51 protein-coding genes and 3 pseudogenes (2 of these 54 running past the window's edge) are annotated in these 56,314 nt (G+C 59.1%); 16 read left to right on the forward strand and 38 right to left on the reverse strand.

Going from position 1 to position 56,314, the window contains the following annotated elements; genetic code table 11:
* On the reverse strand, positions 1 to 161 hold the 5' portion of the coding sequence (locus ACYZTR_RS02020; RefSeq protein ID WP_461976035.1) for an AAA family ATPase. 1,000 nt of this gene lie to the left of the window's left edge; 161 of the gene's 1,161 nt are visible here — the first part of the coding sequence; it begins with the start codon at positions 159 to 161; its stop codon lies off the left edge, out of view.
* Between the two features lie 183 nt (positions 162 to 344).
* On the opposite strand from ACYZTR_RS02020, the gene ACYZTR_RS02025 reads away from it, so the two are divergent.
* From ACYZTR_RS02025 to ACYZTR_RS02035, 3 genes are read left to right on the forward strand one after another with little or no spacing between them, the layout of a single operon-like run.
* Complete coding sequence (locus tag ACYZTR_RS02025) at positions 345 to 1,448, forward strand: efflux RND transporter periplasmic adaptor subunit (RefSeq protein ID WP_461976037.1); 1,104 nt, start codon at positions 345 to 347, stop codon at positions 1,446 to 1,448.
* Positions 1,445 to 2,512 carry an efflux RND transporter periplasmic adaptor subunit gene (locus ACYZTR_RS02030; RefSeq protein WP_461976039.1) on the forward strand — a complete coding sequence of 356 codons (1,068 nt, stop codon included), beginning with the start codon at positions 1,445 to 1,447 and terminating at the stop codon, positions 2,510 to 2,512. The genes ACYZTR_RS02025 and ACYZTR_RS02030 overlap by 4 nt, the downstream gene beginning before the upstream one ends.
* On the forward strand, positions 2,509 to 5,562 hold the full coding sequence (locus ACYZTR_RS02035) for an efflux RND transporter permease subunit (protein WP_461976041.1): 3,054 nt from the start codon (positions 2,509 to 2,511) through the stop codon (positions 5,560 to 5,562). Before ACYZTR_RS02030 ends, ACYZTR_RS02035 begins: the two co-directional genes overlap by 4 nt.
* A gap of 41 nt (positions 5,563 to 5,603) precedes the next feature.
* Here the strand turns inward: ACYZTR_RS02035 and ACYZTR_RS02040 are convergent, their stop codons facing one another.
* The 12 genes and pseudogenes from ACYZTR_RS02040 to ACYZTR_RS02095 all read right to left on the reverse strand — a co-directional run bounded on the left by ACYZTR_RS02040 (position 5,604) and on the right by ACYZTR_RS02095 (position 17,954).
* On the reverse strand, positions 5,604 to 6,230 hold the full coding sequence (locus ACYZTR_RS02040) for a class I SAM-dependent methyltransferase (RefSeq protein ID WP_461976043.1): 627 nt from the start codon (positions 6,228 to 6,230) through the stop codon (positions 5,604 to 5,606).
* A 127-nt stretch (positions 6,231 to 6,357) separates the two neighbouring features.
* Positions 6,358 to 7,002, reverse strand: coding sequence for a methionine ABC transporter permease (locus ACYZTR_RS02045; protein ID WP_461976045.1), 645 nt, complete (start codon positions 7,000 to 7,002; stop codon positions 6,358 to 6,360).
* Positions 6,992 to 8,113: a methionine ABC transporter ATP-binding protein gene (locus tag ACYZTR_RS02050; protein ID WP_461976047.1), complete on the reverse strand. Its 1,122-nt coding sequence runs from the start codon at positions 8,111 to 8,113 to the stop codon at positions 6,992 to 6,994. The genes ACYZTR_RS02045 and ACYZTR_RS02050 overlap by 11 nt, the downstream gene beginning before the upstream one ends.
* 2 nt (positions 8,114 to 8,115) lie before the next feature.
* A complete protein-coding gene (locus tag ACYZTR_RS02055) occupies positions 8,116 to 8,925 on the reverse strand; it encodes a MetQ/NlpA family ABC transporter substrate-binding protein (RefSeq protein WP_461976049.1) in 810 nt (269 codons plus the stop codon).
* Positions 8,926 to 9,030: 105 nt separating this feature from the next.
* Positions 9,031 to 10,398 carry an LLM class flavin-dependent oxidoreductase gene (locus ACYZTR_RS02060; protein ID WP_461976051.1) on the reverse strand — a complete coding sequence of 456 codons (1,368 nt, stop codon included), beginning with the start codon at positions 10,396 to 10,398 and terminating at the stop codon, positions 9,031 to 9,033.
* The gene (locus ACYZTR_RS02065) at positions 10,398 to 11,591 is read right to left on the reverse strand and encodes an SfnB family sulfur acquisition oxidoreductase (RefSeq protein WP_461976053.1); all 1,194 of its coding nucleotides are present in this window, start codon (positions 11,589 to 11,591) and stop codon (positions 10,398 to 10,400) included. The genes ACYZTR_RS02060 and ACYZTR_RS02065 overlap by 1 nt, the downstream gene beginning before the upstream one ends.
* A 23-nt stretch (positions 11,592 to 11,614) precedes the next feature.
* Positions 11,615 to 12,856: an SfnB family sulfur acquisition oxidoreductase gene (locus ACYZTR_RS02070; RefSeq protein ID WP_461976055.1), complete on the reverse strand. Its 1,242-nt coding sequence runs from the start codon at positions 12,854 to 12,856 to the stop codon at positions 11,615 to 11,617.
* Positions 12,857 to 13,189: 333 nt separating this feature from the next.
* Positions 13,190 to 13,954: a hypothetical protein gene (locus tag ACYZTR_RS02075; protein ID WP_461976057.1), complete on the reverse strand. Its 765-nt coding sequence runs from the start codon at positions 13,952 to 13,954 to the stop codon at positions 13,190 to 13,192.
* Positions 13,955 to 14,431: 477 nt separating this feature from the next.
* Positions 14,432 to 15,187 (reverse strand): L-cystine ABC transporter ATP-binding protein TcyN, encoded by a 756-nt coding sequence (tcyN, locus tag ACYZTR_RS02080; protein ID WP_461976059.1) that lies wholly within the window; start codon positions 15,185 to 15,187, stop codon positions 14,432 to 14,434.
* 4 nt (positions 15,188 to 15,191) lie between these two features.
* A complete protein-coding gene (gene tcyL, locus ACYZTR_RS02085) occupies positions 15,192 to 15,857 on the reverse strand; it encodes a cystine ABC transporter permease (RefSeq protein ID WP_461976061.1) in 666 nt (221 codons plus the stop codon).
* A complete protein-coding gene (tcyJ, locus tag ACYZTR_RS02090) occupies positions 15,857 to 16,651 on the reverse strand; it encodes a cystine ABC transporter substrate-binding protein (RefSeq protein ID WP_461976063.1) in 795 nt (264 codons plus the stop codon). The genes tcyL and tcyJ overlap by 1 nt, the downstream gene beginning before the upstream one ends.
* Positions 16,652 to 16,961: 310 nt before the next feature.
* Positions 16,962 to 17,954, reverse strand: a pseudogene (locus tag ACYZTR_RS02095) (D-cysteine desulfhydrase).
* A 193-nt stretch (positions 17,955 to 18,147) separates the two neighbouring features.
* Between ACYZTR_RS02095 and epsC the strand changes: the two are divergent.
* A complete protein-coding gene (epsC, locus tag ACYZTR_RS02100; protein WP_461976065.1) occupies positions 18,148 to 19,074 on the forward strand; it encodes a serine O-acetyltransferase EpsC in 927 nt (308 codons plus the stop codon).
* Between the two features lie 398 nt (positions 19,075 to 19,472).
* A complete protein-coding gene (gene betT, locus ACYZTR_RS02105; protein WP_461979553.1) occupies positions 19,473 to 21,428 on the forward strand; it encodes a choline transporter BetT in 1,956 nt (651 codons plus the stop codon).
* Positions 21,429 to 21,455: 27 nt separating this feature from the next.
* On the opposite strand, the gene ACYZTR_RS02110 is transcribed toward betT, so the two are convergent.
* Positions 21,456 to 21,716: a hypothetical protein gene (locus ACYZTR_RS02110; RefSeq protein WP_461976067.1), complete on the reverse strand. Its 261-nt coding sequence runs from the start codon at positions 21,714 to 21,716 to the stop codon at positions 21,456 to 21,458.
* Between the two features lie 161 nt (positions 21,717 to 21,877).
* A pseudogene (locus tag ACYZTR_RS02115) lies at positions 21,878 to 21,978 on the reverse strand (3-ketoacyl-ACP reductase); the annotation flags it as partial.
* A gap of 7 nt (positions 21,979 to 21,985) precedes the next feature.
* On the opposite strand from ACYZTR_RS02115, the pseudogene ACYZTR_RS02120 reads away from it, so the two are divergent.
* Both ACYZTR_RS02120 and mgrA read left to right on the forward strand, forming a co-directional pair.
* Positions 21,986 to 22,249 (forward strand): annotated as a pseudogene (locus tag ACYZTR_RS02120) (type II toxin-antitoxin system HicB family antitoxin); the annotation flags it as partial.
* 136 nt (positions 22,250 to 22,385) lie between these two features.
* Positions 22,386 to 23,423 carry an L-glyceraldehyde 3-phosphate reductase gene (mgrA, locus tag ACYZTR_RS02125; protein WP_461976069.1) on the forward strand — a complete coding sequence of 346 codons (1,038 nt, stop codon included), beginning with the start codon at positions 22,386 to 22,388 and terminating at the stop codon, positions 23,421 to 23,423.
* A gap of 43 nt (positions 23,424 to 23,466) precedes the next feature.
* Here the strand turns inward: mgrA and tauD are convergent, their stop codons facing one another.
* The 7 genes from tauD to ACYZTR_RS02160 all read right to left on the reverse strand — a co-directional run bounded on the left by tauD (position 23,467) and on the right by ACYZTR_RS02160 (position 31,725).
* Positions 23,467 to 24,309 carry a taurine dioxygenase gene (gene tauD / locus ACYZTR_RS02130; protein WP_461976071.1) on the reverse strand — a complete coding sequence of 281 codons (843 nt, stop codon included), beginning with the start codon at positions 24,307 to 24,309 and terminating at the stop codon, positions 23,467 to 23,469.
* 55 nt (positions 24,310 to 24,364) lie between these two features.
* A complete protein-coding gene (gene tauC, locus ACYZTR_RS02135; protein ID WP_461976073.1) occupies positions 24,365 to 25,204 on the reverse strand; it encodes a taurine ABC transporter permease TauC in 840 nt (279 codons plus the stop codon).
* A complete protein-coding gene (tauB, locus tag ACYZTR_RS02140; RefSeq protein WP_461976075.1) occupies positions 25,201 to 25,995 on the reverse strand; it encodes a taurine ABC transporter ATP-binding subunit in 795 nt (264 codons plus the stop codon). The genes tauC and tauB overlap by 4 nt, the downstream gene beginning before the upstream one ends.
* A 16-nt stretch (positions 25,996 to 26,011) precedes the next feature.
* Positions 26,012 to 26,989: a taurine ABC transporter substrate-binding protein gene (gene tauA / locus ACYZTR_RS02145; RefSeq protein WP_461976077.1), complete on the reverse strand. Its 978-nt coding sequence runs from the start codon at positions 26,987 to 26,989 to the stop codon at positions 26,012 to 26,014.
* 238 nt (positions 26,990 to 27,227) lie between these two features.
* Positions 27,228 to 28,811: a glutamate--cysteine ligase gene (gene gshA / locus ACYZTR_RS02150; RefSeq protein WP_461976079.1), complete on the reverse strand. Its 1,584-nt coding sequence runs from the start codon at positions 28,809 to 28,811 to the stop codon at positions 27,228 to 27,230.
* A 206-nt stretch (positions 28,812 to 29,017) separates the two neighbouring features.
* Positions 29,018 to 29,401 (reverse strand): PaaI family thioesterase, encoded by a 384-nt coding sequence (locus ACYZTR_RS02155; protein ID WP_461976081.1) that lies wholly within the window; start codon positions 29,399 to 29,401, stop codon positions 29,018 to 29,020.
* Positions 29,401 to 31,725: a Tex family protein gene (locus tag ACYZTR_RS02160; RefSeq protein WP_461976083.1), complete on the reverse strand. Its 2,325-nt coding sequence runs from the start codon at positions 31,723 to 31,725 to the stop codon at positions 29,401 to 29,403. Before ACYZTR_RS02160 ends, ACYZTR_RS02155 begins: the two co-directional genes overlap by 1 nt.
* 361 nt (positions 31,726 to 32,086) lie before the next feature.
* Here ACYZTR_RS02160 and ompR point away from each other — a divergent pair, with 361 nt between their 5' ends.
* Positions 32,087 to 32,827, forward strand: a complete 741-nt coding sequence (ompR, locus tag ACYZTR_RS02165; protein WP_008149284.1) for an osmolarity response regulator transcription factor OmpR — start codon at positions 32,087 to 32,089, stop codon at positions 32,825 to 32,827.
* A 103-nt stretch (positions 32,828 to 32,930) separates the two neighbouring features.
* Positions 32,931 to 34,244: an ATP-binding protein gene (locus ACYZTR_RS02170; RefSeq protein WP_461976085.1), complete on the forward strand. Its 1,314-nt coding sequence runs from the start codon at positions 32,931 to 32,933 to the stop codon at positions 34,242 to 34,244.
* 132 nt (positions 34,245 to 34,376) lie between these two features.
* Here the strand turns inward: ACYZTR_RS02170 and rimK are convergent, their stop codons facing one another.
* Genes rimK through rimA form a run of 3 tightly spaced genes read right to left on the reverse strand, consistent with a single transcriptional unit; the run spans position 34,377 to position 36,554 of the window.
* Entirely contained in the window at positions 34,377 to 35,282 is a 906-nt protein-coding gene (gene rimK, locus ACYZTR_RS02175; RefSeq protein ID WP_134419496.1) for a 30S ribosomal protein S6--L-glutamate ligase, read from the reverse strand.
* Positions 35,279 to 35,758 (reverse strand): retropepsin-like aspartic endopeptidase RimB, encoded by a 480-nt coding sequence (rimB, locus tag ACYZTR_RS02180; RefSeq protein ID WP_461976087.1) that lies wholly within the window; start codon positions 35,756 to 35,758, stop codon positions 35,279 to 35,281. The genes rimK and rimB overlap by 4 nt, the downstream gene beginning before the upstream one ends.
* 16 nt (positions 35,759 to 35,774) lie before the next feature.
* Positions 35,775 to 36,554 carry a S6 modification regulatory phosphodiesterase RimA gene (rimA, locus tag ACYZTR_RS02185; protein ID WP_461979555.1) on the reverse strand — a complete coding sequence of 260 codons (780 nt, stop codon included), beginning with the start codon at positions 36,552 to 36,554 and terminating at the stop codon, positions 35,775 to 35,777.
* A gap of 116 nt (positions 36,555 to 36,670) precedes the next feature.
* Between rimA and ACYZTR_RS02190 the strand changes: the two genes are divergently transcribed.
* From ACYZTR_RS02190 to ACYZTR_RS02200, 3 genes are all read left to right on the forward strand, one after another.
* Positions 36,671 to 37,078: an RNA-binding S4 domain-containing protein gene (locus ACYZTR_RS02190; protein WP_461976089.1), complete on the forward strand. Its 408-nt coding sequence runs from the start codon at positions 36,671 to 36,673 to the stop codon at positions 37,076 to 37,078.
* Positions 37,079 to 37,250: 172 nt separating this feature from the next.
* Positions 37,251 to 38,153: an Hsp33 family molecular chaperone HslO gene (gene hslO, locus ACYZTR_RS02195; RefSeq protein ID WP_461976091.1), complete on the forward strand. Its 903-nt coding sequence runs from the start codon at positions 37,251 to 37,253 to the stop codon at positions 38,151 to 38,153.
* 182 nt (positions 38,154 to 38,335) lie between these two features.
* Positions 38,336 to 39,877: a phosphoenolpyruvate carboxykinase gene (locus ACYZTR_RS02200; protein WP_461976093.1), complete on the forward strand. Its 1,542-nt coding sequence runs from the start codon at positions 38,336 to 38,338 to the stop codon at positions 39,875 to 39,877.
* A 75-nt stretch (positions 39,878 to 39,952) separates the two neighbouring features.
* On the opposite strand, the gene ACYZTR_RS02205 is transcribed toward ACYZTR_RS02200, so the two are convergent.
* The 7 genes from ACYZTR_RS02205 to ACYZTR_RS02235 form a co-directional block, all read right to left on the reverse strand.
* Positions 39,953 to 41,224 carry a type II toxin-antitoxin system HipA family toxin gene (locus tag ACYZTR_RS02205; RefSeq protein WP_461976095.1) on the reverse strand — a complete coding sequence of 424 codons (1,272 nt, stop codon included), beginning with the start codon at positions 41,222 to 41,224 and terminating at the stop codon, positions 39,953 to 39,955.
* A 2-nt stretch (positions 41,225 to 41,226) separates the two neighbouring features.
* A complete protein-coding gene (locus tag ACYZTR_RS02210) occupies positions 41,227 to 41,715 on the reverse strand; it encodes a helix-turn-helix domain-containing protein (RefSeq protein ID WP_461976097.1) in 489 nt (162 codons plus the stop codon).
* A 217-nt stretch (positions 41,716 to 41,932) separates the two neighbouring features.
* Entirely contained in the window at positions 41,933 to 42,238 is a 306-nt protein-coding gene (locus tag ACYZTR_RS02215; protein ID WP_461976099.1) for a DUF1493 family protein, read from the reverse strand.
* A 162-nt stretch (positions 42,239 to 42,400) separates the two neighbouring features.
* Entirely contained in the window at positions 42,401 to 42,673 is a 273-nt protein-coding gene (locus tag ACYZTR_RS02220; RefSeq protein WP_461976101.1) for a type II toxin-antitoxin system RelE/ParE family toxin, read from the reverse strand.
* Positions 42,673 to 43,116 carry an antitoxin PaaA2 family protein gene (locus ACYZTR_RS02225; protein WP_461976103.1) on the reverse strand — a complete coding sequence of 148 codons (444 nt, stop codon included), beginning with the start codon at positions 43,114 to 43,116 and terminating at the stop codon, positions 42,673 to 42,675. The genes ACYZTR_RS02220 and ACYZTR_RS02225 overlap by 1 nt, the downstream gene beginning before the upstream one ends.
* Before the next feature lie 153 nt (positions 43,117 to 43,269).
* Positions 43,270 to 43,566, reverse strand: a complete 297-nt coding sequence (locus tag ACYZTR_RS02230; RefSeq protein WP_461976105.1) for a hypothetical protein — start codon at positions 43,564 to 43,566, stop codon at positions 43,270 to 43,272.
* A 288-nt stretch (positions 43,567 to 43,854) separates the two neighbouring features.
* On the reverse strand, positions 43,855 to 44,148 hold the full coding sequence (locus tag ACYZTR_RS02235) for a hypothetical protein (protein ID WP_461976107.1): 294 nt from the start codon (positions 44,146 to 44,148) through the stop codon (positions 43,855 to 43,857).
* Between the two features lie 545 nt (positions 44,149 to 44,693).
* On the opposite strand from ACYZTR_RS02235, the gene ACYZTR_RS02240 reads away from it, so the two are divergent.
* On the forward strand, positions 44,694 to 46,622 hold the full coding sequence (locus tag ACYZTR_RS02240; protein ID WP_461976109.1) for a RecQ family ATP-dependent DNA helicase: 1,929 nt from the start codon (positions 44,694 to 44,696) through the stop codon (positions 46,620 to 46,622).
* Between the two features lie 47 nt (positions 46,623 to 46,669).
* On the opposite strand, the gene ACYZTR_RS02245 is transcribed toward ACYZTR_RS02240, so the two are convergent.
* Entirely contained in the window at positions 46,670 to 48,172 is a 1,503-nt protein-coding gene (locus ACYZTR_RS02245) for a Fic family protein (RefSeq protein WP_461976111.1), read from the reverse strand.
* A gap of 304 nt (positions 48,173 to 48,476) precedes the next feature.
* Here ACYZTR_RS02245 and ACYZTR_RS02250 point away from each other — a divergent pair, with 304 nt between their 5' ends.
* Both ACYZTR_RS02250 and ACYZTR_RS02255 read left to right on the forward strand, forming a co-directional pair.
* On the forward strand, positions 48,477 to 49,703 hold the full coding sequence (locus ACYZTR_RS02250; RefSeq protein ID WP_461976113.1) for a 3-hydroxyacyl-CoA dehydrogenase: 1,227 nt from the start codon (positions 48,477 to 48,479) through the stop codon (positions 49,701 to 49,703).
* A gap of 156 nt (positions 49,704 to 49,859) precedes the next feature.
* Positions 49,860 to 50,279 carry an acyl-CoA thioesterase gene (locus ACYZTR_RS02255; RefSeq protein ID WP_348128508.1) on the forward strand — a complete coding sequence of 140 codons (420 nt, stop codon included), beginning with the start codon at positions 49,860 to 49,862 and terminating at the stop codon, positions 50,277 to 50,279.
* Between the two features lie 70 nt (positions 50,280 to 50,349).
* Here the strand turns inward: ACYZTR_RS02255 and ACYZTR_RS02260 are convergent, their stop codons facing one another.
* The 4 genes from ACYZTR_RS02260 to ACYZTR_RS02275 form a co-directional block, all read right to left on the reverse strand.
* A complete protein-coding gene (locus ACYZTR_RS02260; RefSeq protein WP_131063285.1) occupies positions 50,350 to 50,835 on the reverse strand; it encodes a glycine zipper domain-containing protein in 486 nt (161 codons plus the stop codon).
* 248 nt (positions 50,836 to 51,083) lie between these two features.
* Positions 51,084 to 53,432 carry an FdhF/YdeP family oxidoreductase gene (locus tag ACYZTR_RS02265; protein WP_461976115.1) on the reverse strand — a complete coding sequence of 783 codons (2,349 nt, stop codon included), beginning with the start codon at positions 53,430 to 53,432 and terminating at the stop codon, positions 51,084 to 51,086.
* On the reverse strand, positions 53,429 to 54,283 hold the full coding sequence (fdhD, locus tag ACYZTR_RS02270; RefSeq protein ID WP_461976117.1) for a formate dehydrogenase accessory sulfurtransferase FdhD: 855 nt from the start codon (positions 54,281 to 54,283) through the stop codon (positions 53,429 to 53,431). Before fdhD ends, ACYZTR_RS02265 begins: the two co-directional genes overlap by 4 nt.
* A 92-nt stretch (positions 54,284 to 54,375) precedes the next feature.
* Positions 54,376 to 55,263, reverse strand: coding sequence for a LysR family transcriptional regulator (locus ACYZTR_RS02275; RefSeq protein ID WP_461976119.1), 888 nt, complete (start codon positions 55,261 to 55,263; stop codon positions 54,376 to 54,378).
* 137 nt (positions 55,264 to 55,400) lie between these two features.
* On the opposite strand from ACYZTR_RS02275, the gene lysM reads away from it, so the two are divergent.
* On the forward strand, positions 55,401 to 55,850 hold the full coding sequence (lysM, locus tag ACYZTR_RS02280) for a peptidoglycan-binding protein LysM (protein ID WP_461976121.1): 450 nt from the start codon (positions 55,401 to 55,403) through the stop codon (positions 55,848 to 55,850).
* A 126-nt stretch (positions 55,851 to 55,976) separates the two neighbouring features.
* On the opposite strand, the gene yrfG is transcribed toward lysM, so the two are convergent.
* Positions 55,977 to 56,314 carry the 3' portion of a GMP/IMP nucleotidase gene (gene yrfG / locus ACYZTR_RS02285; protein ID WP_461976123.1) on the reverse strand. The gene runs 325 nt beyond the window's last position, so only the last 338 of its 663 coding nucleotides appear in the window; its start codon lies off the right edge, out of view; it ends in the stop codon at positions 55,977 to 55,979.

Consider the following 56,314-nt stretch of genomic DNA (forward strand, 5'->3'; position numbering starts at 1 on the left):
TTGACCACGCCGCCCTGAGCGGTTTCCGCCAGCAGGCGCAACGCGCGGTAGAGGTTGGATTTTCCGCTGCCGTTGGGGCCGGTGATCAGGTTCAACCGGCCCAGAGGAATCACCAGTTTATTGATCGAGCGGTAATTGGCCACCGCGAGGGTTTTGAGCATAAAGGACTTTCTCTGTGGCCCCGAAACGACATCAGGATAACCGCGTTGGCGAATTTTACTTGTAGGAACTATTAGCAACTGCTGTAGGAGGGAATGCTTATTAGCTTGGGTCAAGGTGGAACCCTGTTCTAAGCTCACAGTCGTATCGCCATTGGCACGTCCGTACAACGCAAAGGAGTCTGCATGGCTGGTCCCGGATTGAAAATAGTGATTGGTTTGGGCGTCCTTGCCTTGCTGACCGCGTGCGGCGATAAAAAACCGGTCGAGAAAGACCGCCCGCGGGTGTTCGTGCAGGAGGTCAAATCGGCTGATTACGCAGCGTCTGTGACACTCACCGGCGATGTTCAGGCGCGAGTTCAGACTGAATTGTCGTTCCGCGTTAGCGGCAAAATCATCCAGCGCATGGTCGATGTCAGTGACCGGGTATCGGCCAAACAAGTGCTGGCCAAGCTCGATCCCAAGGACCTGCAAACCAGCGTTGACTCGGCTCAGGCACAGGTCGCCGCCGAGCAGGCCCGCGTCAAACAGACCGCCGCCGCTTTCGTTCGCCAGCAAAAACTCCTGCCCAAGGGCTACACCAGCCAGAGCGAATACGATTCCGCCCAAGCCGCCTTGCGCAGCAGCCAAAGCGCCCTGACGGCTGCCCAGGCGCAACTGGCCAATGCCCGTGAACAACTGAGCTACACCGCGTTGGTCGCCGACGCGCCGGGGGTGATTACCGCGCGACAGGCCGAAGTCGGCCAGGTGGTGCAGGCCACGGTGCCGATTTTCAGCCTGGCCCGGGACGGTGAGCGCGATGCGGTATTCAACGTCTACGAATCGCTGCTGGCCGAGGCGCCGGAAGATAAAACGATCGTGGTCAGCCTGCTCGACAACCCGGCTATCAAAACCACCGGCACCGTTCGGGAAATCACCCCGGCCGTCTCCGCGCAGACCGGCACGGTGCAGGTCAAAGTCACTCTCAACAGTCTGCCGGAAGGTATGCAGCTCGGCTCGGTGGTGAGTGCCACGGCCAAGGCGCCGGGCAAATCGGCGGTCGAACTGCCCTGGTCGGCGCTGACCAAAAACCTCAGCGACCCGGCCGTGTGGCTGGTGGACGACGAGGGCAAGGCACAGCTGCACACCGTCACTGTCGGTCGCTACCTGACTGGCAAAGTGATCATCAGCGCCGGCCTGAAAGGCGGCGAAAAAGTCGTCATCGCCGGCGGCCAGTTACTGCACCCCGGTGTGAAGGTGGAAATCGCCGAAAACACCTATAAGGATTTAGCCGCGGGAGCCCAGCCATGAAGCGTCTGTTGCTGGTTTTCGCCGGTGTGATCCTAGTGGCCTGCTCAAAAAAAGAACCGCCTCCGGAGCCTGTACGCCCGGTGTTGTCCATCAAGGTCCAGGCCCTGGACGAGGAAAATCTTGGCCGCTTCGCCGGCAGCATTCAGGCCCGTTATGAAAGCAATGTCGGCTTCCGGGTGCCGGGCCGCATCGCCAGCCGTAACGTCGATGTCGGTGCCGAAGTCGAGAAGGGTGCCTTGCTCGCAACGCTTGACCCCACTGACCAGCAAAACCAGTTGCGCTCGGCCCAGGGCGATCTGGCCCGTGTGCAGGCGCAGTTGATCAATGCCCAGGCCAACGCCCGGCGCCAGCAGGAACTGTTCGATCGCGGGGTCGGTGCGCAGGCACAACTGGACATCGCCCAGACCGATCTCAAAACGACGCAGGCCTCCCTTGACCAGGCCAAGGCGGCGGTCGACCAGGCCAAGGACCAGCTCGACTACGTCGAACTGCGCACCGACCACAAAGCCATCGTCACCGCATGGAACGCCGAAGCCGGGCAAGTGGTGACCGCCGGCCAGCAAGTGGTGACCCTGGCGCAGCCGGACATCAAGGAAGCGGTGATCGACCTGCCCGACACGCTGGTCGACCAGTTGCCGGCGGACGTGGTGTTTCAAGTCGCCGTGCAACTGGACCCGAGCATTACCACCACCGCCATCGTTCGCGAAATCGAACCCCAGGCCCAAAGTGCGACCCGCACCCGGCGTGCCCGTCTGAGCCTGACTGATACGCCGTCGGGGTTTCGCCTCGGTACGGCGATCAGCGTGACCCTCAGCTCCGCGATCAAATCGCGCATCGAATTGCCGGTGAGCGTGCTGCAAGAGGTTGATGGCAAATCGCGAATCTGGGTCGTCGATCCGCAGACGCAAACCGTTGCCCCGCGAGACGTCAGTCTGATCAGCCGTACTGACAGCACCGTGGTGCTGGCCGACGGTGTGAAGTCTGGCGAGCGCGTGGTCAGTGCCGGTGTGAACAGCCTGAAACCGGGGCAAAAAGTGAAAATCGATGAGGACAGCCCGCAATGAAAGGGAGTTTCAACTTATCCGAATGGGCCCTCAAGCATCAGTCGTTTGTCTGGTATTTGATGTTCGTCGCGCTGTTGATGGGCGTGTTCTCGTACATGAACCTCGGCCGCGAGGAAGACCCGTCATTCACCATCAAAACCATGGTGATCCAGACCCGCTGGCCGGGCGCGACCCAGGAAGAAACCCTCAAGCAGGTCACTGACCGCATCGAGAAAAAACTCGAAGAACTCGACTCCCTCGACTACGTGAAAAGCTACACCCGCCCCGGCGAGTCGACGGTCTTTGTTAACTTGCGTGACACCACCAGTGCCAAGGACATTCCGCAAATCTGGTACCAGGTGCGCAAGAAGATCAACGACATTCGTGGCGACTTCCCCCAAGGCCTGCAAGGGCCGGGGTTCAACGACGAATTCGGTGATGTGTTTGGCTCGGTCTACGCCTTTACGGCAGATGGTTTGTCGATGCGTCAGTTGCGCGATTACGTCGAGCAGGTCCGCGCCGAGATCCGCGAAGTACCGGGGCTGGGCAAGGTCGAGATGGTCGGCGAGCAGGACGAAGTCCTTTACCTGAACTTCTCCACCCGCAAACTGGCGGCGCTGGGCATCGATCAGCGTCAGGTGGTGCAGAGCCTGCAATCGCAAAACGCGGTGACTCCGGCCGGGGTGATCGAAGCCGGTCCCGAGCGGATTTCCGTGCGTACGTCGGGGCAGTTTGCCTCCGAGAAAGACCTGGCCAACGTCAACCTGCGACTCAACGACCGCTTCTACCGATTGGCCGACGTCGCTCAGATCAGTCGTGGCTATGTCGACCCGGCGACGCCGGAGTTCCGCTTTAACGGCCACCCTGCTATCGGCCTGGCCATCGCCATGAAGAAGGGCGGTAACATCCAGGTGTTCGGCAAAGCGCTGCACCAGCGCATGACCGACCTGACCGCGGACTTGCCGGTGGGCGTCGGTGTGCACACGGTTTCGGACCAGGCCGAAGTGGTAGAAAAAGCCGTCGGCGGCTTCACCAGCGCACTGTTCGAAGCGGTGGTGATCGTGCTGATCGTCAGCTTCATCAGCCTCGGCGTGCGCGCCGGATTGGTGGTGGCCTGCTCGATTCCGCTGGTGCTGGCGATGGTCTTCGTCTTCATGGAATACAGCGGCATCACCATGCAACGGATCTCCCTCGGCGCCCTGATCATCGCCCTCGGCTTGTTGGTGGACGACGCGATGATCACCGTCGAGATGATGGTCACGCGCCTGGAAATGGGCGAGACCAAGGAGCAAGCGGCCACGTTCGCTTACACCTCGACGGCGTTCCCGATGCTCACCGGTACGTTGGTGACGGTGGCCGGTTTCGTGCCCATAGGCCTGAACGCCAGCTCGGCCGGCGAGTACACCTTCACGCTGTTCGCGGTGATCGCGGTGGCCATGATCGTGTCGTGGATTGTCGCGGTGCTGTTCGCCCCGGTGATCGGCGTGCACATCCTCAGCGCCAACGTGAAACCTCACGACGCAGAACCGGGACGCATCGGACGCGCCTTCAACGGCGGCATGCTCTGGGCCATGCGCAATCGCTGGTGGGCGATCGGTATCACCCTTGCACTGTTCGTGGCCTCGGTGTTTTCCATGCAGTTCGTGCAGAACCAGTTCTTCCCGTCCTCGGACCGCCCGGAAATCCTCGTCGACCTGAACCTGCCGCAAAACGCCTCGATCGCCGAGACCCGCAAAGCTGTGGACAAGCTCGAAGAGACCCTCAAGGGCGACCCGGACATTGTGCGCTGGAGCACGTACATCGGCGAAGGTGCGATCCGTTTCTACCTGCCGCTCGACCAGCAATTACAGAACCCGTACTACGCGCAATTGGTGATCGTCAGCAAAGGCCTGGAGTCGCGCACGGTCTTGAGTCAGCGCCTGCGTGAGCGACTGCGCAAGGACTTCGTCGGCATCGGCAGTTATGTCCAGGCGCTGGAAATGGGTCCGCCGGTGGGTCGGCCCATTCAGTACCGGGTCAGCGGCAAGGACGTCGATCAGGTACGAAAGCACGCCATCGCCCTGGCCACCGAACTGGATAAAAACTCGCACATTGGCGAGATCATTTACGACTGGAACGAACCGGGTAAAGTCCTGCGCATCGACATCGCGCAGGATAAGGCACGGCAATTGGGACTGTCGTCGGAAGACGTCGCCAACCTGATGAACAGCATCGTGGTCGGTGCGCCGGTGACTCAGGTCGATGACGATATCTACCTGATCAACGTGGTGGGTCGTGCTGAAGACGCCGAACGCGGCACCCCGGAAACCCTGCAGAATTTGCAGATTGTCACGCCGGGCGGCACGTCGATTCCGCTGCTGGCTTTTGCCACCGTGCGCTATGAACTTGAGCAACCGCTCGTCTGGCGCCGCGACCGCAAGCCGACGATCACCATCAAGGCTGCGGTGCGCGACGAGATTCAGCCGACCGACCTGGTGAAGCAGCTCAAACCGGACATCGACAAATTCGCCGCCAGTTTGCCGGTGGGCTACAAGGTCGCCACCGGCGGCACGGTGGAGGAAAGCGGCAAGGCCCAAGGGCCGATTGCCAAGGTCGTGCCGTTGATGCTGTTTTTGATGGCGACCTTCCTGATGATCCAGTTGCACAGCGTGCAGAAGCTGTTCCTGGTGGCCAGCGTCGCGCCGCTCGGCTTGATCGGCGTGGTGCTGGCGCTGATCCCGACGGGCACGCCAATGGGCTTCGTGGCGATACTCGGCATTCTGGCGCTGATCGGCATCATCATCCGCAACTCGGTGATTCTGGTGACGCAGATCGAGACCTTGGAGAAGGACGGTCATGCACCGTGGGATGCCGTGGTGCAAGCCACGGAGCATCGTCGCCGTCCGATTCTGCTCACGGCAGCGGCGGCGAGCCTGGGGATGATTCCGATCGCCCGGGAAGTGTTCTGGGGGCCGATGGCTTACGCGATGATTGGCGGGATTATTATTGCGACGTTGCTGACGTTGCTGTTTTTGCCTGCGCTTTACGTCGCCTGGTACAAAATCCGCGAGCCGAAGAAAGACGCTGCGTAATGATCGTTCCCACGCAGAGTGGAGCGTGGGAACGATCATGTTCAAGCTTTACGCCAAACACTCGCCAACCAAGGTTGCTGCTCCCGCGGCAGCCCCGCAGGCCGGTAGTAATGCTCCAACTCCACAAACCCGGCCTCGGTCAACAACGCCTGCCACGTCTGCAAATCGTGATACGCCCCATACCGCGGCCCGTTCCAGCCTTCCTGATTCTCGCCACGGGGATTGGAACTGAACAACACTCCTCCGGGCTTCAACGCCCCGCGCAATTGCTTCAACACCCGAGGCAACTCCTGACGCGGAATATGAAACAACACCGCATTGGCAAAAATCCCATCGAAGCGCTCAGCTGGCAGATCAAGCTTCAGGAAATCCTGCTGCCACACCTCACAACCACTGTCTTCGCGCGCCATCTGCGCAAATTTTTCCGAGCCATCAAGCCCGACAGCGGTGTGGCCCATGCGCGTGAAAGTTTGCAAATCACGGCCCGGCCCACAGCCAAAATCCAGAATGTCAAACGGCACTTCGCCCTGAATATGCCGCAGCAGCGCATCAATGTTCTGACTGACATCGTGATCGCGAGTCCCTTCGCGAAAATCTTCGGCCACCGAGTTGTAATGGCCCAGTGTGGTGGCAGTGATCTGCTCGAGGTCGGTGGGAGTCTGTTTCATGGTCGGCTGCGCAGGCAATGGGGGTTTGCCGAATATACGCCATGAGGCAGAAGGCTGCTGCGCAGCCAATCGCGGGCAAGCTTGCCCGCGATAGCCATTTGAAACTCAACAAATCAATCCGGCAGTCTCAACGCTTATTCAACCCCCGCGCCAACCGATCCCCACCCAATTGAATCACCGCCACCAACACCACCAGCACCACAATTACCGTCAACATGATCTGGCTATCAAAGCGCTGATAGCCGTAGCGATAAGCGATGTCGCCCAACCCGCCGGCACCAATCGCCCCCGCCATGGCCGACGAGTTGATCATCGTCACCAGCGTAATCGTGAAACCGCCGACAATCCCCGGCAGCGCTTCAGGCAGCAACACATGCCAGACGATGTGCCAGCGCCGGCAACCCATCGCTTGCGCCGCTTCGATCAACCCGTGATCGACCTCCCGCAAACTGACTTCTGCGATGCGTGCAAAGAACGGCGTGGCAGCAATCGTCAACGGCACCACGGCGGCCCAGACACCGTACGTGGTACCGACGATCAACCGTGTAAACGGAATCAACGCCACCATCAGAATCAGAAACGGAATCGAGCGAAACAGGTTCACGAATGCGCCCAACGCGCGGTTCAGCGACGGTGCTTCGTAGATCCCGCCCTTGGCGCTGGTGACCAGGATCACCGCCAGCGGAATGCCCGCCAGCAGTGCGATCAATGACGACACGCCGACCATCAAAAATGTGTCGATGAAGCCCTGCAGCAAGCGATCAAACCACATAACCCAGCACCTCCACCTGTTGCGCCCAGTTGCCGGCGCGTTGGCGTAATTCCTCCGCGCCGAGGAACGAGCCGCTCACCGCCAACAGCAATTGCCCGAGGGCGTGGCCCTGAATCCGTTCCACGCCGCCTTGCAGCAGGCGCACGCGGCCACCGAGCGCGTTGAACAGCGCGGCGACGTCTGGTTCGTCGTGAGCCGCCCCGGTGAATTGCAGTCGCAGGACCACCGCGTCATCCGAGGACTGCGGCTGCACACGCAAACGGCTTTGCAGTTCTTCTGGCAGGCCGTGTTGCAACGGCGCCAGCAAAGTTTTGCTGACCTCATGCTGCGGGTTGCCAAAGACTTCCCAGACCGGCCCTTGTTCGACGATTCGCCCGTGTTCCAGCACCACGACTCGGTCGCAGATATCGCGAATCACCGCCATCTCGTGGGTGATCAGCACGATGGTCAGGCCCAGGTGCTGATTGATCTCGCGCAGCAGGCCGAGGATTGATTGCGTGGTTTGCGGGTCCAGCGCCGAAGTGGCTTCGTCGCACAGCAGAATCGCCGGGTCATGCACCAGTGCCCGGGCGATGCCGACGCGCTGTTTCTGCCCACCGGAAAGCTGCGCCGGGTAGGCCTTGTGCTTCTCTTGCAGGCCCACCAGTTCCAGCAATTCGCGGACTTTGTGCTCGCGTTTGTCCTTCGGCACACCGGCCACCTTCAGTGGCAACTCGACGTTCTGCCAAACCGTCTTGGCCGACATCAGGTTGAAGTGCTGGAAGATCATGCCGATGCGCCGACGCAGCGCCACCAAGCGGTCTTCGTCGAACTCACCGATGTCGACCTGATCGATCAGCACGCGACCCGTACTCGGTTGTTCCAAGCGGTTGATGGCGCGGATCAGCGACGATTTGCCGGCGCCGCTACGGCCGATGATGCCGAACACTTCGCCGCGCTGGATCGCCAGGTCGATGCCGTGCAGGGCGGCCACCGGACCTTGCTGGCCGTTATAGGTTTTGCCCAGGCCGATGAAGCGCACGTGGGCGCGATTCAGGTCCGGGTGCAGTTCGGTGTGTTCAGCTTGCTGAGGCTCCGGAATTTCCAGTCGCCGTTGGATCGCGGCCGTCATATTCAGCTTTCCCAACCGGCTTGATAAAGCCTGCCGTGGGCTTTGTCCAGGGCTGCGCGCACGGCCGGCGAATGCTGGTAGATGTCGACGAACTTGATCAGGCGCGGGTCAGTTTTGCTTTTCGGCTGGATCACGAACTGGATCACGTATTCCTTGTGATCGAGGCCGTCGAACAGCAAGGCGGAGCTGGCGTCGAAGGTCTTCGACAGGCGAATGTAGGCCGGGTAGCCCTGGACCAGATCGGCGTCGTCATAGGCGCGTACCAGTTGCACGGCTTCGACCTGAAGGATTTTGATCTTCTTCGGATTGGCGGTGATGTCTTCTTCGGTGGCTTTGTAGCCGACACCCGGTTTGAGCGTGATCAGCCCGGCCTTGGCCAACAGTTGCAAACCACGACCACTGTTGATCGGGTCGTTGGCAATCGCCACGCTGGCGCCGTCTGGCAGTTCATCGAAGCTTTTGTATTTCTTCGAATAGAGGCCGACGTTGTTGATGATCCCCGGTGCGAACGGCACCAGGTCGAAACCGGCGGCAGCCTTGGCGTTTTCCAGGAACGGGATGTGCTGGAAGTAATTTACGTCGATGTCACCGGCGGCGAGGCTGACGTTGGGCGCGATCCAGTCGCTGAACTCCACCAGGTCGACTTGTAGGTCCTGTTTTTTGGCTTCTTCGACGGCGGCTTCCAGGGGAATGGCGAAGGCGGCGGTGGTTCCGACTTTCAACGCTGCGTCGGCGGCGAAGGTGGCGGAGCTGAAAAGGCCGAGGGCCAGAGCCAGTGCTTTGACTGGGTAGGAGAGGTGGTTTTTGGTCATGATGAGTTTTCCAGTCAAGTTAAGATGATCGTTCCCACGCTCCGCGTGGGAATGCCCCCGGGCTGCATTCCCACGCGGAGCGTGGGAACGATCAGGGTCGGGGGGTTAGTGTCGGTAGTGGGAACCGGTGTGTTGCTCAGGCAAATGCGCCTCGCCGTGAAACAGCTTTTCCCGCAGGCTGCCGGTGTCGTAAGCGGTCTTGTACGACCCTCGGCGTTGCAACTCGGGAATCACCCGTTCAATGAAATCCACGTAACTTTCCGGCGTGACAATCCGCGTCAGGTTGAAGCCATCCAGACCGGTTTCTGCGATCCACGATTCCAGCTCATCGGCCACTTGCCCGGGCGAACCGACCACGGTGATGTAGCGTCCTCCGAGGGCGTGTTGCTCGAGTAGCTTGCGGCGGGTCCAGTCGTTGTTTTGCAGGTTCTTGGTGGCGGACTGGATCGCGTTGCTCTTCACGTACTGGATCGGTTCGTCGATGGCGTATTCGGAGAAATCGATCCCGGTGGACGCCGAGAAATGCGCCACGCCGGCCTCGGCACTGGCGTAGCTCAAGTACTCGGCATGCTTGGCCCAGGCAGCCTCTTCGGTTTCGCCGACAATTACGTTCAGCCCCATGAACACCTTGATGTCCTCGGGGTAGCGCCCGGCCTCGACGGCACTGGCGCGAACCTTGTCCACTTGAACTTTGGTCGACGGTTTGTTCTGGCCGCTGATGAACACGCACTCGGCATGTCGCCCGGCGAACAGCAACCCGCGATCCGAACTGCCGGCCTGGAACAGCACCGGCGTGCGCTGCGGCGAGGGTTCGCAGAGGTGATAACCCTCGACCTGATAGAACTCGCCCTTGTGCTCGACCTTGTGCACTTTCTCGGGCTGCGCGTAGATCCGCTGCTGCGGATCGTTAAGCACCGCGCCGTTTTCCCAACTGCCTTCCCAGAGTTTGTAGAGCACTTGCAGGTATTCATCGGCCTGATCGTAACGACGGTCGTGTTCCACCTGTTCGCTCAAGCCCATGGCCTTGGCGGCGCTGTCGAGGTAGCCGGTGACGATGTTCCAGCCGACCCGGCCGCGACTCAGGTGATCGAGCGTGGACATGCGTCGGGCGAACAGATACGGCGGTTCGTAAGTCAGGTTGGCAGTGAGTCCGAAGCCGAGGTTTTTGGTGACCGCCGCCATCGCCGAAACCAGCAACAGCGGATCATTGACCGGCAGTTGAATTGACTCTTTGAGCGGCACATCCACTGAGTTTTGGTAGACGTCGTAAACCCCGACGATGTCGGCGATGAACAGACCATCAAACAGTCCACGCTCCAGCAGTTGCGCGAGTTCGGTCCAGTATTCAATCGTCATGTACTGAGTGGAGTTGTCCCGTGGATGCGTCCACAGACCATGGTTGATGTGCCCGATGCAGTTCATGTTGAACGCGTTGAGCAGAATTTTCTTTTTCGTTTTTAGAGGCGTGGCCATCAGATGGTCCCCCGCAGCGGCGGGTTTTCATCATTGAGGTAGTAATTGCCGACCGCGTGATACTTCCAGCGCACCGGGTCGTGCAGCGTGTGCACCCGAGCGTTGCGCCAGTGGCGATCCAGGCCGTGTTCGACCAGGGTTGCCTGGCTGCCGGCCAATTCGAACAGCGTGCTGCCAGCGGCGAGGGAAATCTCGGTGCTGATGGCGCGGGCTTCGGCGACGGCAATTGAGGCAGCAGCGACGGTTTCGGCGTTGGTGTCGGCCTGAGCCTTGTCGAGGAATTCGCCGGAGCGTTCCAGCAAGGCTTCGGCGGCGTGCAGACGAATGCTCAAGTGGCCGAAGCTCTTGATGGTCAGCGGGTCCTCGGTGGCTTTGTCGTTGCCGGAATCGATCCACGGCCGAGTCTTGGTGCGCACGAAATGCAGCGCATCTTCATAGGCAGCCCGGGCGATGCCGGTGTCGATGGCGGCGTGAAGAATCTGCGCCAGCGGGCCGACGGTGGTCGGGCGCTCGAACGCACTTTGAAACGGGATCACGTCTTCGGCGGCGACGTAGACATCTTCAAACACCACCGAACCGCTGCCGGTGGTGCGCTGGCCGAAGCCGCTCCAGTCGTCGATCACCGTCAAGCCTTTGCTGTTGCGCGGCACGAACGCCAATTGCTGCACGCCGTTCTCATCCACCACCGAAGTCGGGATGCGCTGGGCATAAATTGCTCCGGTGGCGTAGAACTTGCGGCCTTTGATGCGATAGCCGCTGCTGTCACGGGTCAGGCGGGTAACGCGGTCGTGAGCGGTTTTGGTGCCCAGTTCCGCAAGGGCATTACCGAAGCGTTGACCGGCCAGTACCTCGGCGTAGAGGCGCTTTTTCTGTTCGGCGCTGCCGTTCACGCGGAGCACTTCGAGTGCATAGAAATGGTTCTGCGGGATTTGTCCGAGAGAGCCGTCAGCCTGGGCAATCAGCGCGATCACTTTGGCCAGGGTGACGTTGGAAACCCCGGCGCCGCCGTATTCTTTTGGCACGCTGATGCCCCAGAGCCCCGAGCGGGAAAACACTTCCAGTTCCGGGTGTGGCAAACGGCGTTCGCGGTCGCGCAGGGCGCTGTCACGTTTGAAGTCTTCGGCCAGGTCACTGGCGACAATCAGGGCTTGCTCATCGCTGGTTATGACCGCGACGTGGTGAGAAAAAGTCATGTGTTTCTCCAGAGATCTGGTCGTTAAATCCAGGAGTGGCGAGCGGGTAGCGTGCCGTTCAGGTGATAAGTGCCGACGGCGTGGTATTTCCAGCGCACCGGGTCGTGCAGCGTGTGCACGCGGGCGTTGCGCCAGTGGCGGTCGAGGTTGAATTCGGCGAGGGTGGCGCGGCTGCCGGCCAGTTCGAAAAGCTTTTCGCTGGCCAGCAGCGAGATCTCGGTGGTCAGCACTTTGGCTTCGGCCACGGCAATCGAGGCGCGGGCGGCAGACTCGGCGGTGAGCGGCGCGGCGTTGACCTGATCGAGCACTTGCCCGGCCTTGCGCAGCAGCGCTTCGGCGGCGTGCAATTCGATCTTCAGTTTGCCGATGTCGGCAATCACATAGAGATCGTCGCTGGCCCGTTCGACCTTGGCGTCGATCCACGGCCGGGCACGGGTTTTCACGAACTCGATGGCGTCGTCGATGGCGCCCCGGGCGATGCCGGTGTCAATGGCTGCTTGTATCAACTGCGACACAGCGCCCTGAATGTTCGGGCTGTCATTGATCTTCCAGCTATCCACCACCAGCTCGGCGTCGACCTGCACGTTGTTGAGCAAAAGGGTGCCGCTGGCGGTGGTGCGTTGACCGAAGCCCGACCAGTCATCAACGATGCGCAAGCCCGGTGTACCGCGGCGGATGAAGGCCAGCACTTGCTTGCCGTCGTCGTTCAGCGCCTTGACGGCAATCCAGTGGGCGAACAGGGCGCCGGTGGAATAGAACTTCTGCCCGTTGACAACGAAGCCGTCACCGTCAGCGGTGATTCGTGCCTTGAGCTCAAGGGTGTTTTTGGTGCCGCGCTCAGGTCCTGCGTTACCGATTCGCCAGCCGTCGAGCACGCTTTTGAACAGCTGTTTTTTTTGCGATTCTGTGGCGCTGCCGAGCACCAGATTGAGAATGCCGAACTGGTTCTGCGGGATCTGTCCCAAGGCCGGGTCGGCCGCGGAAATGATCGCGAATACTTCGCCAAGGGTGACGAACGAAACCTGTGGGCCACCGTACTCACGCGGGATCGCAATGCTGCCCAGGCCGCTGCGGGTGAACTGTTCGATTTCCGACCACGGCAGCTTGCGCTGCTGGTCGCGTTTGGCCGCATGCTGGTGGGCGACTTGCGCCAATTCATGGGCAGCCTTGATGGCTTGTGCGTCGTTGCGCAAGACCTGCGCGGGCAACAACAGCGGGGCGATGTCCAGATCACTCTGGACGATTGCATCTGCCAGACTGGACATCAGTGCCGCTCCTTGGCTGCACGCAATGCCCTGGCGATCTGCACTGGGGTGATTGTGTTCCGGACCATACCTACCTCACATCTCATGGAAACGCCGCGAGGGTTGCGACGAACGAAAACAAGAATGTCCGGTGGTCCGGTGCATATACCCTAAGCGCGTATAAAAGATAAATGAACTAACTTTTAGGAATATGCATAGAAGACGCTTCAAGAGGTTGAACGCGCCCCCTGTGGGAGAGGGCTTGCTCGCGAAGGCGGTGTGTGAGGCAACATTGATGGTGACTGATACGGCCTCTTCGCGAGCAAGCCCGCTCCCACAGGGGCGGCGGTGTTTTCACTCCTTGCGGGGTTCTGCTGCCTTCAGCTCCTCTTTCAACGGCACTTTCAGATAGGGATTGGCGCAGCCGATCTTCAGCATCCGCGGCGGTGCCCAGCGGGAGTTGTTACCCACCCGGTCGAGGATGCAGTAAGTCACTTCCAGCCGCAGGTCTTCGCCGGCTTCGAGAATGATCGCCGCAGGCACCCAGACCTGGATCGGCTTGCCGACATCGCCTGCCTTGAGTCGTGGCAGATCCATACGTACATCGCCCCAGCGCAGAGTGATTTCGTCGTCGGCGGCCATGTTCAGGTAAGGCTCGATGGTCAACGGAACCCCGCGCTTGATCTGGTTCGGATTGACCCCCTGACGGCGAATGGTCTCGGGAATGTTCACGGGTTCCAGGCTCTGGTTTTCATCGCCGCACCGCGCAGACGGTTGGCCACCGGGGCAGTCGAGTTTGATCTGCACGCGGCTGGCGGCTGACAGGGTTGGCCCTTGCCCGATCTGCATAATCCGGTAGTGAACACGCGAGGTGCCATTGGCGATGAAGCTCTCGGGCACACGCAGTTGGACCGGTTGGCCGACATCGTGGGCCGTAAGCCCTCTGGAGGCCACGTAGCAGTTATCCCAGAACAGTTCGATCAGGTCGCCTTCGTCCATGCCGGGGTAGGGCGCCACGTCAATCAGCAGGTGAGCCGCCGAGTTGATGTTGATGCAGGTCTTGTGAGATTGCGCCAGGGTCGGGGCCGCAAGTTCGGGTTTGTTCGAAGTGCTTGTCATGGGGTTTCTCCTTGAAGCCTGCAGCGAAGTCCGTTTCTGAAAGTTCGAAAGGCGTGAATTGCCGAGCAATAAAACTGTTCACCGTTTACGAATCAAATAATGAATGAGTTCGAGATTCGACGCCTGCTGGAGACTAGATAAGAGTGCGCTTGAATAGGTGTCAATAGAGCTGGCTAGTTAAGTAGGGTATCTAGGGTTATTCAGAAAGATCCTACGCATTGAAGTTAATAAGCTGCACCGCTCTGTCGAACTTGACCGCGATTTTATGGGCTTTGAGTGCGTTCTGGACGGCGAGATCAGTTCGGTGGGGAGGCTGGTTTTGACGGATTTTAGGCGAGGTTAATCTGTTGCAGGACATATATATGTACCGCACGCAGCGTTGAGTAAATATCTATTGTTCGGGCGGGCCGAGAGATTTTATTAACGGGGTAGTGATCACTTCCATCCATGGAAGTTAATAAGTGGTGGGACGGTGTTTCAGTGATGAGCGTTATTCAAGAACTTGCTGAGGAACTGTTTGGTCCGCTCTTCTTTCGGATTGGCAAACAACGCCTTGGCTTCGCCTTGTTCGACGATCACACCCTTGTCGAAAAACACCACACGGTTCGCCACGTCCCGGGCAAAGCCCATTTCGTGGGTGACGATGACCATGGTGCGCTTCTCCTCGGCCAGGCTGCGGATGGTCGCCAGCACTTCACCTACCAGCTCTGGATCGAGCGCTGAGGTCGGTTCGTCGAACAGAATCACTTCCGGTTCCATCGCCAGTGCACGGGCAATCGCTACACGCTGTTGCTGACCACCGGAAAGGCGTCGCGGGTAAGCGTCTTCCTTGCCTGCCAGGCCAACCCTGGCCATGAGCTTTTTACCCAAGGCAACGGCTTCGGCATGTGGGATTTTTTTCACCACGATCGGGCCTTCGATGACGTTTTCGAGGGCCGTGCGATGAGGAAACAGGTTGAAACTCTGGAACACGAAACCTACGTGCTGGCGTAACCGTCGCACCAGACCTTGCTGCTGGTTCAGCGGACGACTGCCATCGATCTCGATATCACCGACCTTGATCCGGCCGCTGGTGGGTTCCTCCAGAAAATTCAGGCACCGCAGGAACGTGGTCTTGCCCGAGCCACTGGGCCCGATGATCGCCACCACCTCGCCTTCCTTCACTTCCAGATCGATGCCGTTGAGCACCACTTGACCCTTGAACTGCTTTGTCAGTTTTTCCACGACAATCATTGGGTCAGGACTCCTGGTCGTGCCGATTGACCCGTGCTTCCAACTGGTTCTGCAGGTGCGAAAGCACCGTGGCCAGAATCCAGTAGATCAGCGCGGCGGCAAGGTACATGGTGAAAATTTCAAAGGTACGGGCGGTAATCAACTGCGCCTGACGGAACAGTTCCGGCACCTGAATGGTGGCTGCCAGCGCGGTGTCCTTGACCAGCGAAATGAAGCTGTTGCCCAGCGGTGGCAGAGCCGTACGCATCGCTTGCGGCAGGATGGCCCGGCGCAGGGTCTGTGCGCGGGTCATGCCGATACTCGCGGCGGCTTCCCACTGGCCACGCTCGATGGAACTGATAGCGGCACGCAGGATTTCGCAGGCGTAGGCCGCCATGTTCAGCGAGAAGCCAATCAGGGCGGCCGGCAACGGATCAAGCTCGATGCCCAATTGCGGCAAACCGTAATAGATCACGAACAGTTGCACCAGCAACGGCGTGCCGCGAAAGAACGACACGTAGATGCGGGCGATCCAGCTCACCAGTTTGAAGCGCGACAGGCGCATCAACGCCAGACCAAACCCCATCACCAGGCCGAAGAACATCCCGCCCAAGCTCAAGATTACCGTGTAATACGCGCCCTTCAGCAGGAAGGGCGCGGAGTCCAGCGCAAGTTGGAAAGCTTCTTCCATTATTTAGTGACGTCAGCGTTGAAGTATTTTTCCGAGAGCTTGGCCAGGGTGCCATCGGCGCGCAGTTTATCGATCGCCTTGTTCACTGCTGCCAGCAACTCAGGCTCGCCTTTGCGCAGGGCAATACCGGCTTCCTGACGGGAGAACGCTTCGCCGGCGGCGGTAGTGTCCTTGGCCTTCTTGGCGTATTCCAGCGCTGCGAGACGGTCGATCAGAATGGCGTCAATGCGGCCGACGCGCAGGTCCTGGAACTTGGTCGGGTCATCTTCGTAGGTGCGGATGTCAGCGCCCGGCACATTGGCTATCACCCACTGTTCGTAGTTGGTACCCAGGCCCACACCGACTTTCTTGCCGGCCAGGTCATTGGCGGTCTTGATGGTGTCTTTGTTCTTGGTCAGAACCAGCGCCTGAATCCCGGAAACGGTGTACGGCTCGGAGAAGTCATACTTCTTCTTGCGCTCGTCCGAGATGGTCACCTGGTTGATCACCGCGTCCAGACGCTTGGATTCCAGCGCTGCGAGGATGCCGTCCCATTTGGTCGGTTGAAGTTTGACCTTCACGCCCAGCTCTTTGGCCAGGGCTTCGGAGAATTCGACTTCGAAGCCCGCCAGCTTGCCGTCGGCGTCGACGAAACTGAACGGTGGGTAAGTGCCTTCCAGGCCGACGTTGATAACGCCAGCGTCTTTGATTTTTTGCAGCTGCTCACCGGCAACTGCTTGCCCCAACAGACCGGCGCTCAGCGCCAGGCCCAGCGAACCAACCAGCAGGTTTCGACGTAGTGCGGAAAAATTCATGACAAGCCCCTGTGTTTTCTTATGGAAGACGCTTTAGGAAAGTTGGCAAATTCGGGATTTGAACGACTGCGATATCCTGCCCTAAAGCAGCGTATGCGTCTCGCTGCAAATTCGCCTGCGGCGCGACTATATGACGTTGTTTTTAGATAGGTAAATAACAAATATTACGTTTTTTATTCTTTTATTGAATATAAGGCCGGAGATCGAGATCGTTCCCCCGCTCTGCGTGGGAATGCCTCTAGGGACGCTCCGCGTCCAATGACGCGGAGCGTCACGGCTGCATTCCCACGCGGAGCGAGGGAACGATCAGCTACAAAAAGTCCTTGTAGGCAAACAATGCCGGTGCCCCACCGGTGTGCAGGAAAATGATTGGACCTTCATCGAACCGCTGGCGACCGATTCCGTCGAGCAACCCGGCCATGGCCTTGCCGGTGTAGACCGGGTCGAGCTACAGCCCTTCCTGGCTCGCCACCAGCTTCACCGCCGACAGTGTCCCGGCATTCGGCTCGCCGTAGCGTGGACCGAAGTATTCGTCCCACAACTCGATCTTGAAACTCGCTGGCAGGCTCACGCCCAGCAGCTCTGCAGTGCGTTCGGCGAGGCCCTGGACTTTCGGGCGCTGATCTTCATCACTACGGGAAACCGTGACACCAATCACTGGCAAATCCGGCAGTACTTCACTTAACGCCAGCGCCAGACCGCTGTGGGTCCCGGCACTGCCCGAGGCCAGAACCACGGCGGCGAATGTCAGCCCGGTGTCCTTGATCTGCTCAGCCAGCTCCAGCCCGGCACGCACATAACCTAAAGCGCCCAATGCATTGGAACCACCAATCGGCACTAGGTACGGTTTCTTGCCGTTGTTGCGTAGACGGTCGGCCAGAGCCTGCAATTGCTCGTCGGCGTTGTCGAGGTTTTCCACCAACTCGACCTTGGCATCGAACAGGTCCAGCAACAGTCGATTGCCGTTGCCGACATAGTTAGCGTCGTCGGTACCCAAGGAGTTTTCCAGCAGCGCTATGCAGCCCAGGCCAAGCTTGGCCGCAATGGCGGCGGTCTGGCGCACGTGATTGGACTGAAGCGCACCCGCGGTGATCAAGGTGTCGGCACCTTGTGCCAGCGCATCGGCCGCCAGGTATTCGAGTTTGCGCAGCTTATTGCCGCCCATGGCCAGCGGCGTCAGGTCATCACGCTTGACGTACACATCGCGGCCCAGCCAGGTCGACAAGCGTTCGAGTTTTTCCAGGGCGGTAGGATGACCGAGCAGGTCGAGACGGTTAAAGCGGGCAAGCTGTTGTTTGATCATGGGGTCCGTACTGGCGGAGGGAGTTGACAGGACTATAGGCACGCCTATTTAGCGGGGCAACCCGGCAATCGACTTATACCCAAAAGAACTGAGCACAGCACAATCGGTTCTTAATTCGCCTTCCGGACCATGCCGTAAAGTAATCCCCGTTAACGCGGCCAGACAGTCCGGCCGCCCGTGAGGAGTTTTTACCGTGAGCGAGCGTTCCAGTCATTGGCAACTGCAGACCATCGTCAGTCAACTGCGCACGGCGCGTGACCAGTGGCGCGTACAAAATGGCCGCGCCAGCACCGAACAGGGCGGTCGCGAGTTGCCCTCCCGAGCGGCCATGGCGCAGATTCTCGAAGCGCTCTGTGGCGCGTTGTTCCCGATGCGCCTGGGCCCGGTGGACTTGCGTGAGGAGAGTGAAGACTTCTACGTCGGTCACACGCTGGACGTTGCGTTGAACGCGTTGCTGGCTCAGGCGCGACTCGAATTGCGCTACGCCGCTCGCCACAGTGACCAGGCCGACACCGAAGTCGAGGCCAAAACGATTCAGATCATTCAGGACTTCGCCCTCGCATTGCCGGGGCTGCGCAGTCTGCTCGACACCGACGTGCTGGCGGCTTATCACGGCGATCCAGCGGCTCGCAGCGTCGACGAAGTGTTGCTGTGCTATCCGGGGATTCTGGCGGTGATTCACCATCGTCTGGCCCATCATTTGTACCGCGCCGGATTGCGGTTGCTGGCACGGATCAGCGCGGAAATCGCCCACTCGGCCACCGGCATCGACATTCACCCTGGCGCGCAGATTGGTCGCAGCTTCTTCATCGATCACGGGACGGGCGTGGTGATCGGCGAGACGGCAATTATTGGTGAGCGCGTGCGGATTTATCAGGCCGTGACCTTGGGCGCCAAACGCTTCCCGGCGGATGAGGACGGCCAGCTGCAGAAGGGCCATCCACGGCATCCGATTGTTGAGGACGATGTGGTGATCTATGCCGGGGCGACGATTCTGGGGCGGATCACCATTGGCAAGGGCTCTACCATTGGCGGCAATGTCTGGCTCACCCGCAGCGTACCGGCCGGGTGCAACCTGACGCAGGCGAATCTGCAGCATGATGATGGGGCGCAGAAGTAGGCCCCCCCATCTGATCGTTCCCACGCTCCTGCGTGGGAACGCCTCAAGGGACGCTCCGCGTTCCAGGGCCACCGCCTATGTAGTGCCTGACATCGATGTGACGCAGAGCGTCGCGGGCTGCATTTCCACGCAGAGCGTGGGAACGATCATGCGTTCCCCGCAGCGTCATACCCTTCCTTGAGCTAGCGTACAAAACATGCCGCCGAGCCTTGCGATTAGTCCTTAGCGCCCTATCCATGTTTAACTTGAACGCACATTCAAGTTAAACCGCCGGTTTGCTGCCCGCTCACAACAGGAGGCTTGCCTTTGCCGAGTCCGTTACTGATTGCCCTGTTCCACCCCCTTGAGGTGCGCCTTTCATGAGTGCGCCTTCCACCCCTCCAAGCGGCCAGGTCCGCATGAATCCGCCGGTGTTCTACTTTGCCGCGGGTTTCATTCTGTTGTTCGGCATTGTGGTTATTGCCTTGCCTGAACAGGCCGGTGCCTGGCTGCTGGAAGCGCAAAACTGGGCGGCCAACACGGTCGGCTGGTATTACATGCTCGCGATGACCCTGTATCTGGTCTTCGTGGTGGTCACCGCCTTGTCTGGCTACGGCAAGATCAAGCTCGGTGCCGACCACGACGAACCCGAATTCAGTTACCTGTCCTGGGCCGGCATGCTGTTCGCCGCCGGGATCAGCATCACGCTGTTTTTCTTTTGCGTGTCCGAACCGCTGACCCATTTGTCGCAACCACCGCAAGGCGAGGCAGGCACGGCGGATGCGGCGCGTCAGGCGATGCAGATTTTGTTTCTGCACTGGGGCCTGCACGGCTGGGGCGTGTTCGCCTTCGTCGGCATGGCACTGGCCTACTTCGCTTATCGACATAACCTGCCACTGGCCCTGCGTTCGGCGCTCTATCCGCTGATTGGCAAGCGCATCAATGGCCCGATCGGCTACGCAGTGGACGGCTTCGGCATCATCGCCACGGTGTTCGGCCTCGGTGCCGACATGGGTTTTGGCGTGTTGCACCTCAACTCGGGTCTGGACTACCTGTTCGGCATCGCTCACACCCAGTGGGTTCAGGTCGGCCTGATCACGCTGATGATGGGCGCGGCGATCATCGTTGCAGTGTCTGGCGTCGACAAAGGCGTGCGGGTGATGTCCGACATCAACATGCTGCTGGCCTGCGCGCTACTGCTGTTCGTGTTGTTCGCCGGCCCCACTCAGCATTTGCTCAACACCTTGATCCAGAACATCGGCGACTACCTCGGCGCGTTGCCGATGAAGAGTTTCGACCTGTACGCCTACGACAAACCCAGCGACTGGCTGGGCGGTTGGACGGTGTTCTACTGGGCCTGGTGGATTGCATGGTCGCCGTTCGTGGGCCTGTTCATCGCACGGATTTCCCGTGGCCGGACCATCCGCGAATTCGTCTTCGGTGTGCTGTTGATTCCGCTCGGCTTCACCCTGGCGTGGATGTCGATCTTCGGTAATAGCGCCATCGATCAAGTCCTCAACCACGGCATGAGCACCCTCGGCATGTCGGCCATCGACAATCCGTCGATGACCCTTTACCTGCTGCTGGAAACCTATCCGTGGAGCAAAACGGTCATCGCAGTGACGGTGTTCATCAGCTTCGTGTTTTTCGTCACCTCGGCCGACTCCGGCACGGTGGTGTTGTCGACGCTGTCCGCCAAGGGCGGCAACCCGGATGAAGACGGGCCGAAATGGCTGCGGGTGTTCTGGGGGGCAATGACGGCGCTGGTGACCAGTGCACTGCTGTTCTCCGGCAGCATTGATGCGCTGAAGTCAGCGGTGGTGCTGACCTCGTTGCCGTTCTCCATGATTTTGCTGCTGATGATGTGGGGGCTGCACAAAGCGTTCTATCTGGAGTCGCAGAAGCAGATCGCGCAGCTGCATTCCCTGGCACCGGTATCCGGATCGAAACGTGGCGGCTGGCGTCAACGCTTGACTCAGGCCGTGCATTTCCCATCTCGCGATGAGGTTTACCGCTTCCTCGATACGACGGTGCGCCCGGCGATTGAAGACGTCTCGGCGGTGTTCGTCGAGAAGGGTTTGAACGTGGTCACTCAGCCGGACCCGGCCAACGACAACGTCAGCCTGGAAATCGGTCACGGCGAGGAGCATCCGTTTATCTATCAGGTGCAGATGCGTGGCTACTTCACGCCATCGTTTGCCCGTGGCGGCATGGGTTCCAAGGAACTCAACAACCGTCGTTACTACCGCGCCGAAGTGCATTTGAGCGAGGGCAGTCAGGACTACGATCTGGTGGGTTACACCAAGGAGCAGATCATCAACGACATCCTCGATCAGTACGAACGGCACATGCAGTTTTTGCATTTGGTGCGTTGATCGAGAACCGGTGGCGCCGGGCCCTTTTCAGGTTTCGGCGCTCAACACCATGAACAGCACCATCGCCACCACCGGCACGCCGAATACTGCGCTGCCGACTACCAGCTCCGTGCTAAAGGGCTGGCCAGCGCTGACCATGCCGACTGCACCGTTGATCAACGTCAGCGCGAACCACAGCACGACAAAGCTGTAGGTCAGGGTTTGGCGGCTGAAACCGATTTTCTCGCCGATGAACAGCATCAGCGCCAGCAGGATCAGGCCGAAGGTGATGATGATGGTGGTGTGCATGGTGTGTTCCGCCCTTCAAATGTGTGTTGCCTGATCGTTCCCACGCTCTGCGTGGGAATGCCTCAAGGGACGCTCCGCGTCCAGTGACGCGGAGCGTCACGGGCTGCATTCCCACGCAGAGCGTGGGAACGATCAAGACTGCGGTGTCAGTGTGAGCTTAGTTAAACCAGCCCGCCATTAACCCGCAAAATCTGCCCATTGACCCAGCCGAATCCGGGCCGACCAGGAAGGACACGACGCGGGAGATGTCTTCTGGCTGCTCAGCAGATGCTGAAGGCTTGGTGGCCGATGGCGATCCACTGCCGCAGGTGCGTGAGATTGACGCTCATCTTGATAACCCTGATTACGCAGGCGGCGTGTGGGGTGTGGTCGAATTCGATATCACGCCTTACTTCGGCAAGTCGGTGCGGTTCAATGCCACGCTGCCTGAGCAATTGCTTGAACGTATCGACCAAACGGTTAGACGGGATCAGCGATATAGCTCAAGGTCTGGCTTTTTGGCTGCTGCCGCACTGCGGGAGTTGTCGGCGTAAACCTGGGTGGATCAAGAATCTGTGAAACGTTTCAGCATTTTCTCGAGTCCGAGGTTTATCGGCGTTTGTCTGGGCGTATGCTGGGCAACTTGCAAAGCAGTCGATACCAACTTCAAGACAGACAAGAGAGGATTCGATGACCTACACCGCTGCCGAAAACCGCTATGACTCCATCCCTTACCGCCGCGTGGGGCGCAGCGGGCTGGTGCTGCCAGCACTGTCTCTGGGCCTGTGGCACAACTTTGGCGACAGCACGCCGATCGACACCCAGCGTTCGTTGCTGCGTACCGCGTTTGATCTGGGCATCAACCATTTCGACCTGGCCAACAACTACGGCCCGCCGTATGGCAGCGCCGAGATCAATTTCGGACGTTTGCTGCGCGAAGACTTCAAGCAGTATCGCGACGAGCTGATTATCTCGAGCAAGGCCGGTTGGGACATGTGGGCCGGCCCTTATGGTCAGGGCGGCGGTTCGCGCAAATACGTGCTGGCCAGCCTTGATCAGAGCCTGCAACGCCTGGGTCTGGACTACGTGGACATCTTCTACTCCCACCGCTTCGACCCGGACACGCCGCTGGAAGAAACCGCCAGCGCACTGGCTACCGCCGTGCAACAGGGCAAGGCGCTGTACATCGGCATCTCGTCCTACTCGGGGGTTAAAACCCGTGAAATGGCCGCGCTGCTGAAAGAGTGGAAAGTCCCGTTGCTGATTCACCAACCGGCTTACAACCTGCTCAATCGCTGGGTGGAAAAAGACCTGCTGGATACGACGGACGAACTCGGGACGGGCGTGATCGCGTTCACGCCGCTGGCTCAGGGTTTGTTGACTGACAAGTACCTCAACGGTGTGCCGGCGGATGCGCGGGTCAATCGTCCGGGCGGTGGTTCGTTGCAGGCATCGCACCTGTCCGAAGCCAACATCGCTCATGTGCGTGCGTTGAATGAGATCGCCAAGCGTCGCGGTCAGAGTCTGGCGCAGCTGGCATTGGCCTGGACGTTGCGCGATCCGCGGGTGACCTCGGCATTGATCGGTGCGAGCCGTCCGGAGCAGATTGTCGAGAACGTCGGGGCGTTGAAGAATTTGAGCTTTAGCGCGGAGGAATTGGCGGAGATTGACCGATTTGCCCAGGAAGGTGGAATTAATCTTTGGGAGAAGCCTTCGACGGGGGAGTGACCTCTAACTGATCGTTCCCATGCAGAGCGTGGGAACGATCGGGTTACCGGAAATACGGCACATCCCCCAGCACCGTCGCCCGCTGCATCACTCGCCGCGCCGGCCGGTAATCATCCACGGCGTAATGCTGGGTCACGCGGTTATCCCAAAACGCCACGTCGTCCTTCTGCCAACGCCAGCGAATCGTGAATTCCGGTCGTGTCGCGTGAGCAAACAACAACTTCAGAATCACCTCGCTCTCAGTCTCCGACAGCTCATTGATCTTCGACGTAAAGCCTTCATTGACGAACAACGACCGGCGCCCGCTCACCGGATGCGTGCGGATTACCGGGTGCGACAACGGCGGATTCTTGCGGCGCGCTTCCTCCCATTGGGCCAACGCTTGCGGCGTGTTGCCATAACGCTCCAGCGGAAACGAGCGAGTAAAGTCGTGGGTAGCCGTCAGCCCTTCGAGCAAGGTTTTCATCGGCGCGGACAACGCTTCATACGCCGCGATACCGCTGGCCCACAGTGTGTCGCCACCGAACTCCGGCAGCAGCTTGGCGCTGAGTACTGCGCCCATGGCCGGGGTCGGCAGGAAAGTCACGTCGGTGTGCCAGATGGCGTTGTCGCGCACGTCGGTGACGGCAGTGTCGAGGATCAGCACTTCGGGCTGTTCCGGCACATTTGGGTAGATCGGGTGAATGTGCAGGTCGCCGAAATGGGCGGCGAATCGCGCTTGTTGCTGTGGCTCGATTGGCTGGTCGCGGAAGAACAGCACCTGATGCTTGAGCAACGCCTGCTCGATGGCATCGCGTTGTTCCAGGTTCAGCGGCTGGCTGATGTCGACGCCGCTGATTTGCGCGCCGAGGGCGGAGCTGAGGGGGACGACTTTCAGGTGGCTCATGGTGGTTCTCTTCAATCCGGGGTGCCGAGCTGTCGGCATGGTCAATGACAAGTCTTTAGTGAGCCTGGCCATGCCACGGCACCAGTTTGCGTTGCAGGGCGCGCAAGCCCATTTCCATGGCGAAGGCGATCAACGCGATCACCAGAATCCCCAGTACCACCACATCGGTAACCAGGAACTGCGCGGCCGACTGCACCATGAAGCCCAGCCCGCTGGTGGCGGCGATCAATTCGGCGGCGACCAGCGTCGACCAACCCACACCCAGGCCAATGCGTACACCGGTCAAAATGTCCGGCAAGGCGCTGGGCAGAATCACATGGCGAATCAACTGCGCCCGGGTCGCACCTAACGACTGCGCCGCGCGCAACTTGGCCGGGTCGACGGTGCGCACGCCGGTCGCGGTAGCGATGGCGATCGGGGCGAAAATCGCCAGGTAGATCAGCAAGACTTTCGACAACTCGCCGATGCCGCACCAAATCACGATCAGCGGCAGATAAGCCAAGGGTGGGATAGGGCGGTAAAACTCGATCAGCGGATCGAGAATGCCGCGAGCGATGCGGTTGTGGCCGATGGCGATGCCGACCGGCACGGCGGTCAGCACCGCGAAACCCAGGCCCAAACCGATTCGGCTGAGACTCGCGCCCAAGTGCTGCCACAAGGTCGAATCCATGTAGCCGGTAGTCACCAGCAGCCAGCCTTTTTGCAGCACGGCGGAGGGGGGTGGCAGGAACAGCGGTTCGATCATGCCAGTGGCGGTGACGGCCCACCAAATGACAACAAGCGCGACCAGCGTCAGCACACTGATCCACCGAGTGCTGAGGCTGCGACGTACCGGAATGCCCACCGATCGGCCGTTGCTTTTTACCGTCGCGGCCGGAATTTCATAGCTGCTCATGCGCGCTCCTGCCCCTGGGCGGTGCTGCGTTGGGAGAACACTTTGGCGAGCACGTGTTCGCGGGTTTCGATAAAGCGCGGGTCGGATTTGATCGATCGAGCCGACTCGCCGGCGGCGTAACGCTGAGCGAAATCCAGGCTCAGGCGCTCGACGATTTGCCCAGGGTTTGGCGCCAGCAGAATCAGGTCAGTGGCGAGAAACACCGCTTCTTCAATGTCGTGGGTAATCAGAAATACTGGCTTGGCGGTGCGCTGCCAGACTTGCAGCAGCAATTCCTGCATTTGTTCACGGGTGAAGGCATCGAGGGCGCCGAAGGGTTCGTCCATCAGCAAAACCCGAGGGTCGGCGGCGAGGGCGCGAGCCAGACCGACACGCTGCTTCTGGCCGCCCGAGAGTTGCCAGATTCGACGGTTTTCGAAACCGCAAAGGTCCACCAAGGCGAGCATTTCCCGGGCGCGGATTTCGCGTTTGTCCCGGGAAATGCCGGCCAGTTCCAGACCGAAACCGACATTGGCCAACACGTCCTGCCAAGGCAGCAGCGCGTCATCCTGGAACACCACGCCGCGTTCGGCGCTCGGGCCTTTGACCGGCACGCCATCGAGGGTAATGCGCCCGGCGCTAGGCTCGACGAAACCGGCGATCAGGTTCAACAGCGACGTCTTGCCACTGCCGGACGGGCCGAGGGCGACCAACAATTGCTGGGGCCCAAGACTCAGGGAAATATCCGCCAGTACCGGTTCGGCGGCACCGGGGTACTGTGCGCTGATGCGCTCCAGTTGTAGCAACGCCATCGCAGTTAACTCCCGATCAGTTGGTGATGTACTTGGCGCTGACGTAGGGGGCGTAATCCGGCAGGACGGCCTCGACCTTGCCTTGTTCCTTGAGGAACGCGGCGGTGTCGGTGATGGCCTTGGTGGTCGGCGCGCCGAGGGTGATCACCTGATCAGCCGCCAGCGGGTAGACGTTGCCTTGCAGCAACAATGGAATGTCGCTGGCCTTGGCGCCAGAGAGTTTCACCAGCTTGTCGACATTGCTTTGGTTGGCGAGCCAGGCCTTCGGGTCTTTTCGGTAGTCGGCGTAGGCATCCAGGGTCACTTTAGCGAACGCGGTCACGATTTCCGGGTGCTGCTCGGCGAAGTCTTTACGCACGATCCAGGCATCGAAGGTCGGCGCGCCGAACTTGGCCAGTTCGCCGGAGGTGATCAGTACTTTGCCGTTTTCCTTGGCCACACCGAGTGCTGGGTCCCAGACGTAAGTGGCGTCGATGTCACCGCGTTTCCAGGCGGCGACGATCGCCGGTGGTGCGAGGTTGAGGACGGTGACTTTCGACGGGTCGATGTTCCAGTGCTTCAGCGCGGCCAGCAGGCTGTAGTGGCCGGTGGAAACAAACGGCACGGCGATTTTCTTACCGATCAGGTCTTGTGGGGTTTTGATCCCGGAACCGTCGCGAGCGACCAGGGCTTCAGCGGCGCCGATCTGGGTGGCGATGAGGAAGGTTTCTACCGGGACTTTGCGGGTGATTGCAGCCGTCAGAGGGCTGGAACCGAGGTAGCCGATCTGCACGTCGCCGGAAGCGATGGCGGCGATGATGTCGGCTCCGTTGTCGAATTTGCGCCAGTCGATTTTGGCGTTGGTGGCTTTTTCGTATGCGCCGTCGGCCTGGGCGACTTTCGCCGGGTCAACGGTGGTCTGGTAGGCGACGGTGACGTCAGCCGCCTGGGTAAAGAAACTCACCGCAGCCAGAGACGCGGCCGCCAATAGGTGAAGGGGGGAAGTCAGTTTCATAGAGTAGCTCCTTGTCAGACAACCGAGAGTCGGCGTGAAAGGAGACTAAATGATCTAAGAATACAAAAATAAATAACTTTTTCGAATGAGCTTATGAACGGAAACTTCTAAGGGAACACGTTGATCTGATCGTTCCCACGCTCCGCGTGGTAATGCCTCAAGGGACGCTCGGCGTCCAGGTGATGCAGAGCGTCACCGGCTGCATTCCCACGCAGAGCGTGGGAACGATCTCAGGAGCTTAGTTGCTAATCGCCAGAATGCTCGCCTGATACGACCCGACAAACACATCGAAATCGCCCACCTCGTTCTGCTCCAGCTCAACCTGCTCAGCCAGCGACGAACGCGCCCGCGCTTCAAATTTCGCCTGATCATCACCATTCAACGGCTCACTACGGAAAAACTCCGCATGCGCGCGGCTCTGACGCAGGGAGAACTGACTGAAGCTCTCCTTGTGCTCAGCCATCGCCGCCAGCACTTGGGCGGATGGCGTCAGGGAAGGATCCTTGACCTTGGCCAGCTGCACATCCAATGCCTTGCTATGTGCATCGCCGCCGTGACTCTGATCCAGCATCGCAGCCAGTGGTGCAATCTTCTCCAGCAGCTCGCTGGCCCACTCTTTCAGGTCCACCGGATGACCGTCGCGTTGCAGTTGCAGGCCAGGACGGCGACCTTCCTTGACCACGCTGAGGAAGTTCGAGGTCGCATTGCCGCAGCTGGTGTTGGTCAGCAGCGGGCTGTCGTTCAGCGCACAGTACAGCAGGAACGCATCGAGGAACCGCGACTCTGGCAGGTCGATGCCCATCGGCAGGAACGGGTTGATGTCCAGGCATCGCACTTCGACGTACTGAATACCACGGGCTACCAGCGCCTGGATCGGGCGTTCGCCGGTGTAGGTCACGCGTTTGGGGCGGATGTTGGAGTAGTACTCGTTTTCGATTTGCAGGATGTTGGTGTTGAGCTGAACCCACTCACCGTCCTGATGCGTGCCGATTTCGACGTACGGCGCATAAGGCGTGGCGACCGCTTTGCGCAGGCTGTCGGTGTAACTGGCCAGATCGTTGTAGCACGGGGTCAACCCGGCCTGGGCGTTGCTCTGGTAACCCAGGTCACTCATGCGCAGGCTGGTGGCGTACGGCAGATACAAGGTGTCCGGGTCCAGTTGTTCCAACTGATGCGAACGACCGCGCAGGAAACCGGCGTCCAGCGCAGGTGATGCACCGAACAGGTACATCAGCAGCCAGCTGTAGCGACGGAAGTTACGGATCAGGGCGATGTAGGCCGACGACTGATAGTCACGGTCGGTGCCGACAAAGCCTTCAGCGGCTTTGAGCAGTGGCCAGAGCTTTTCCGGCAGGGAAAAGTTGTAGTGAATCCCGGCGATGCACTGCATGGTCTTGCCGTACCGCAGGGCCAGGCCTTTGCGGTAGACGTACTTGAGCTGACCAATGTTGGAGGTGCCGTAATAGGCGATCGGGATGTCTTCCTCGGCCGGCAACGGGCACGGCATCGATGGACTCCACAGGTACTCGTTGCCAAGTTTGCTGTAGGCAAAACGGTGAATGCTGTCGAGGCTCGCCAGGGTGTCTGCCGGGTCGGGCAGGGCCGGGGTGATGAACTCCAGCAGCGATTCGGAATAATCGGTGGTGATTTGTTCGTTGGTCAGCGCGGAACCCAATTCTTCTGGGTGCGGCGTTTGCGCCAGGCGACCTTCGCCGGTCACGCGCAGGCATTCACGTTCGATGCCGTAAAGGCACTGTTCGAGCAGAGAGAGGTTAGCGCGCTCGCCGAGCAGAGCCAGGCGGCGGTTGAGAAGTTCGCTCAAGTTGGATTCCTTCACGCGTCAGTCGCCCCAATATGGGGGTGGGCAAGACGGTCTACAAGGGTGACGTTGAAACTGGCGTTCTCGCCTGGTTTAGGAACCCCTCAGAACTGCTGTCAGCCAGCCAAGGTTTGATCGCCTCAATCCCCTGTGGGAACTCCGGCGCCGCTTTCATAGCGCCGAAATTAACTCAAATTGATGACCACTAGCTACAGGACAGCGAACGTGCCTTGTGCTTTTGCGACCAGTTTGTCGCCCTGCATCACGTCAGCCTCGACCACCAACGTGCGGCGGCCCGGGTGAATGACCCGCGCCGTGCACATCACTTCACCGTCAGAAACGGCGCGAATGTAGTTGATCTTGCACTCGATGGTCGCGCTTTGCTGGTCAAAGCCGTGGGCGCTGGAACAGGCCAGCCCCATGGCAATGTCCACCAGACTGAACAAGGCCCCGCCGTGGAGCTTGCCGCCGCGATTGCGCAGCTCTGGTGCAAGCCCGAGGGCGACTTGCGCCACCCCGGTCTCCAGACTGTGCAAGCGACACCCCAGCAACTTGAAAAAAGCGCTTTCGGTCAACCCGGCAGGGAATTCCATCAGCGTTTCTTCAGCTGCTTGGCGCTGGCGAACAGCGAAGCCATGGCGTTGTTGGCCGGAGCCGCTGCCGTGGTTTCTTTGCGCGGTGCGTTGTTCTGGGATTGGCGGGGTGCCGAACCCGGACGTGCGCCACGTGCGCCGTCGATTTTCTCGCCCGGGGTGTCGCTCATGCGCATCGACAGGCCCACGCGTTTGCGCGGAATGTCGATTTCCATGACTTTCACTTTCACCACGTCACCGGCCTTCACCGCTTCACGCGGATCCTTGATGAACTTCTCCGAAAGCGCAGAGATGTGCACCAAACCGTCTTGATGCACGCCGATGTCGACGAACGCGCCAAAGTTGGTCACGTTAGTCACCACGCCTTCGAGGATCATGCCCAGTTGCAAGTCCTTGAGGTCTTCGACACCTTCCTGGAACTCGGCCGTCTTGAACTCAGGACGTGGATCGCGGCCAGGTTTTTCCAGCTCTTGCAGGATGTCGGTGACCGTTGGCAAACCGAACGTCTCGTCGGTGTACTTCTTCGGATCGAGGCGCTTGAGAAAGCTGGCATCGCCGATCAGCGAACGGATGTCACGGTCGGTCTCAGCGGCGATGCGCTGGACCAGCGGATAGGCTTCCGGGTGAACGGCCGACGAATCCAGCGGGTTGTCGCCGTTCATCACGCGCAGGAAACCGGCAGCCTGTTCGAAGGTTTTTTCACCCAGGCGAGCGACTTTCTTCAACGCTGCACGGGTTTTGAACGCGCCGTGCTCGTCGCGGTGGCTGACGATGTTCTGCGCCAGGGTCGCGTTGAGGCCGGAGATACGCGCCAGCAGTGCCACGGAAGCGGTGTTCACGTCGACACCCACGGCGTTCACGCAGTCTTCGACCACGGCGTCCAGGCCGCGCGCCAGTTTCAGCTGCGACACGTCGTGCTGGTACTGGCCGACGCCGATGGATTTTGGATCGATCTTCACCAGCTCAGCCAGTGGATCCTGCAGGCGGCGAGCGATCGATACCGCGCCACGAATCGACACGTCGAGGTCCGGGAATTCCTTGGACGCCAGTTCCGACGCCGAGTAAACCGATGCGCCGGCTTCGGACACCATGACTTTGGTCATCTTCATGGCTGGGTATTTTTTGATCAGTTCAGCAGCCAGCTTGTCGGTTTCGCGGCTGGCGGTGCCGTTGCCGATGGCGATCAGGTCCACCGCATGCTTGGCGCACAGGGCGGCAAGCACGGCGAGGCTCTGATCCCACTTGTTGTGCGGTACGTGCGGATAGACCGTGGCGTGATCCAGCAGCTTGCCGGTGGAATCGACCACGGCCACCTTGCAACCGGTGCGCAGGCCCGGGTCGAGGCCCAGCGTGGCGCGCGGGCCGGCCGGTGCCGACAACAGCAAGTCGTGCAGGTTGTGCGCAAACACGTTGATCGCTTCGGTTTCCGCGCCATCGCGCAGTTCGCCCAGCAGGTCGGTTTCCAGGTGGGTGTAGAGCTTGACCTTCCAAGTCCAGCGCACCACTTCGCCCAGCCATTTGTCGGCGGCGCGGTTCTGGTTCTGGATACCGAATTGCTGGCCGATCATGCCTTCGCACGGGTGCATGGTGCCCGGCAGTTCGTCGCCGACTTTCAGCGCAGAACTCAGAATGCCTTCGTTGCGGCCACGGAAAATGGCGAGCGCGCGGTGCGACGGCATGCTTTTGAGTGGTTCATCGTGTTCGAAATAGTCGCGGAACTTGGCGCCTTCCTCTTCTTTGCCAGCGATGACGCGGGCGCTCAGAGTGGCTTCCTGCTTGAGGTAGCTGCGCAGTTTGTCCAGCAAGCGGGCGTCTTCGGCAAAACGCTCCATGAGGATGTACTTGGCGCCTTCGAGGGCAGCCTTCACATCGGCGACGCCTTTTTCGGCATCGATGAAGCGCGCGGCTTCGGCGTCTGGCGTCAGGGTCGGGTCGTTGAACAGGCCGTCGGCCAGCTCGCCGAGGCCGGCTTCCAGGGCGATCTGGCCCTTGGTGCGGCGCTTCTGCTTGTACGGCAGGTACAAGTCTTCGAGGCGGGTTTTGGTGTCGGCGAGTCTGATGTCGCGTTCAAGTTGCGGGGTCAGCTTGCCTTGTTCCTGAATGCTGGCAAGGATGCTGATACGCCGTTCGTCGAGTTCTCGCAGGTAGCGCAGACGCTCTTCCAGATGGCGCAGCTGGATGTCATCGAGGCTGCCGGTCACTTCTTTCCGGTAGCGGGCGATGAAGGGCACCGTGGAGCCTTCATCGAGTAGCGCGACGGCCGCTTCGACCTGTTGTGGGCGTACGCCGAGTTCCTCGGCGATGCGGCTGTTGATGCTGTCCATAAAACCACCTGACAAATTGTGAAAGCAGGCTCGCAGGCGCAGAGATAAAGGCTCGGCGAGTCTGGTTGAACGGCCTGGCCTGCGCCGCTACCTGGATCAACAGGCATCCCGTTGACCCGTGAAATCGAACAATTACTGCCACGGCCGTGAAAATAAATATCGGCCACTCGCAGCAATGATCAGACGTTGCCTGACACAAAAGGCCGCGCATTATAACCAGCGTTCGGTCATTCGGGGGCATCGCAGGCTGTAGGCATAAAGGCCGGATTTCTGGCGATGAAGGAAAAATCTGCTAACAATGCACACGGTGCGTATAACGGCAGCTACGCCATAATGCGCGCCGAGATCAAAGGAGTATCTAATGAGCAGCACTGCAAACATTGCTGAAGGCGAAAAAATTCTTATTGTTGATGACGATCCAGGGCTCAGCAGCCTGTTGGAACGCTTTTTCGTCAGCAAGGGCTACCGCGCCCGCGCCGTGCCGAACACTGAACAAATGGATCGCCTCCTGGCGCGTGAAGTGTTCAACCTGGTCGTCCTCGACCTGATGCTGCCCGGCGAAGACGGCTTGACCGCCTGCCGCCGCCTGCGCACCGCGAACAACCAGATTCCAATCATCATGCTGACCGCCAAGGGCGATGAGCTGAGCCGCATCAAGGGCCTCGAACTGGGCGCTGACGATTACCTCGCCAAGCCGTTCAACCCGGATGAGCTGATGGCGCGCGTCAAAGCGGTCCTGCGTCGTCAGTCCGCTCCGGTGCCGGGTGCTCCGGGCAGCGAAGACGAAAGCGTGACCTTCGGTGACTACGAGCTGTCCCTGGCCACCCGCGAACTCAAGCGCGGCGACGAAGTGCACATGCTCACCACGGGTGAGTTTGCGGTGCTCAAGGCGTTGGTGATGAACGCCCGCCAGCCTCTGACTCGCGACAAACTGATGAACCTGGCCCGTGGCCGCGAGTGGGACGCCCTGGAGCGTTCCATCGACGTGCAAATCTCGCGTCTGCGCCGGATGATCGAGCCCGATCCATCCAAGCCGCGTTACATCCAGACAGTCTGGGGCGTGGGTTACGTGTTCGTTCCGGATGGCGCCGCCACCAAGTGATCGGCGATTTGTAGGAGCGGGTCTTGCGGATGATGTTGTCCGCAGACTCGCGATCCGCAATATGCGAGCATCGCTCGCTCCTGCAAGTGTGTAGCGGTTATCCATGAAAACCCCCGTTTGGTTCCCCCAGAGTTTCTTCTCCCGCACCCTTTGGCTGGTGCTGATCGTCGTCCTGTTTTCCAAGGCGTTGACCCTGGTTTATCTGTTGATGAACGAAGACGTGCTGGTGGACCGCCAATACAGCCACGGCGTCGCCCTGACGCTACGCGCCTATTGGTCGGCCGATGAAGAAAACCGCACCAAGATTGCCGATGCCGCGACCCTGATCCGGGTAGTCGGCGCTGGCGTGCCGGAAGGCGAGCAACACTGGCCTTACAGCGAGATCTACCAGCGACAGATGCAGGCCGAACTGGGGGCCGACACCGAAGTCCGATTACGCATGCACTCGCCGCCGGCGCTGTGGGTGCGGGCACCAAGCCTGGGTGATGGCTGGCTGAAAGTGCCGCTTTACCCACATCCGTTGCGTGGCCAGAAAATCTGGAACGTACTCGGCTGGTTCCTCGCCATCGGCTTGCTGTCCACTGCGTCGGCATGGATCTTCGTCAGCCAGCTCAATCAACCGTTGAAACGTCTGGTGTATGCCGCGCGGCAACTCGGCCAGGGCCGCAGTGTGCGCCTGCCGATCAGCGACACGCCGAGTGAAATGACCGAGGTCTATCGCGCCTTCAACCAGATGGCCGAAGACGTCGAGCAGGCCGGTCGCGAGCGTGAGTTGATGCTGGCCGGGGTCTCCCATGACTTGCGCACACCCTTGACCCGTTTGCGGCTGTCTCTGGAGTTGATGGGCGACCATAGCGACCTGACAGACGATATGGTCCGCGACATCGAAGACATGGACGCGATTCTCGACCAATTCCTGGCGTTTATCCGCGATGGTCGCGACGAGTCGGTGGAGGAGGTGGACCTGAGCGATCTGGTGCGCGAAGTCGCCGCGCCGTACAACCAGAACGAAGAGAAAGTGCGCTTGCGCCTGGAGCCGATCCAGCCGTTTCCGTTGCGTCGGGTGTCGATGAAGCGGTTGCTGAACAACCTGATTGGCAACGCCTTGCATCACGCAGGCAGCGGGGTTGAGGTGGCGGCTTATGTATCCGGGGATACCAGCGCGCCGTATGTCGTGCTGAGTGTCATGGACCGTGGGGCGGGGATTGATCCGTCGGAGCTGGAGGCGATCTTCAACCCGTTTACTCGTGGTGATCGTGCCCGGGGTGGCAAGGGGACCGGGTTGGGCTTGGCGATCGTCAAGCGGATTGCCTCTATGCATGGTGGGAATGTTGAGCTGCGCAACCGTTCCGGCGGCGGGTTGGAAGCGCGGGTGCGGTTGCCGCTTGGGTTGTTGCTGCCACGGGATGCGGTCTAACCCGATCGTTCCCATGCTCCGCGTGGGAATGCCTCTTCGGACGCTCCGCGTTCGGCTCTGGAGGGGACGCGGAGCGTCCCGGGCTGCATTCCCACGCAGAGCGTGGGAACGATCACCGAGTCAGCTTCAGCCTCAGCCTTTACCTTTGGTCCGCGTCATATTCGGCCCACCATTCTTCTCCAGATGCTCAATGATGATCCCCGCCACGTTCTTGCTGGTGGTGGTTTCAATCCCTTCCAAACCCGGCGACGAATTCACTTCCATCACCAGCGGGCCATGATTGGAACGCAGGATGTCCACGCCCGCCACTGCCAAACCCATCACCTTCGCCGCACGCAATGCCGTCATGCGTTCTTCCGGCGTGATCTTGATCAGGCTGGCGGTGCCACCACGATGCAGGTTGGAGCGAAATTCCCCAGGCTTGGCCTGGCGTTTCATCGCCGCGATCACCTTGTCGCCCACCACGAAGCAGCGAATGTCCGCCCCGCCGGCTTCCTTGATGTATTCCTGAACCATGATGTTCTGCTTCAGGCCCATGAACGCCTCGATCACCGACTCCGCCGCCGTCGCCGTTTCACACATCACCACGCCGATGCCCTGAGTGCCTTCCAGCACCTTGATCACCAGCGGCGCGCCGTTGACCATCTCGATCAAGTCGGGAATGTCGTCCGGGGAGTGCGCAAAACCGGTGACTGGCAAACCAATTCCCCGGCGCGACAGCAATTGCAGGGACCGCAGTTTGTCTCGCGAGCGGGCGATGGCCACCGATTCGTTGAGTGGAAAAACACCCATCATTTCGAACTGGCGCAACACCGCGCAGCCATAAAACGTCACCGACGCGCCAATCCGCGGGATCACCGCATCGAAACCCTCCAGCGGCTTGCCACGATAGTGGATCTGCGGCTTGTGGCTGGCAATGTTCATGTAGGCGCGCAGGGTGTCGATCACCACCATTTCATGGCCACGCTCGGTACCGGCTTCGACCAGACGACGAGTGGAATACAAACGCGGGTTCCGCGACAGCACAGCGATCTTCATGCAACACCTGTGGGGGAGGTAGATACCGGGAACACCGGCTTGTCTTGTACGTATTTAATGCCCGGATTGACCACCAACTGGCCGTCGATCAAGGCTTTGGAACCGAGCAACAGGCGATAACGCATGGATTTGCGGCAGGCGAGGGTGAACTCGACCCGCCAGACCCGATCACCAAGGGCCAGGGTGGTGCTGACCACGTAACGCTTCTGCGCGTGGCCGTTGGAGCTTTTGATAGTTTTCATTGTCACCAAGGGTGCTTCGCAGCGCCGGTGACGCAGTTGCACTACCGTGCCCAAGTGAGCAGTAAAGCGCACCCACTGTTCCCCGTCGCGCTCGAATGGTTCGATATCGGTGGCATGCAGGCTGGAGGTGCTGGCACCGGTGTCGATTTTTGCGCGCAGGCCCGCGACTCCCAAATCCGGGAGCGCCACCCACTCGCGCAGACCGACAACGGTCAAATGGTCAAATGTCTTCAATAGGAAAAACCGGCGATTAACGCGTCCAGGTCCCAGGTGTTACCTGGGCCAACGCTTTGAATGCGGGCTTGGCGAACCAGTAACCCTGCATCAGAAAAATTCCACAGTCCGCCAGGAAATCCCGTTCTCCGGCGCTTTCGATCCCTTCGGCAATGACTGTAACGTTCAGCTCCGCACAGATTGTGACAACCCCTCGAACGATAGCCTGACGAACACGATCGCGGTCGACATCGCGGATCAGTGCCATGTCGAGTTTGATCAGGTCCGGTTGGAAATCAGCAAGTAGATTGAGCCCCGAGTAGCCCGCGCCGAAATCGTCGATGGCGGTCTTGAAGCCGAATTCGCGGTATTCACGCAGAATATTGGTCAAATGGCGATAGTTATCTACGTGCTGGCTTTCCAGGGTTTCGAAAATCAGCCGATCGATGGGGAAGTTGTGTTTTTTCGCGGCTTCCAGCGTGCTTCGAATACACAGTTCCGGGCGGTACACGGCGTTGGGCATGAAGTTGATTGACAGATGCGTCTGCATCCCTAGATTCGCCGCGCCTTCAATGGCTCGGGTCCGACAGAGCTGGTCGAAGCGGTAGCGGTTGCCCTCGGTGATCTGATCGAGAACCGACAGTGCACCCTCACCCTTTACGCCGCGCACGAGTGCCTCATGGGCGAAAATCGACTGGTCTCGCAAATCGACGATCGGTTGGTAGGCAAAGGCAAAATCGAAGCCCAGGGGCTCACTTTGTTGGCAACCCTGGCATCCGCCCTTTGGCGAGGTCAATGAAGACGGAAATATAGTCACTCGATTACTCCATGCCGGTGAGCCGGCCAAGAACACAGTCTATCTGGAGGGCCGAGTTCTTGCGCCCGACAGAAACGGTAGTACAGTTCCGACTATTCACCGAGAGAGGAATTCCAGTGGCACAAAAACAGGAAGAGGACGACAAGGTCCGTCTCGATAAATGGTTGTGGGCCGCGCGTTTTTATAAAACACGTGCCTTGGCCAAAGCGGCGATAGAAAGCGGCAAGGTGCATTGCCGGGGGGAGCGCTGCAAACCGGGCAAGGAGCCGAGGGTCGGCGACGAGTTTCAGATTCGCGCAGGGTTCGAGGAACGCACGGTGGTGGTAAAGGCGTTATCGATCGTACGCCGAGGTGCGCCAGAGGCTCAGACGCTCTATTCTGAAACCGAAGCCAGCATCGCCAAGCGCGAGGCGGCTGCGGCCATGCGTAAAGCCGGTTCGCTGGGCGTGAGCACCGATGGCAAACCGAGCAAGAAGCAGCGACGGGACTTGTTCAAGTTTCGTGGAAGCAGCAACGACGAGTAAGTCAGTTGTTTCTGTGTTGTCTGTGGAGCAGCCTTCGCGAGCAACGCTTGGAACAAACCCGGATTGTTCATAACATGCCTCCCACGGCTGAACATCGCGCACCGAAAGGGGCTGCAGAGGCGCATTTCCACTTCTTGAAATCATTTTGTAATTACTTCAGATACCCAGACCTATGACCGATTTACCGGATACCGACTACACCCAACGCTTCATCTTCGATGACAGCGACACCCGCGGCGAGCTGGTTGCGTTGGAGCGTAGCTACGCCGAAGTCCTCGCTAAACACCCGTATCCGGAGCCGGTTGCGCAATTGCTTGGCGAGCTGATGGCGGCGGCGTCGTTGTTGGTCGGCACCTTGAAGTTCGATGGCTTGCTGATTCTCCAGGCCCGTTCCGAAGGCCCGATCCCGCTGCTGATGATCGAGTGCTCCAGCGAGCGCGAAATCCGTGGCCTGGCCCGATACGAAGCCGACCAGATCGCACCCGACGCAACCCTCGCCGACCTGATGCCCAATGGCGTATTGGCGCTGACCGTCGACCCGACCCAGGGCCAGCGTTACCAGGGCATCGTCGACCTCGATGGCGAAACCCTGTCGGAGTGCTTCACTAACTACTTCGTGATGTCCCAACAAGTCGGTACGCGTTTCTGGCTATACGCTGATGGTCGTCGAGCCCGTGGCCTGCTGCTGCAGCAACTGCCCGCCGACCGTCTGAAAGACGAAGAAGAACGCGCCGCCAGCTGGCAGCACATCACCGCGCTGGGCAGCACCCTGACCGCCGATGAATTGCTGAGCCTGGACAACGAAACCGTGCTCCATCGCCTCTACCACGAGGAGCAGGTTCGTCTGTTCGATGTGCAGAAACTGCGCTTCCATTGCAGCTGCTCTCGCGAACGTTCTGCCAATGCGCTGGTCAGCTTGGGTCTGGAAGATGCCCAGTCGCTGGTGATCGAACACGGCGGCCACATCGAGATCGATTGCCAGTTCTGCAACCAGCGCTATCTGTTTGATGCCGCGGATATCACTCAATTGTTCGCGGGTGCGGGTGTTGATACGCCGTCAGATACCCGGCACTAAACCGGTTCAGCGCAGGTAAATTCACTGCTTAACGCCGCAATAACGCCGTTACGACGGGAGGGCCCTACTATTTTTGGGCGTTTCTGGCATAATCCGGCCCACTTTTTGTCGCGGTAGTAGTGCACGACTTTCTACTACAAAACGTTTGGAGCACACTCGGCCACTGGCCGACGGGGAATCTCATGACGCAAGCCAATAACGCCGTGTACACCGATCTGAGTGTTGATGATCTGGTAAAAGAAGCCCTGAATCGCGGTGAAGGCGAGCTTGCCGATACCGGCGCGCTGGTAGTTCGCACCGGTCACCGTACCGGCCGCTCGCCAGTCGATCGTTTCATCGTGGAAGAGCCTTCCACCCAGGCAGCCATCGCTTGGGGCCCGATCAACCGCAAGTTCCCGGCCGACAAGTTCGATGCCCTGTGGGACCGCGTCGAGGCGTTCAACAACGCGCAAGAGCATTTCGTTTCCCACGTGCATGTAGGTGCGGCTGAAGACCACTACCTGGCCGTGAAGATGACCACCCAGACTGCCTGGCAGAACCTGTTCGGCCGTTGCCTGTTCATCAACCCGGAAGAGTACAACCCGGCTGGCCGTGATGAGTGGCAAGTGCTCAACGTTGCCAACTTCGAGTGCGTGCCAGAGCGTGACGGCACCCACTCCGACGGTTGCGTGATCCTCAACTTCGCTCAGAAGAAAGTACTGATCGCCGGCATGCGTTACGCCGGTGAAATGAAGAAAGCCATGTTTTCGGTGCAGAACTTCCTGCTGCCAGCTGCCGACGTGCTGCCAATGCACTGCGCCGCCAACATCGGCGAAGAGGGCGACGTGACCCTGTTCTTCGGTCTGTCCGGCACCGGCAAGACCACCTTGTCCGCCGATGAAAGCCGTTACCTGATCGGTGACGACGAGCACGGCTGGGGTGAAGGCGTTGTCTTCAACATCGAAGGCGGCTGCTACGCCAAGTGCATCGACCTGTCCGAGAAGAACGAGCCCGTCATCTGGAAAGCCATCAAGCACGGCGCAGTCCTGGAAAACGTCGTTATCGATGACGCCAAGCACGCCGATTACGCTGATGTCAGCCTGACCCAGAACAGCCGCGCAGCCTACCCGCTGGAGCACGTTGCCAAGCGCTCCGAGAAAAACCTCGGTGGCGAGCCAAACGCTGTGATCTTCCTGACCTGCGACCTGACCGGCGTGCTGCCGCCCGTGTCGATCCTCAGCGAAGAACAAGCGGCCTACCACTTCCTGTCCGGCTACACCGCACTGGTGGGCTCGACCGAAATGGGTTCCGGCAGCGGCATCAAATCGACCTTCTCCACCTGCTTCGGCGCACCGTTCTTCCCGCGTCCGGCCGGCGAATACGCAGAACTGCTGATCAAGCGCATCCGCGGCTTCGGCTCCAAGGTCTACCTGGTCAACACCGGCTGGACCGGCGGCGGCTACGGCGTCGGCAAACGCTTCAACATCCCGACCACTCGCGGCGTGATCGCAGCGATCCAGAGCGGCGCGTTGATCGGTGCTGAAACCGAGCACCTCGACACCATCAACCTGGACGTGCCTTTGACTGTGCCGGGTGTTGAGACTGGCCTGTTGAACCCACGTAATACTTGGGCTGACAAGGCTGCTTATGATGAGGCCGCCAAGGCGCTGGCTGGGTTGTTTGTTGAGAACTTCAAGAAGTTTGAAGTGAGCGACGCGATCAAGGCTGCTGGGCCGAAGTTGTAAGCGTTGGATTGATGTAATGAGAAAGCCGCCCTTTGGGGCGGCTTTTTCGTGGGCGAGAGAAAAGTAGTACGGAGGTCAATTGCCAGAGAGGAGAAATGCCGGAGCCATATTGTCTTGCTCACGCTTTGATAGCCCGATTGCGCCCGCCAGCGTTGGCCATTGGCTGACGATTCCTTGGAAACTCTCAATAGTTTCTTCCGCATCTGCACGACTGACCCGAAAGTATTCGGCCACCTCGCGTGCGAGTTCAAGATCCAGCGCGTTGTCGGCGTCTGTGATGTTGAGCTTCAACCCATCGGCGTTCGCTACCGGGTTCATGTCGTAGGCATCAGACAGGCGCCACCCCCGGCCGGGATCAAGGAGAAAACCGTGGTTGCGCATGTGGTCGTCAGTATTGGAGACCAGGATGTTGAACACGATGCGAGACCACAACTCGCGAAGATCTTCGTCGGGTTCTGAGCCGTGCTCCATGAGTACTTCTGCCAGCTCCAGGTAGCTGGCGCCTACCGATGCATCGTCACCGTCCACGCGGTCGGTCATGGTCATGGCTGAGGCGAAATGTAGTCGGCCACCTGTTTCGGTGCGGTCGAAGCGCTTAACCATGAAGCAGTGATGGTCGCTCGCATAGCGTCGTGCAATACCGGTCGCCACTCGTAGACCGCATTGATTCGCCAGGGCATTCACCACCAACTCCCACCCGCCGACGTCATAGTCGTCGCGAGTGCTCGGAAACTTGGCGATCCACAGATGACCACGTTTATCAGCAACGCTGGCCTTAGGCCTGGCACCGCCCAGTGAGCCACCGGGTGCGATCAACATTCTCAGCCACTCGCGCCCATCGAGTGATGTGTTGTCTGGATCGTTTTCCAACGCTCGACTTGCCTGTTCCAACGCACTTAATTCGATAAAGGGTGGGGCTGCCAACCCATCGCGATCATCCAGGAAATTGCCTTCGTCATTTAGCTTGTAGCGAATAGCTCCGACTCGATAGAGGTCGTGAACGCCTAGCAGAAAATCCGACTCGTACAGCTTGGTGCCTTTCGGGGCCAGGCCGTCGCGGATGTCCCGTTCCAACCGGCGTTTCATCAGCAATTGACCCCAGCGATCTGGGCTTGAATCGGCAAAAACACCGAACCGGGTTTGATGTTGGCCTGGGAATTGTCGCCCTTCAAAGAGGCCAATTCGAGGATCCAGCGATGTGAAGCTCAACTCGGGATCGGCCAAAGCCGCCGCGTCGTACTCAAACTCGAACACGTTGGTGGCGCGAGCCTTTCTGGCATGTAGGAACCCTAGGCGCCTTGGCCCGTTCAAGGATTCCCAATCGGCATACACCGCGATCAGTGTCATTTTTAATCCGTCGTAGGTTTAGGTTTTTTCTTGGTTAACAAACTGGATAAAGAGTGAGTGTTCAAAGGGAAATCATCGGCAAGATTCGATTTGGAAATGGGACTTTCTAACGCCTCCGTCTCCCGTTCACGAATAGGTGGCGATACCTTCGCTGGGAGCACCCTGCGTGCCCGTTGGCGTTTACTGGTAGTGAGGTTTGCTCCTGAGGTTAATTGAGCGTCTTGCAGTTGGCGTCCCAGCTCATCCACCGCCGCGAGCTTGCTTAAGTCTTTCTCCAAGCCCAGCACCTGCATTACTGACAAATAAGCCCCCATTGTCACGCCTGACCCGCCTGACTCTAGAGAGCGCAGTGTTGTCAGTGACATGCCAGCCCTCTCGGCAACCTGCTTGGCTGTCAGCTTTCGGCGCAGCCGAGCGAGTTTGAGCCGCTCGCCAAACTCAGAGAGTAGCTTGGCTGCTGCTGGCAGGAGCGGCGCTGTTTTCTTAGCCATGTGCCATTATTCCTTCATTTTTAAGCCTAAACTGCCAGAATAATAGCACTTATGTATTGATGTGCAGGACTGACTCGATGAATTGCGAAATACGGCGTGCTCTGTCCTACTACTCCGGTTTACGCGGTATGAGTGGGATTTGATAGATTGCGAAAACTGTCATTATTCCAACTGAAATCACGCTAAACAGGCAGAATAATGGCACTTACGCGTTCGGTTAGATGCTTTCCAATGCCTGTGTATCCCACCGTTGCACCTTGATCGCGTTGTAGAGCATGCCGATAGTCAGCGGGACTTTGTCGCCATGAGCCTTGGCTCGGCGCTTGAGAAACACATCAAATCCCTCAGGCTGGAAGTAGCGATAGGCGTCGTAGTCGATGAAGTCGATGGCGAAGTGTTCTTCCAGTGCTTCCATCAGGTGTCGTGCATCAGCGCCGTCGCAACCCAGGTCGAAGTTGATCGAGGTGGTGAGGCTTATGGATTTGCGTTCGGGGAGGCCGAGTTCTTCGTGCAGCAGCTGCATGGTGTGGTCGTCGGGGAAATTGGGGCGAGGTTCATGATGGCGTCCAGTTGGAGGAAAGGCTGGCGCTGATGCGTTCAGCGCCTCCTTTCAAATAACGGCCAGTTAAGTCTCTGTCGGAGAGTTCTTGTAGCCCTCAAAACTTAGGGTCAGCGGTTGACCTGATCATGGCCATTGTTGTCTCGTATGCAGTACCCGCATTACTTCTACTGTTTGTGGCAAGACCGCATAGACCATAATGTAATTTGGTGTGGCGACTATTTCATGAGTGCCAGGGATTCTGCCCTTTCTATAAAGCTTTGGGTGCTGGCGTGCTTGCTCTGCTTTGAACTCAAAAACTTCGTCTAAAGCGATGGCCGCGTCAGGGTTGTCCTGGCAAATATAATTCATGACGTTGTCCCGGTCAGTCAGCGCCGAGGGGCGCCAAATTACCCGCATTAGCGCGCCCGTTGACGTAAGGCATCACGTTTGGCGGCAAAGATTCGGCGCGCCTCTTCGTCGCTAACGCTTGGTCGGGGATCATCAATGCTGGCCTGAACCTGTTTCTTGAACCACTCCTCATAAGCAGCCGCTTCATGAGCTTGCTTCATTGCGTTGGAACGGTCAGGGCGAGAATAGGTTTTTACTTGAAGAGGGTCATAGCCCGATGCATCGACATCGAAATGATTGATGCCTATTCCTTGCAAATAGATCACTAGGGTTTCGAGTCGTTTGAATAGGCGTATTTGCTGGCTGCGTTGCGCTGCCAGGGAATATTTCTGTGATCCATGTTGGACCTGAACCGCCCAACCACCTTGCTTGGCTGCGATATGGATGACGTCAACAGCGCCGCTTTCAACCAGTTTGACGAGTGCGCTGTGATCAATCGTTGCGGTTGTCATAAGAAGGAGCCCATGGCTGATCAGTGGCTCACATGCTACGCAGTCAATAATAGTATGCAATCTTCTGCCTCCATTAAGGATGTAGGAATTAGTATCCTTTTTCGTGGGTAGCCAGCTCACAGTGAGGCTGGCATACCCCGTGAACACGGTGTCTTAGGCCGGCGCTTTCCAGCCCATCATGCGTTGTTGGGCGACTTTCAATAGGTCGCAACCATCCTGGGTCAGCAGGTAGAGGGCGTGGGTGATATGCGGGATGTCTTCCACGTCACCGTTTTTGAAGCATTGGCAATGTAGGGTTTTGAGTAGATCGCCGGAGGCTCGGATTCGCTGGAGGGCAGCTTCGAGGATGTCTTGCGGGTCGGCCTCTGTGTCGATGATCAGGGGTGGGGAATCGGTGAGGTTGGTTTGGAGTGGGCGGTAGCGGCTCGGAAACGGATTTAATGCGGTCACTGAAGAACACCTCTACTTAATTGGGAATGTGCGCTTTCTTTGTCGAGTGACCAAGCCCGAGTCGCTGATTTGGCAGCGACAATCCGACTATAGATGCGAGTTGCCGGTTGCCGGTTGGCGATAGGCGACAAGGTGTCTTCGGTTGTAGGACCGGGATGAAGCTTTGATAGGTCGTTGCCTACGGACTTTTCCCCAACCGTACATTCTCTCGTTTGATTGTTATCAGGCACACCGAGTTATCGTTCATCGCGGGCAAGCCCGGCTCCCACAAGGATTTTCATTCGGGCATTATCGAGCTGTAATCCTCGGCAGCCGTTGCCGTGCTACCTCAAGCAATTCATTACCGTCCTGGGTCAGCAGGTACAGCGCGTTGACAATGTTGGGAATATCACTCGCATCCGCCTGTTTAAAGCACAGGCAATAAAGCGTTTCGAGCAGGTCGCTGGCGGCGCGGATGCGTTGGCGGGCGGCGTCGAGGATTTCGTGAGGGTCGGCTTCTGTATCGATGACCAGCACGGGGGTGTCGCTGTAGCGGGATTTGAGCGGCCGATAGCGTTCTGTAAACGTGTGGAAGGTGTTCATCGAGGTTCGTCCTGTACGAAATCGGGAGGTGGCCCCGGCAGGCCGAGACACTGTTTTCAGCCGCGCCGCAGACTATAGAAGGGCACGACGCCGTGCGGCAATACGGCTTCGATGGACAGGTTTTGTAGGGGTTTTACCTGCCTTTTCGGACCGGGCCTACGCGTTTCCCGAGGTTTGTTACGCCTAAACCCTTAGACGGCAAATTTCCTACGGGTTTGTCAGTCACGACGCGCTAGCCCTCTGTATGGTGCGCGCCAGAATCAGTAGGACGTTTCGAAACGTCCTTCCAACGCTTAGGTAGGCAATGGCCACGTATGGCCTCGATCTTGTTGCTGTGGACCGTGTTTTGTCGCACGGCGGGTGCTGCTGACCACCTACCGTAGCCAGCCGAAACTGCGACGGCGAACCCTTCTGCCACCGCGTGGGAACGATCGCCGATAACACGCTGTATCATCCCGTATCGTTTTGGTCCCCGACCTTTTCTCGACTCGCTGCGTTTGCCGACTAGGCTTTTGGCATGGCAGCAGTCAACGGAGTGACAGCTTATGCACAACACCCTGGAACAGGTTTTCGGTTATCCACAGTTTCGGCCCGGCCAGGAAGCGGCGATTAGCGCGGTGTTGGCCGGTCGCTCGGCGGCGGCGATTTTCCCCACCGGTTCAGGCAAGTCCCTTTGCTATCAGTTGCCGGCCTTGTTGCTACCGCACCTGACGCTGGTGGTCTCGCCTCTGCTGGCGTTGATGCAAGATCAACTGGCGTTCCTGCAGCGCCACGGCATTGCGGCGGGCAGTATCGATTCGGCCCAGAGCCGCGATGACGCCAGCGACGTGATGGCTCGGGCCAAGTCAGGCGAGCTGAAGATTTTGATGATCTCCGTGGAGCGCCTGAAGAACGAGCGTTTCCGCAATTTCTTGCAGCAAGTACCGATCTCGTTGCTGGTGGTGGACGAGGCGCACTGCATCTCGGAATGGGGCCACAATTTCCGCCCCGACTATCTCAAACTTCCGGATTATCAGCGCCAATTCAACATCCCGCAGGCGCTGCTGCTGACCGCCACCGCGACACCCAAGGTGATCGCTGACATGGAAGCCAAGTTCGCCATCGCCCCCGACGATGTGGTGACCACCGGTTTCTATCGGCCGAACCTCAATCTGTTGGTCGAGCCGGTGCGCGGTCAGGACAAACGCCGACGCCTTGTCGAATGGATGAGTCAGCGTCCCGACCAGCCGAGCATCGTCTACGTCACCCTGCAGAAAACTGCCGAGCACATTGCCGAACATCTGACTCGCAACGGCATTCAGGCCGAGGCCTATCACGCCGGTCTGCCCCATGAGCAACGCGAAGCAATCCAGCGCCGGTTCATGGGCGGGCAATCCAATTGCATCGTGGCCACCATCGCGTTCGGCATGGGCATCGACAAGAGCGACATCCGCAACGTGGTGCATTTCGACCTGCCCAAATCGATCGAAAACTACAGCCAGGAAATCGGCCGCGCCGGGCGTGACGGTCAGCCATCCGACTGCCTGGTGTTGGCCAACCGCGACAGTCTCAACGTGCTGGAAAACTTCGTCTACGGCGATACGCCTGAGCTGGATGGCATCCGCTACGTGCTCGACGAGTTGCAAGCCGCCGCGCCCGAGGGGCAGTGGGAGTTTCTGTTGGGGCCGCTGGCGGACCAAAGCAACATCCGACAATTGCCGCTCAAGACCTTACTGGTGCAGTTGGAACTGCGCGGGATCATCGCTCCGCGTTACGCCTATTATGCGGAATACCGCTTCAAGTACTTGCAGGAGCCCGAGGCCTTGCTGGCCCGCTTCGAGGGTGAGCGCAGAGATTTCGTCGCGGCGATCATCCAGACCTCAAGCCGCGCGCGGACCTGGGCCACGGTGAATTTTGACGCACTGTATGAGCAGCATCAGGCCGAGCGTAATCGAGTGGTCAAGGCGCTGGATTATTTCCAGGAAAAGGGTTGGGTCGAGCTCGAAAGCAAACAGATGACCGAGGTCTACAGCCTGCTGCAAACGGACTTCGACTGCCAGGCCCTGAGCGCTGAGTTACATGCCTGTTTCATCCAGCATGAGCGCACTGAGATCGCGCGGATTCACGCCATGCTGGATCTGTTCGCCACCGACCATTGCCTGGGTTATCGACTGGCCGAGTACTTCGGCGATGAAAACGCGCCGCAGCAGTGCGGGCATTGTTCGGTGTGTCACGGGGATGTGGCGCGATTGCCGGCGCCACCGGAACTGCCAGCGCTGGTGGATAAAAACTTCGAAGCGTTGTGCGGTGATTTTATCCACAGGCATGAGCAGCACACCGGCAACGCTCCGTCGGCGGAGCGCGTGACGCGGTTTTTATGCGGTATCAGCGTGCCGCTGTTTACCAAGCTCAAGGCACGGTCGATTCCCGGGTTTGCGGCGCTGGAGGATTATCCGTATGGCGAGGTGCGGGAATGGACCCAAGCGCAACTCTGACAGATTGAAACATGTGGGAGCGGGTTTCTCGTTCCCACAGAGCCGATTCAAACGTCTTCAGGAGGCTCACCGTAAGCATCGGCCAATAGCGACTGAGCTTGTTGCTCAAGAAAGTCGAATACCTCTTCCTGAATCGATCCTTGGTATTGCTTGCGGCGGCCTTTGGACACGATGCCGTTTTGATCCAGGCACTGCATGACTAGCCTGGACAAAAGATTGCCTCGAACGTCGTAGTTTTCGTTTACAACCTTCACGAGCGTATCGAACCGCTGAAGAAAATCGGTTTCCTCTCTCAGCTCTATCTCGAGGGCCCGTTTGGCCATTTCCATCGTGAACGCTACGCAATCGGTGGCATCCCAATAGCGATAGATACTGGAATCACCGATGAAGTTGAAGCTCATTGTTTCCGCGTCGATCCAGCGAACATCCCAGAACTCTCGAGCTGGCTTTGAGAAAGACTGCAGCGCTTCCAAGTAGTGTTGTTCTTCGCGCTTCATAGCGACCGAAACAGGTAGCAAGAGGCCGTTGTCGAGAGCGCCGCTTCGGCACAGAGCCAAGTGGATAAGGAAACGCGAAAGACGGCCATTTCCATCCATGAAGGGGTGCAGAAAAACGAAGCCAAACGAGGCAATACCCGCGGCGACAAGTGGATCGAGTTGCTCTGGCGCTCTGTTGGCGAACGTCATCAACTCTTCCATCAGCTCACGGCAGAGCTCCGGGTCTGGGGGCACGTAGGTAACGCCAGCAGCACCGCGAAATGAATTACTCAGGTGGTTTTGGTCGTGTCGGAAGGCTGCTGCACGATCAAAGGGGTTGGAGATCGCGCTGTTCTGCAGCGCGACGAGATAATCTTCTGTAAGCGGCTGGCGCTCATGTGCCTGGCGGAGCAGTTGCACAAATCGTTGCGCTTTTTGCTCACTGGGGGCTTCCTTTTCGATGGCAAAGGAGTTTTCGGTTTCGCTCAGGTACGCCCAATTGATTGCCCGATCCATCATTTCTTTTGGAAGGGAGCCAATAAAGGCTTTTGATCGGCCAAGAATGTCATAGTCGAGCAGGGTCTGGATTTCAGCTGTGCGCTCGACTGTTGCGCAATATCGAAGTGTGCCAAGCCCGTTGAAGTCGACTCGCCAGCGCGAGTTTCGTACCGATGGTCCGGTGATGTAATTGTCCGGGTCAAATAGAAAAGTAGCGGTGCCGCGAGGGTTGTCGGGATAGTCCAGGTGCTGGTCGGTGAAGAATTCCCAGAGGAAGCAGATTTTGCGCAGGTAAGCGCTACTGGGAGCCTCGGTTATGGCTTCGACCAATATTTTGCCGTCAATGCGGGGGAGTGTCTGGGCCAGAATGGCGAGATTGACGCCCTCATGCTTTAGAGCAAACATGATGTGCGCGAGATAGTCTTCTTCCGCAGGCGCAACGCTCTGCGGAACTGACAATGCACCACCGATTTTCTCCAGGCGGGTAACTGGCTGGATGAGCGCTGGCCGCTTCACTTCGATAGCTTTCAGATCCAGCGCATCAATCAAATGGGCGTAACCCACCCTGTTTCCCATCGTAGTTCCCCCCGTCCGGGTTAGATTTTTTTTACCACGCCAAGATTTTTTTTAAAATCGTCAAATTCGAGAAGAAAATTTTAACCTGATTCAAGTTGTTGGCTAGTGCTCATTTCAATCCATGTGGTTCTTTCAGAGCTCAGATCCCATTGGTAGCGGATAGCTCTTGTAGGAACTGGCTTGCCGCAATGAATTGCATATCCATCCGCTGAATGTCGCCCATCACAGGAATAAATTTCAAAAAAGCCCGGTGGCTGACTATGGTGAAGGCTGTCTTTGGATCGCCAACAAGAGAACAACAACTATGAGCGAGACACCGTTCACTATTCAGCGCACCGCCATCATTGGCGCGGGCACCATGGGCCGTGGCATTGTCATGTGCCTGGCCAACGCTGGCGTCCCGGTGCAGTGGGTCGATAACAATCCACAGATGCTTGAACAGGCGCTGGCCGCCGTGGCGGACACCTACGCCCACAACGTGCGTCAGGGCCGAATCGATCAGACCGAGGCAGACGCTCGCATTGCACGGATAACGGCGGCTGCTGACTACGCGGCGATCCGCGATGTCGATCTGGTGATCGAAGCGGTGTACGAAAACCTCGAACTCAAGCAGAAAATCTTCCGTGAACTGGACGGTCTGCTCAAACCTGAAGCAATTCTGGCCAGCAATACCTCGGCGCTGGATATCGACGCCATCGCCGCGGCCACTCGCCGTCCGGAACAGGTCCTGGGTCTGCACTTCTTCAGCCCGGCGCACATCATGAAACTGCTGGAAATCGTTCGCGGTGCCCAAACCGTCCCGACTGTGCTTGAAGCCGCATTGGCGTTGGGCAAACGCATGGGCAAGGTTAGTGTGGTGTCGGGTAACTGCCATGGTTTCATCGGCAACCGCATGCTTCATCCCTATGTGCTCGAAGCGCGCAAGATGCTACTCGAAGGCGCTTTTCCACAACAGGTCGATGCGGCGCTGCAAGGTTTTGGCTTCGCTATGGGGCCGTTCCGCATGTACGACGTGGTTGGCGTCGACCTGGGTTGGCGGGCTCGGGAATTGGCTGGCAAAGGGCAGGATGCGCCCGAGGTTCAAGTGGACAACCGTCTGTGCGAATTGGGTCGTTTCGGTCAGAAGAGTGGCAACGGCTATTACCACTATGAGCCGGGCAGTCGCCAGGCTGAGCACGATGTTGAAGTCGATGCGCTGGTGCTGAAGGTCAGCGAAGAGCTGGGGTTCCAGCGTCGCGAGATAAGCCCCGAGGAGATTCTTGAGCGCTGCTTGCTGGCACTGGTCAATGAAGGGGCGAAGATCCTTCAGGAGGGTATCGCCGAGTCAGCGAATGACATCGATCTGGTGTACCTCAACGGGTACGGCTTCCCTGCAGACAAGGGTGGGCCGATGGCCTGGGCGGATCAGCAAGGGTTGCCGGATATTCATCAGCGTTTGCTGGCGCTGGAGACAAAGCAGGGTGATCAGTGGAAACCGGCTCGATTGATCGGGGAGTTGGCGGCGGTGGGTAAAGGGTTTGCACAGCGGTAGACTCTACGGTGGGTGATCGTTCCCACGCTCTGCGTGGGAATGCAGCCCGGGACGTTTCGCGTCCCAACTGCGGGCGCAGAGCGTCCATTGAGGCGTTCCCACGCAGACGGTTCGACGCCTCGACGTGGGATCGATCTTTCGAAACGGGAAGTAACCATGAATCAACGCACCGACTACCCCCATTTCCAACCCATCACCACCCGCTGGCACGACAATGATGCCTACGGTCACGTCAACAACGTCACTTACTACAGCTTCTTCGACACGGCGGTGAACACGTACCTGATCGAAGTCGGCGGCCTGGATATTCATGACGGCGAGGTGGTGGGTTTTGTGGTGAGTTCGGCCTGCGATTACTTCGCTTCCATTGCCTTTCCCGACCGGATCGAGATTGGTTTGCGGGTGGGCAAGTTGGGCAACAGTTCGGTGCAGTACGAGCTAGCCGTGTTCAAGGCCGGGGAAGACGAAGCCTGCGCGGCGGGGCGCTTCGTGCATGTGTTTGTGGATCGGGCGTCGAATCAGCCGGTGGCGATTCCTGCCGGGTTGCGCGATGCAATGGAGCGCTTGGTAGTTTGACAGGCAAAAAAAATCGCAGCCCGAGGGCTGCGATTTTTTTGATCTACCGGTAAACGAGGCGATTCAAGCCTCAGTCGTCATGGCGATGTTTATTCTTGCGATGACCGTAGGCATGGCCACGACCCCGATGGCCGTCACGGTAGTAGCGACGATCATCATGACCACGACGATAGGAACGACGATCATCGTCGTCATCGCTCTTGTTGCCCATGTAGTTACCCAGCGCGCCACCGGCGCCGCCGCCTGCTGCGGAGCCGATCAGGCTGCCGGTGGTGCCGCCCATGCTGCGGCCGACCACGTTACCGCCTGCCGCGCCCAACGCACCGCCAATGGCTGCTTCGCCACGGCTGCGTTTGTCTGCGCCAACAGCGCTACCACCCGCGCCGCCCAGGGCCGCGCCAATGGTGGAACCTGTATTGCCGCCTAATGACTGACCGACGACCGAGCCCAGAACCCCGCCCAATGCGCCGCCCACACCTGCTTCGGTGGTGCCGCCGGCAGAAGCGAAGCCACTGACCAGGCCAAGGGACAACAAGAGAATCGAGGAGAACTTCATAGAGGAACCTCAAGGGGATGACGGCGCGATCCTGAGGCTGTGTCATGGTTGTGACAATCGAAATCCGACGAGTAACACGACTTCAACACATTTCTATAAGTTACTGTTTTTTAGCTGGAACTTAAGTGTTTTTCGCCGGTCTTTAACTACTTCGGATAGGCCGTTTTCATAAAAAACGGCCTTTTTTGTGGGCGTTTGAAAAGTGTCCCGTTGAGGCATTCCCACGCAGAGCGTGGGAACAATCAGGGTCAGGCCGACTTGGCCATGATGAGCTGGGTCTCACTCGCCGCTTCCAACCGGATCGCCACAAACTTCGACGTCGGCGTATGGCTGCCATCCCCGATGCTTTCCAGTGGCACCAGCGGATTCACTTCCGGATAGTAAGCCGCCGCTTGCCCGGCAGGAATATCAAATGCCAGCAGCGTAAAACCCTTCACCCGGCGCTCACGGCCATCATCCCAGATCGAAACGATGTCAGCCTTTTGCCCCGGCTTGAACCCCAGGCGAATGATGTCAGCTTCATTGACGAACAACACATCACGCTGACCTTTCACGCCACGATAGCGGTCATCGAGCCCATAAATCGTGGTGTTGTACTGATCGTGAGAGCGCATCGACTGCATGATTAGGTCTGGCAATACGCCGGTGGCGCGAGTGCGTTCGTGCACCAGGTCTTTAGGCAGGATGTTCGGGCGGAAATTTGCGCGCCCCGACGGTGTGTTCCAGCGTCGCGCGCCGGCGCTGTTGCCCAAGTGGAAACCACCCGGGTTCTTGAGCCTCTCGTTGAAGTCGCGAAAGCCCGCAACGGTGTCGGCGATCAGGTCGCGGATGCGGTTGTAATCGGCCACCAGCCAGGTCCAGTCCACCGGTTTGCTGCCCAGAGTCGCGGCGGCGATGCCGGCAATGATCGACGGCTCCGAGCGCATCTGGTTCGACAGCGGCTGCAACTGGCCGTTGGAGGCGTGAACCATGCTGAACGAGTCTTCGACGGTCACCGCTTGCGGGCCTTCGGTCTGGATATCGATGTCGGTGCGGCCCAGGCACGGCAGGATCAGCGCGTCTTTACCGTGAGCCAAATGGCTACGGTTGAGCTTGGTGCTGATTTGCACAGTCAGGTCGCAGTTGCTCAGGGCCTGGAAAGTCCGTGGGCTGTCCGGGGTGGCTTGGGCGAAGTTACCGCCCAGCCCGATAAAAACTTTCGCCCGACCGTCGGCCATGGCATGAATCGCTTCGACCACGTTGTGGCCATTTTCACGTGGCACCTTGAACTGGAAGCGGCGCTCCAGAGAATCGAGGAACGCCACCGGCGGACGTTCGTTGATGCCCATGGTCCGGTCGCCCTGCACGTTACTGTGGCCACGCACCGGGCACAGACCGGCACCCGGCCGGCCGATGTTGCCGCGTAGCAACATCAGGTTGGCGATTTCCTGGATGGTCGACACCGAATGGCGATGCTGGGTGATGCCCATGGCCCAGCACATGATGACGTTCTTGCTTTTGGCGTACATGCGCGCCGCTTGCTCGATCTCCACCAGCGGCAGGCCGGACTGCTCGACGATCTGCTCCCACGGGGTATCGTCGATGGCGGCAAGATAGTCCAGCACGTTGACGCTGTGTTCATTGAGAAAGTCGTGATCGAACACCGCGTCAGCGCCAGTCTTCTGCGCCTCGCGCTCCCATTGCAGCAGGAATTTCGCCATGCCGCGCAGGATCGCCATGTCGCCACCGAGGGCCGGACGGAAGAACGCGGTGTTGGTCGGCTTGTCGCCGTTGGTGAGCATTTCGAACGGGTGCTGCGGGTGCTGGAAGCGTTCCAGGCCGCGTTCCTTGAGTGGGTTGACGCACACCACTTGAGCACCGCGCTTCACCGCTTCGCGCAACGGTTCGAGCATCCGTGGGTGATTGGTGCCAGGGTTCTGGCCCCAAACGAAAATCGCATCGGCGTGTTCGAAGTCGTCGAAGGTTACGGTGCCTTTACCAACGCCGACACTTTGCGCCATGGCCACACCGCTGGCCTCGTGGCACATGTTCGAGCAGTCGGGGAAGTTGTTGGTGCCGTAGGCGCGCACGAACAACTGATAGAGGTACGCTGCTTCGTTGCTGGCGCGGCCCGAGGTGTAGAACTCGGCCTGATCCGGGCTCGACAGGCCCTGCAAGTGTTTACCGATCAGCGCGAAGGCATCATCCCAGCTGATGGGTTTGTAGCGGTCAGTCTCGGCGTCGTAGCTCATCGGCTCGGTCAGACGGCCCTGATATTCCAGCCAATAGTCGCTCTGCTCCAGCAATGAACTGACGCTGTGCCTGGCGAAGAACGCACCGTCGACACGGCGTTTGGTCGCTTCCCAGTTCACCGCTTTGGCGCCGTTCTCGCAGAACATCACCATGCCCTTTTCCGGAGAATCGCCCCAGGCGCAACCGGGGCAGTCGAAGCCGCCGTTCTGGTTGGTCTTGAGCATTATGCGGATGTTTTTCAGCGCGTTATCGCTGGTTAACCAGGCCTGGGCGACGCTGATCAGCGCGCCCCAGCCACCGGCTGGGCCTTTGTAGGGCTTGTAGCGGGGGACGGGTTTCTGGTCGGCTTGACGATGTTGACTCACGCTTGATTCTCCAACGCTGGGCTGTAGACCCGCGGTGCACTTTTCTGCGGCAGGTGGATGAGATTGAGGTTGTGACGACGGGCCCATTGCACGGCAAGGCCCGTGGGCGACGACAGGCTGACCAGGGTCTGGATGCCTGCGCGCAATACTTTCTGGATCAATTCGAGGCTGCAACGGCTGGTGACAATCGCCAACCCGCCGGTCGTCGGGATCTTCTGCCGGATCAGCCCACCGATCAGCTTGTCGAGGGCGTTGTGTCGGCCGATGTCTTCGCGACCCAGCAGCAATTGGCCCTGACTGTTCATAAACACGGCGGCGTGCACCGCGCCGGAGTACTGGCCAAGCGGCTGGAACGCACCGATGCGCTGCCGCAAACCATCGAGCCATTCGGCGGGTGGCAAGGGTGCGCCGGGCAGGACCTTGAGGTCTGGCAACGCCTGTTCCACCGCTTCCACACCGCAAAGCCCGCAACCGCTGGTGCCAGCCATTTGCCGACGTTGTTGCTTGAGGTTCCAGAAGGCGCGGTTGGCGATGGTCACTTGCGCGTACTGCGCCGACCCCGAGCCGCTGAGTTGCAGGTCATAAATGTCGCAAGCGTCTTCGATGATGCCGCTACCGAGGCTGAAACCGACGATGAAGTCTTCCAGATCCGTTGGCGTCACCAGCATCACAGCCTGGCTGATGCCGTTATAGGCAATCGCCAACGCAACTTCTTCGGCTAGCGCCGTGCTGGCCGATTCGGCGCTTTGCGTTTCGGTGTGGCGAAGATCGCAGTAACTGTACGTCTGGCTGGCAGGGGGCGCTGGCGTTTCGAGGGCAGGCGCCGCGCAGGCAGGGCGCTTGGCGTTCATGGCATCACCGACGGTTTGATTAGCTTTAAGCCTAGGCGCGTCAAGTTGTCGCGTCTAATCGCTAATACTGATCTACCGATAGATGGCGTCGATCAAGAGCTCGGCAGCGATTGCTGAAGAATCGCGAAACAGGCTTCCGCGAGCGCCGAACGCGGCGCGCTGCGACGCATGATCAGACCCAGCCGGGCAAGGGTCTGGGCATTTTCGATGGGTTGCAGGCGCAAATGATCGGTCAGTTTTTCCAGGCCGCCGTCCAGCGGCATCACGGCGCAGCAGAGTCCCCCGTAGACCGCTTGTAACAGTTGGTGGACGGCATCGGTCTGCAACAAGGGTTGTGGGGTGAGACCGCGGCTGTGGAAGTTGTGGTCGATGGACTGCCGAAAATGCATGCCGCTGGTGAGCATGCCCAGCGGCAGCTCGATCAGCGATTCCCAGCTCAGCGGCGCCTCGCCGAAACTGAAGAAGCGCTGATCGTAGAGCAGACCCATGCGGGTTTCGCTGAACGCCAGGGAGTTGAAGCGTTCGCCGTCCAGTCGCTCCAGGTACGACACGCCCAGATCCAGGCGATTGTTCGCCAGTTGTTCGAGGATCTGTTCGGAACTCAGTGCTGAGAGTTCGAAGCGCAGGTTCGGGTGCTCGGCGTGCAGGCGATGCATCAGCGGCAGCGGATCGAAGCTCGACAGTGGCACCACACCCAGACGCAACGTACCGACCAGGTTGCCGCGACAGGCAGCTGCTTCGGCCAGCAAGCCGTCGTAGGCTGCCAGCACGGTGCGCGCCCAGGCCAGCACCCGCTCACCCGGTGCGGTGAAACCCTCGAAGCGCTGACCGCGATTGACCAGCGGCAACTCGAGTTCTTCTTCGAGGCTGCGCAGGCGCATGGACAGGGTCGGTTGGGTGATGTGACAACGCGCGGCGGCCTGGCCGAAATGCCGGGTTTCGTCGAGGGCGATGAGGAATTTCAGTTGCTTGATGTCCATCTTCGCTCCAGGGCGCGGTGTAGGCGGGGATTCTAGCGCTTGCACCGGATCAACGTCATTGGTCGGGTTAAAACCGGGGTTCTCAGGCTTGGTCTAGGCTTTTGCGTCTGGACACCTAATCCCATGGAGAGCACACGATGAGCCTTTTCAGTTTTTTAAAAGAAGCCGGTGAAAAAATCCTTGATGCGCTGACGCCGGACAAGGCCGAAGCCAATAGTGAAGCGTTGACCAAGCACGTGAAGGATGCGCTGACGGGAATCGACACTTCCAAAATTCAGGTGAAAGTCGAAGGCGAAAAAGTCATTGCCACGGGTGAAGCCGCCAGTCAGGAAGAGAAGGAAAAAATCCTTTTGGCCCTCGGTAACGTGGCCGGTATCAGCGGTGTTGATGACCAGATCACGGTGACCGGGCCGGTGGCCACACCAGCGAAATTTGTCACGGTCGAGAAAGGTGACACGCTGAGCGCCATTTCCAAGCGCGTGTATGGTGATGCCAACAAGTATCAAAAGATCTTCGAGGCCAACAAACCGATGCTCAAGGATCCGAACAAGATCTATCCGGGGCAGTCTTTGCGGATTCCTGAGTAATCCCCAAACCAGTGTGATGCCCATCGCGAGCAAGCTCGCTCCCACAGGATCTGTGTCGTTCGCATCTTTCGTGAACGACCCCAATCCTGTGGGAGCCGGGCTTGCCCGCGATGCAGGCGACTCGGTCTAGAGCCCGGCAATCAAATCCCGATAATCCCCCACCGCCGCAAACTCGGCCGTGTCTTTCGGCCCTTTGCGACTGTCCGGCTCCCTCACCGCCAACAAATGCGCCACACCAAAATCCCGTGCACTGCGCAGGATCGGCAAGGTGTCGTCGATAAACAGACTGCGCGCCGGATCAAAGCCGATGTCCGCCTGCAGGGCATCCCAAAATTGCGGGTTTTCCTTGGCGAAACCGTAATCATGCGAGCTGATCAACCGCTCGAAGTACGGCGCCAGTTCGATTCTTTCCAGCTTCAATGACAGCGAATCGCGGTGTGCATTGGTGATCAGCACCACGCGCT

This window comes from Pseudomonas sp. Hz4 (assembly GCF_054898165.1).

Bases quoted from the DNA above. Each gene is read 5' to 3' on its own strand.
- ACYZTR_RS02220 (WP_461976101.1), bottom strand. From the start codon at position 42,673: ATGCGGGTAATTTGGCGCCCCTCGGCGCTGACTGACCGGGACAACGTC.
- ACYZTR_RS02205 (WP_461976095.1), bottom strand. From the start codon at position 41,224: ATGACACTGATCGCGGTGTATGCCGATTGGGAATCCTTGAACGGGCCA.
- lysM (WP_461976121.1), top strand. From the start codon at position 55,401: ATGAGCCTTTTCAGTTTTTTAAAAGAAGCCGGTGAAAAAATCCTTGAT.
- ACYZTR_RS02225 (WP_461976103.1), bottom strand. From the start codon at position 43,116: ATGACAACCGCAACGATTGATCACAGCGCACTCGTCAAACTGGTTGAA.
- tauD (WP_461976071.1), bottom strand. From the start codon at position 24,309: ATGAGCCACCTGAAAGTCGTCCCCCTCAGCTCCGCCCTCGGCGCGCAA.
- ACYZTR_RS02240 (WP_461976109.1), top strand. From the start codon at position 44,694: ATGCACAACACCCTGGAACAGGTTTTCGGTTATCCACAGTTTCGGCCC.
- rimK (WP_134419496.1), bottom strand. From the start codon at position 35,282: ATGAAGATCGCTGTGCTGTCGCGGAACCCGCGTTTGTATTCCACTCGT.
- tauC (WP_461976073.1), bottom strand. From the start codon at position 25,204: ATGAGCAGCTATGAAATTCCGGCCGCGACGGTAAAAAGCAACGGCCGA.
- ACYZTR_RS02245 (WP_461976111.1), bottom strand. From the start codon at position 48,172: ATGGGAAACAGGGTGGGTTACGCCCATTTGATTGATGCGCTGGATCTG.
- ACYZTR_RS02275 (WP_461976119.1), bottom strand. From the start codon at position 55,263: ATGGACATCAAGCAACTGAAATTCCTCATCGCCCTCGACGAAACCCGG.
- tcyJ (WP_461976063.1), bottom strand. From the start codon at position 16,651: ATGAATTTTTCCGCACTACGTCGAAACCTGCTGGTTGGTTCGCTGGGC.
- ACYZTR_RS02155 (WP_461976081.1), bottom strand. From the start codon at position 29,401: ATGGAATTCCCTGCCGGGTTGACCGAAAGCGCTTTTTTCAAGTTGCTG.
- ACYZTR_RS02065 (WP_461976053.1), bottom strand. From the start codon at position 11,591: ATGACTTTTTCTCACCACGTCGCGGTCATAACCAGCGATGAGCAAGCC.
- tauA (WP_461976077.1), bottom strand. From the start codon at position 26,989: ATGAAACTGACTTCCCCCCTTCACCTATTGGCGGCCGCGTCTCTGGCT.
- ACYZTR_RS02030 (WP_461976039.1), top strand. From the start codon at position 1,445: ATGAAGCGTCTGTTGCTGGTTTTCGCCGGTGTGATCCTAGTGGCCTGC.
- hslO (WP_461976091.1), top strand. From the start codon at position 37,251: ATGACCGATTTACCGGATACCGACTACACCCAACGCTTCATCTTCGAT.
- ACYZTR_RS02070 (WP_461976055.1), bottom strand. From the start codon at position 12,856: ATGTCCAGTCTGGCAGATGCAATCGTCCAGAGTGATCTGGACATCGCC.
- ACYZTR_RS02060 (WP_461976051.1), bottom strand. From the start codon at position 10,398: ATGGCCACGCCTCTAAAAACGAAAAAGAAAATTCTGCTCAACGCGTTC.
- tcyL (WP_461976061.1), bottom strand. From the start codon at position 15,857: ATGGAAGAAGCTTTCCAACTTGCGCTGGACTCCGCGCCCTTCCTGCTG.
- tcyN (WP_461976059.1), bottom strand. From the start codon at position 15,187: ATGATTGTCGTGGAAAAACTGACAAAGCAGTTCAAGGGTCAAGTGGTG.
- ACYZTR_RS02045 (WP_461976045.1), bottom strand. From the start codon at position 7,002: ATGTGGTTTGATCGCTTGCTGCAGGGCTTCATCGACACATTTTTGATG.
- ACYZTR_RS02260 (WP_131063285.1), bottom strand. From the start codon at position 50,835: ATGAAGTTCTCCTCGATTCTCTTGTTGTCCCTTGGCCTGGTCAGTGGC.
- ACYZTR_RS02040 (WP_461976043.1), bottom strand. From the start codon at position 6,230: ATGAAACAGACTCCCACCGACCTCGAGCAGATCACTGCCACCACACTG.
- ACYZTR_RS02200 (WP_461976093.1), top strand. From the start codon at position 38,336: ATGACGCAAGCCAATAACGCCGTGTACACCGATCTGAGTGTTGATGAT.
- ACYZTR_RS02050 (WP_461976047.1), bottom strand. From the start codon at position 8,113: ATGACGGCCGCGATCCAACGGCGACTGGAAATTCCGGAGCCTCAGCAA.
- tauB (WP_461976075.1), bottom strand. From the start codon at position 25,995: ATGGCGTTGCTACAACTGGAGCGCATCAGCGCACAGTACCCCGGTGCC.
- betT (WP_461979553.1), top strand. From the start codon at position 19,473: ATGAATCCGCCGGTGTTCTACTTTGCCGCGGGTTTCATTCTGTTGTTC.
- ACYZTR_RS02160 (WP_461976083.1), bottom strand. From the start codon at position 31,725: ATGGACAGCATCAACAGCCGCATCGCCGAGGAACTCGGCGTACGCCCA.
- ACYZTR_RS02075 (WP_461976057.1), bottom strand. From the start codon at position 13,954: ATGACAAGCACTTCGAACAAACCCGAACTTGCGGCCCCGACCCTGGCG.
- ompR (WP_008149284.1), top strand. From the start codon at position 32,087: ATGAGCAGCACTGCAAACATTGCTGAAGGCGAAAAAATTCTTATTGTT.
- ACYZTR_RS02025 (WP_461976037.1), top strand. From the start codon at position 345: ATGGCTGGTCCCGGATTGAAAATAGTGATTGGTTTGGGCGTCCTTGCC.
- ACYZTR_RS02055 (WP_461976049.1), bottom strand. From the start codon at position 8,925: ATGACCAAAAACCACCTCTCCTACCCAGTCAAAGCACTGGCTCTGGCC.
- ACYZTR_RS02035 (WP_461976041.1), top strand. From the start codon at position 2,509: ATGAAAGGGAGTTTCAACTTATCCGAATGGGCCCTCAAGCATCAGTCG.
- ACYZTR_RS02170 (WP_461976085.1), top strand. From the start codon at position 32,931: ATGAAAACCCCCGTTTGGTTCCCCCAGAGTTTCTTCTCCCGCACCCTT.
- ACYZTR_RS02235 (WP_461976107.1), bottom strand. From the start codon at position 44,148: ATGAACACCTTCCACACGTTTACAGAACGCTATCGGCCGCTCAAATCC.
- ACYZTR_RS02110 (WP_461976067.1), bottom strand. From the start codon at position 21,716: ATGCACACCACCATCATCATCACCTTCGGCCTGATCCTGCTGGCGCTG.
- ACYZTR_RS02255 (WP_348128508.1), top strand. From the start codon at position 49,860: ATGAATCAACGCACCGACTACCCCCATTTCCAACCCATCACCACCCGC.
- fdhD (WP_461976117.1), bottom strand. From the start codon at position 54,283: ATGAACGCCAAGCGCCCTGCCTGCGCGGCGCCTGCCCTCGAAACGCCA.
- ACYZTR_RS02250 (WP_461976113.1), top strand. From the start codon at position 48,477: ATGAGCGAGACACCGTTCACTATTCAGCGCACCGCCATCATTGGCGCG.
- mgrA (WP_461976069.1), top strand. From the start codon at position 22,386: ATGACCTACACCGCTGCCGAAAACCGCTATGACTCCATCCCTTACCGC.
- ACYZTR_RS02210 (WP_461976097.1), bottom strand. From the start codon at position 41,715: ATGGCTAAGAAAACAGCGCCGCTCCTGCCAGCAGCAGCCAAGCTACTC.
- ACYZTR_RS02215 (WP_461976099.1), bottom strand. From the start codon at position 42,238: ATGCAGCTGCTGCACGAAGAACTCGGCCTCCCCGAACGCAAATCCATA.